A 50482-nucleotide genomic window follows, 5' to 3' on the forward strand; every position below is an offset into this window, starting at 1 on the left:
GCTCGCCGACCGGGCGGACGACCCGGTCGCGACCCTGTCCGGCGGGCAGCAGCAGCGCACCCTGATCGCCCGGGCCCTCGCCGGCCAGCCGGAACTGCTGGTGCTGGACGAGCCGACCGCCGGGGTGGACGCGGCCAGCCAGGAGGCGTTCGCCACCGCGCTGCGCGGGTTCCTCGACGGCGGCGGGACGGTGCTGCTGGTCGCCCACGAACTGGGGCCGCTGCGCCCCCTGATCAGCCGGGCGGTCGTGGTCCACCAGGGCGGCATCTGCCACGACGGCCCGGTGCCGGAGCCGGCCGGCCACCACGCCGATCCCGATCACGAGCACGTGCACCCGCACTGCGACGAGGAGCCCGCCGGGCTGTGGAGGAGCATCTGACATGGACCTCTTCCAGTACGACTTCATGCTGCGTGCCCTGGTCGGCGCGCTGGTCATCGGGCTGGCCGCCCCGGCGCTCGGCATCTACCTGGTGCAGCGTCGGCTGGCCCTGATCGGCGACGGCATCGGGCACGTGGCACTCACCGGCGTCGGCGCCGGGCTGCTGCTCAACCGCTCTCCCGTGCTGGTGGCGGTGCTCGCGGCCACGCTCGGCGCGATCGTCATCGAGGTGGTCCGCTCGCGCGGGCGTACCTCCGGCGACCTGGCCCTGGCGCTGCTGTTCTACGGCGGCATCGCCGGCGGCGTGCTGCTGGTCGGGCTCTCCGACGCCAGCAGCGCGTCGCTCAACTCGTACCTCTTCGGGTCGTTGACCACCACGTCAACGGGCGACCTGACCACCATCCTGGTGCTCGGCGTGGCGATCCTGGTGACCATGCTGGCGCTGCGCCCGGCGCTCTTCGCGGTCTGCCAGGACGAGGAGTACGCGCGGGTCTCCGGCCTGCCGGTCCGGGCGCTCAACCTGCTGCTGGCGGTGACCACCGCGGTGACCGTGACCATCGCCATGCGGGCCGTCGGGGTGCTGCTGATCAGCGCGTTGATGGTGGTGCCGGTGGCGACCGCCCAGCAGGTGACCCGCGGCTTCCGGGGCACCATGGCGGCCGCGATGGCGCTGGGGCTCTTCGCCGCCGGCGCGGGCGTCGTGGTGGCGGCCGCCGCCGACACCGCGCCCGGCGCCTCGGTGGTGCTGCTGGCCATCGCCTCGTTCCTGGTGGTCGCGCTGGCCACCGCCGCCCGGCGGGCGCTGCGCCGGCCGTCCCGGCCGGCCGCCGCGCCGGTCACCGAGGCGGTCGCCGAGCCGCCGGAACACGAGGTCGCGCTCCGATGAGCCACCCCGGGCCGGCCCAGTCGGCATTGGTTACCGTTACGGGATGACCGCCACAAACGGGTACGACGCCTTCGAGGGCGCGGGTGACCTGCTGCGTGCCCTGTCGGCGCCCATCCGGCTGGCGATCGTGAGCGAGCTGGCCGAGGGCGAGCGCTGCGTGCACGAGCTGGTGGAGCGGCTCGGCGCGCCGCAGCCGCTGGTCTCCCAGCACCTGCGGGTGCTGCGCGGCGCGGGCGTGGTGCGCGGCTCCCGCCGGGGGCGCGAGATCGCGTACGCCCTGGTCGACGAGCACGTCGCGCACATCGACGCGGACGCGGTCAGCCATGCCGGGGAGGGACCGCCGTGACCGAAAGCGGCCTGCGGAACACCCGGCAGCGGACCGCGGTGAGCGCGCTGCTGGCCGAGATGGAGGGCTTCCACAGCGCGCAGGACCTCTACGCGATGCTGCGCCAGCGTGGCGAGCGGGTCGGCCTGACCACCGTCTACCGCACCCTGCAGGGGCTCGCCGACGCCGGCGAGATCGACGTGATGCGCCCGCCCGGCGGCGAGCACCTCTACCGCCGGTGCAGCGAGGGCCATCACCACCACCTGGTCTGCCGCGCCTGCGGCCGGACCGTGGAGGTGGCCGGGCCGACGGTGGAGAGCTGGGCGGAACGGGTCGCCGCCGAGCACGGGTACGCCGAGGTCAGTCACACCCTGGAGATCTTCGGCACCTGCCCGGCCTGCGCCGGCTGAGCTCGCGCTGAGATCGCGCCGTGCCGGCGCGGCCGGACCGTGGCACGCTGTCCGGCGTGAAGATCTACGCTGATCGTTTCCCGACCGCCCTCCGTCAGCTCCTCACCGACCTGCTCGTGGTCGCCTGGGTGTACGCGTCGATCCGCTTCGCGCTCTGGCTGTACGACCTGGTCGAGAAGCTCGCCGTACCCGGGCAGAAGCTGGAGGAGGCCGGCGGCGGCCTGGCCGGCAACCTGGCCGAGGCGGGCGGCAAGGTCGGCCGGGTGCCGCTGGTCGGCGACGAGCTGACCGCCCCCTTCAGCAAGGCCGCCGACGCCGCCCGGGCGGTCGCCGAGGCGGGCCGCGACCAGCAGGAACTGGTCGGCCAGCTGGCCCTGGCGCTGAGCATCGGGGTGCTGGTCTTCCCGCTCGGCCTGGTGCTCTTCGGCTGGCTGCCGCTGCGGCTGCGCTGGATGCGCCGGGCCGGCTCGGCGCAGGCGCTCGCCACCGCCCCGGCCGGGCGGGACCTGCTGGCGCTGCGTGCCCTCGCCGGCCAGCCACTGGCCAGGCTGACCCGGATCGCGCCCGACGTGGCCGAGGCGTGGCGGCGCGGCGACGACGCGACGGTGGACGCGCTCGCCGCGCTGGAGCTGCGCAGACTCGGTCTGAAGGGCGGCCGCTAAGGTACAGCGGTGCTGTACTTCCTGATCGCCGTCGCCGTGCTGCTGCTGATCTACGCGGGCGTCCTGGTGAGCTACGTCCGCAAGGGCCGGCGCATCCCGCCGGCCGCCTACCTGGTGCTGGCCGCCCTGAACGGCCTCATCCTGGCCGGCGTCATCGCCTGGGCGGTCGCCCGCGGCTGACCACGCGGTGGGGAGGGGCCCCGCCGGTGACCGGGGCCCCTCCGGTCACGCCGGCGGGATCCGGCGCCGGACGTCCTCGGCCGTGGACGGGCCCGGCTGCCAGGGGGCCACCCAGGGCCGGTCGGCCGGCGGGGTGGCCACGCCCTCCTCCAGGGCGGCGTACCGGCCGGCGAGGATCCGCTTCGCCGCGGCCACGTCGATCGCGTCGGTGTTGGACCACAGCCCGGTGAACAGCTCGTCGATCCGGAGCCGCGCCTGCCGGCAGAACAGGTCGGCCAGCTCGACGTTCTCGGGGTGCTCGGCCCGTTCGGCGACCGCCCGGACGCAGACCGCGGAGATCGCGAACAGCTCCGCGCCGATGTCCACCACCCGGCCCAGGAACGCCTGTTTGCGCTCCATCTTCCCCTGCCAGCGGGACATCGCGTAGAAGGTGGACCGGGCCAGCTTGCGGGAGGTCCGCTCGGCGTGCCGCAGGTGACCGGCGAGCGGGCCGAACTCGTGGTACGCCCCGGGCGCCTGGCCCCGGCCGACCGCGAGGGTGGGCAGCCACTTCGCGTAGAAGACGCCGGCCCGGGCGCCCGCCTTCGCCTTGCGGCCCAGCCCGACGTCCGGGTCGATGATGTCCCCGGCCACCGAGAGGTGCGCGTCGACCGCCTCCCGGGCGATCAGCAGGTGCATGATCTCGGTGGAGCCCTCGAAGATCCGGTTGATCCGCAGGTCCCGCAGCATCTGCTCGGCCGCGGCCGGCCGCTCACCCCGGGCAGCCAGGGACTCGGCCGTCTCGTAGCCCCGGCCACCCCGGATCTGGATCAACTCGTCGGCGATCTTCCAGGCCATCTCGCTGGCGTAGAGCTTCACCAGCGCCGCCTCGATCCGGATGTCGTTGCGGTCGTCGTCGGCGAGCAGGCAGCAAAGGTCGAGCATGCTCTCCATGCCGTACGTGGTGGCGGCGATGAAGGCCAGCTTCTTGGCCACCGCCTCGTGCTCGCCCACCGGCCGGCCCCACTGGACCCGGTCGGCGGCCCACTCCCGGGCCACGTTCAGCGACCACTTGCCGGCGCCGACACACGTGGCCGGCAGCGAGAGCCGCCCGGTGTTCAGCGTGGTCAGCGCGATCTTCAGGCCCTTGCCCTCGCCGCCGATCACGTTCTCCTTCGGCACGACGACGTCGTGGAACCGGGTGAGGCTGTTCTCCAGGCCGCGCAGGCCGACGAAGGCGTTGCGCCGCTCGACGGTGATGCCCTCGCTGTCGCCCTCGACCACGAAGGCGGTGATCCCGCCGCGTCGCCACTCGGCGGCCGGCACCCGGGCCATCACCACGAGCAGGGTGGCGACCGTGCCGTTGGTGGCCCAGAGCTTCACCCCGTTGAGCCGGTAGCCGGTGCCGTCCTCGGTGGGCTCGGCGGTGGTGGCGAGCCGGGCCGGGTCGGAGCCGACGTCGGGCTCGGTGAGCAGGAACGCGGAGACCTCCCCGGCGGCCAGGCGGGGCAGGAAGCGCTCCTTCTGCTCGGCGGTGCCGAAAATCTTCAGCGGCTGCGGCACGCCGATCGACTGGTGCGCGGAGAGCAGCGCGCCGATCGCCGGGTTGACCGAACTGGCCCGCATCAGGGCTCGGCAGTAATGCAGGTTGCTCAGCCCGAGGCCACCGTACTTGCGGTCGATCTTCATGCCGAACGCGCCCAGCCGGGCCAGCCCGAGGAAGACCTCGTCGGGGATGCGCGCGTCCCGCTCGATGGCCGCCCCGTCCACCTCGGAGTCCAGGTACGACCCGAACGCGCCGAGGAACTCCTCGGCCCGGGCGACGTCCGCCGGGTCGGGGCGCGGCCACGGGTTGACGAGGTCCAACCGGAACCGGCCGAGAAACAGCTCCTTGCCGAAGCTCGGCCGGTCCCAGGCCGTCTCGCGGGCCGCCTCGGCGACCTGGCGGGCCTCCTTCTCGGAGACCTGGCCAGCCTCGGTGGGCAGCGGGCCCGCCCCGCCCGCCTCGCCGACGGTGGCGGCGGCGCCGGCGCCGGCCGGCGGATCGTCATCGATCGGGGCCATCCGACCGGTGGGCCCACCGGCGTTCGCCGGGTCGGGCCGGCTGTTCTGTGTCGTGGTCACGGCTGCCTCCTGGGGACCTCGGTCCGGCTGCGTCGACGTGCTCGACGAAAACGACGTTACTCCCGGGTGTTACCCAGGGGTAGCGTCGCGTGCACGTCCGATTTGGCGCGGACCGCCGCAGCTCAGTCGCCGGGCAGCACCTGCGCGTCGTCGTCCTCGTCGTCGATGTCGTCGTCGCCCCAGTTACGCCGGGCGAACGGCAGGACCAGCCAGAACACCAGGAACCAGACCGCGGTGATCGCGCTGAGCAGGAAGGCGACCGGCCGGCCCAGCACGAAGTCGGTGATCAGCAGGACCGCGCTCACCATCGAGACCAGCATGAAGGCGAGGCCGCCGGTGGCCATCCGATGGGCGAACCGGACCAGCTCCGGCTTGCGTCCCTGCCGGAACAGCGCCCGGTGGAAGGCGACCGGCGAGATGATCAACGCGGCAGCGCCGGCAGCGGCCAGCAGCGCGACAATGTAGACGTTCTTCTGGAAGGTCGTGGTCCGGGTGAACCCGTTGCTGAACGGCAGGGTGAGCAGGAACGCGAACAGGATCTGCACGCCGGTCTGCGCGACCCGCAGCTCCTGGAGCAGGTCGGCGAAGTTGCGCTGCCAGCGCTGCTTCTCGGATTCCTGGGCCACGCACTACCTCCGCCGAAGACGGTACTGCCGGTGAGGGCCTCACACCGGCAGTACCGCCTGTGCCCGGTCCGGGCGGCCGCGAAACCGGGTCAGGCCCCCCGGCGGATCCGGCCGGCGTACCGGGCCTCCAGCTCGGCGTTGTGCTCGTCCCCGCCGGTGATGTTGGCGGACAGGTAGACCGGGGGCCGCTCCCCCGCCGCCAGCAGCCGGGCCACCACCTCCGCCACGATCTGCTGGGCCAGCAGCGCGGCGGTGATCGAGGAGACCGCCCCGACCGCGCCGCCGCCGGGCAGCGGCAGGGTGGCGTCGCCGTACGGGGCGCCGTTGTCGAGCACCACGTCGGCGAAGTCGGCCAGCTTGCGGCCGGACGGGTGGCGGGAGGTCATTCGGGCCGAGTGCTGCGCCGAGGTGATCGCGACCAGCGCGTGCCCGCGTTCCTTGACGATCGACGCGAACTCCACCATCGCGCCGTTCACCCCGGAGTTGGAGGCGAGCACGAAGACGTCCTGCGGGCGGACCGGGGCCAGCTCGTAGAGGCGGTGCGCCACCGCCGGGTCGCGTTCCAGCTTCGGGCCGAGCACGTCGGCCGGCTCACCGCCGTACAGGACCAGGTCGCGCAGGGCGATCCGGTTGGTGGGGACCAGCCCGCCGGCCCGGCCGGCGATCTCCATGGCCAGGGCCTCCGAGTGGCCGGTGCCGAACGCGTGCACCACGCCGTCGGCGCGCAACGACTCGACGATCAGGTCCGCCGCCCGACCCACGTGATCCCGCTGCCCGGCGGCCACCCGCCCGATCGTCTCGGACACCACCGCCAGGTACGCCTCGGCGCTCACCGTCATGATTCCTCCGTCCGTCGGTTCCGGGCCAGCCAGTCCACCGCGAAGTCGACCGCCACCCGCTGCCTCATCAACCGGCCCGTCCCGTCCCCGACCGGCCCGAGGCGTACCGCGCCGGTGGCCTCCAGGTCGGCGCCGAGCCGGGCGAAGTCCCCCTCGTCGAGGACGACGTCCTCCCACCACACCCACTCCCGGCCGCCGTCGCCGGCCAGCACGGCCGCGCCGCAGCGCCGCCGGGGCGGCGCGGGCTGCCGGTACTCGGCCAGGTGCAGCGAGGTGTTGCAGTCGTGGTCGACGCCGAGCAGCAGCACGTCGGCGTCGAGGTCGTAGAGCCGGGCCAGCGGCGAGCCCTCGCCGAGCATGTCCGCGAGCGGGTGGCCGGCGACGATCCGCTCCGCAACCGGCCCGAGCGCGGCGAAGGAGACCTGCGGGTGGTCGCTGCGCCGGGCGCCCGGCCAGGTGCGGACCAGCTCCGCGAGGGCGCCCATGAACCGGCTCGGGGTGACCGCCGGGTCGAAGCCGGGCAGCTCGGCCCGGATGACCGGCCACCAGTCCGCCGGCACCGGCGGGTTGCTCCAGCCCGCCGGGTCGCTGTTGTCCGGGGTGTGGGTGGGCACCACCACGGTGCCGTCCGGGCCGAGCACGTCTCGCAGGGCGAGCAGCACCGCCTCCGGGCCGCCGCAGAGGAAGCCGAGGCCGCCCAGGCCCGCGTGCACCAGCACGATCCCGCCGGGGCGTACGCCGAGGGCGCGGAGCTGGGCGGCGAGCGACGCGCGGGTGTGCGGCCGGGCCGCGGGCGTGGTCATCGGCCGACGCGGGCGAGGATCGCCTCGGCCAGCGGCCCGGGCGCCTCGTCGGGGATCCAGTGGGTGACGCCGGTGACGGTGCGGAAGAGGTAGTCACCCGTCACGTGGGTGGCGCACGCCTCGGCGGCGGTCCGGCCGATCGCGATGTCCCGGTCGCTCCAGACGAACGTGGTCGGCACGGCCACCGGCCCGACCGCCTTCATGTCCGCCCCGGTCATGGCGCGGTACCAGTTCAGCGCGGCGGTCAGCGCGCCGGGCTCGCGCATCGGGTCGGCGTAGCGGGCCACCCGGGCGGCGTCCCCGACCCCGCCGAGCATCCGCCGCAGCGCGGTGGCGCGCAGCGCGAGCAGCACCTTCTCGGCCTTGCCCGGCTTGCAGAACAGGGCGATGTAGGAGGAGCGGGCCTTCTGTCGCGGGTCGGTGGCGAGCGCGTGCCCCATCGCCGCCGGGTGCGGCACCGACACCGCGGTCAGCGTGCGCACCCGCGCCGGGTGCGCCGCCGCGAGGCCCCACGCCACGATCGCGCCCCAGTCGTGGCCGACCAGGTGGGCGGAGGTCAGCCCGAGCGCGTCGAGCAGCGCGGCCGCGTCGGCCACCAACTCCGGGATCCGGTACGCCTCGACCGCCGCCGGCCGGGCGTCCGGCGAGTAGCCGCGCTGGTCCGGCGCGTACGTGCGCAGTCCGGCGGCGTGCAGTGCGGGCACCACGTCGTCCCACTCGCCACTGTGCTGCGGAAAGCCGTGCAGCAGCAGAACGGGTTCGCCGTCCTCGGGGCCGCCGGTGCGTACCTCGAACGTCAGACCTCGCGCGTCGACCCGCATGATCGGCAGCCTACCGAGCCGGGCCGGGCACCGATCGCCCTGCTAGGCCGAGGGCCGGGGTGGGTGCTAGCGTCTGCGTCGAGACAACTTCACATCCGACAGGGGAGCGCACAGCGCTGAGAGTGCGGGCCGGTGCCCGCAGACCCTCGAACCTGATCTGGGTAATGCCAGCGCAGGGAGTTCGGTCGACCTCCAGCCGCGCCGCCGTCCGGTGACACCGGGCGCGGCGTGCGTCTTCTCCTGGTTCGTTCTCTGGACTAGGAGCACTCAATGGACAACAGCAACCGCTGGCGCACTATCGACATCGTGGTCGCCTCGGTGATCGCGGTCGCCTTCGGCGTCATCTTCTGGGCCTGGGGCCTGGTCTGGGGCGCCACCGACGCCGCGTTCGCCTTCTTCCCACCGGCGCAGACCCTCATCTACGGCGTCTGGCTGGTGCCGGCCGTGCTGGGTGGCCTGGTCGTGCGCAAGCCCGGCGCCTCGCTCTACTGCGAACTGGTGGCGGCGATCATCTCGGCGCTGCTGGGCAGCCAGTGGGGCGGCATCGTCATCGTCCAAGGGCTGATGCAGGGCGTCGGCGCCGAACTGGCGTTCGCCGCCTTCCGGTACCGCTCGTACCGGCTGCCGACCGCCCTGCTGGCCGGCGCGCTGACCGGCCTGAGCGCGGCCATCTTCGACTTCGTCTACTGGAACAAGACCTACGACCTGGTCAGCTACCGCATCCCGTACGCGCTGCTGACCATCGTCAGCGCCACCGTCATCGCGGGCCTCGGCGGCTTCTACCTCACCCGCGCCCTGGCCGAGACCGGCGTCCTGGACCGCTTCCCCGCCGGCCGCGAGCGCGCCGCCATCTGACGCGCACCCGCCGACCGCGTTGACCAAGGAGTTTGCGTCGGCTGAGGCGGTGTTCCTGACGCAAACTCCTTGGTCACCGGAGCCGGGCCGGACCGGGAAGTGGGAAGGGGGTGTGGGGTGAGCGCGGTGGTGTTGCGGGGGTTCGGGTGGCGGCACGCGGGGCGCCGCCAGTGGGCGGTGCGGGGAGTGGACCTGCGGATCGAGGCCGGGGAGCGGGTGCTGCTGCTCGGGCCGTCCGGGGCGGGGAAGAGCACGCTGCTGGCGGCCCTCGCCGGATTGCTGCCCGAGGACTCGGGTGAGCAGGAGGGCACCGTCGAGATCGACGGGCTCGACCCGCGCAAGGCCCGGGAACGCGTCGGCATCGTCTTCCAGGACCCGGAGACCCAGCTGGTGATGGCCCGCTCCGGCGACGACGTCGCGTTCGGGCTGGAGAACCGGGGCGTACCGGCCGAGGAGATCTGGCCCCGGGTGGACGAGGCGCTGCGCCGGGTCGGCTTCCCGTACCACCGGGACCGGCCCACCGCCGCGCTCTCCGGCGGCGAGCAGCAGCGCCTCGCCCTGGCCGGCGCGCTCGCCCTGCGTCCGGGGCTGCTGCTGCTCGACGAGCCAACCGCCAACCTCGACCCGGCCGGCGCCGCCCTGATCCGGCGGGCGGTCGCCGACGCCCTCGACGCCGACACCACCCTGATCCTGGTCGAGCACCGGGTCACCGAAGCGTTGCCGCTGGTCGACCGGGTGGTGGTGCTGGAACCCGGCGGCGGGGTGCGGGTCGACGGACCGCCCGAGGCGGTCTTCGCCGCGCACGGCGACGCGCTCGCCGCGGCCGGGGTCTGGGTGCCCGGGCGCGGTCTGCCGCCCCGGCACGCCACGGCGCCGCCCGGCGAGGCGTTGCTCACCGCCGACCGGCTCGGCCTGCCGCCCCGGCTGGCCCACACCGACCTTCAGGTACGCGCCGGCGAGGCGGTCGCCGTCCTCGGCCCGAACGGCGCCGGCAAGTCCACCCTGGCGCTGCTCCTCGGCGGCCTGCTCCGCCCCGGCACCGGTGCGGTCATCGCAGCCGACGCGCTGGCCGGCCGGGACGCGCGCACTCCCCCGCACCGCTGGCGCGCGCCCGCCCTGGCCCGGCGGATCGGCTCGGTCTTCCAGGATCCGGAGCACCAGTTCGTCACCGGCACGGTCCGCGAGGAGTTGGCGCTCGGGCCGCGCCGCACCGGCCAGGACGAGACGGCGGTACGGGCCACGGTGGACAGGCTGCTGGACCGGCTCGGCCTGGCGAGACTGGCCGGGGCCAACCCGTACACCCTCTCCGGGGGCGAGGCGCGGCGGCTGAGCGTGGCGACCGCCCTGGCCACCGCGCCCCGCCTGCTGATCTGCGACGAGCCCACCTTCGGGCAGGACCGGCGGACCTGGCGGGAGCTGGTGGACCTCTTCGCCGAGCTGCGCGACGCCGGCCACGGCCTCGTGGCGGTCACCCACGACCCGGACTTCGTCGCGGCGCTGGCCGACCGGACCCTCACCCTGGAGCGCGCCGACCGGGTCCGCACTCCGGACTCCGAGGAGCGGCCGTGATCAGCGTGCAGCCCGTGGCCCGGCCGGGCGCGCCGCTGGCCCGGCGTAACCCGGTGGCGAAGCTGGCCGCCGCGCTGGTCTTCTCGTTCGTGCTGATCGCCACCCTGGACCCGGTGGCCCCGGCGATCGCCATCGCGGTCGAGCTGGCGGTGCTGCCGCTGTTCGGCGTCCGCTACGGCGTGCTGGCGCGGCGGGCCTGGCCGCTGCTGGCCAGCGCCGGCGGCATCCTGGTCAGCCTGGTGCTGTTCGCCGCCGACCGGTCCGGCCCGGTGCTGGTCGAGGCCGGTCCGGTGGTGGTCACCCAGGGGGTGCTGGTCACCGCGCTGGGGCTGGTGCTGCGCATGCTCGCGGTGGCGCTGCCCGGGATCGTCGTCTTCGCCACCACCGACGCCACCGACCTGGCGGACGCGCTGATCCAGAACGCGAAGGCGCCGGCCCGGTTCGCCATCGGCGCGCTGGCCGCGTTCCGGCTGGTGCCGCTCCTGGAACAGGAGTGGCGGATGATAAGCATGGCCCGCCGGGCCCGCGGCGTGGACGCCGGCCGCAACCCGGTGGTCCGGCTGCGACTCTTCGTGTCCACGGCGTTCGCCCTGCTGGTCGGCGCGATCCGCCGGGGCACCCGGCTGGCGGTGGCGATGGACGCCCGGGGCTTCGACGCCGGCACCCCGCGTACGGTCGCCCGGCGGCAGCGTTTCACCCGGGCGGACGGGCTGCTGGTCGCGGGCGCGGCGGCGCTGGCCGGCGCGGCGTTGACGGTCAGCGTGGTGCTCGGCACCTTCCGCCCGCTGATCGGCTGACGGCCGCTACCGCCGGAGCTGAGCTACCCCGCTCTGGTACGCCAGCACGACCGCCTGCACCCGGTCCCGCACCCCGAGCTTGGCGAAGATGCGGTTCACGTGCGTCTTCACCGTCGCCTCGCCGACGAAGAGCTGGCTGGCGATCTCCCGGTTGGACAGGCCGAGGGCCATCATCCGCAACACCTCGGTCTCCCGGGCGGTCAGTTCCGCCAGGCCCGGGTTGCTGATCACCGACGCCGTCGCGGTGTAGTGGTCGATCAGCCGGCGGGTGATCGACGGCGAGAGCAGGGCGTCGCCCCGGGCCGCCGTCCGTACCGCCTCGGCCAGCTCCCTGGGCGGGGTGGTCTTGAGCATGAAGCCGGAGGCGCCGGCGCGCAACGCCCGGTAGACGTACTCGTCGAGGTCGAAGGTGGTCAGCATGATGACGCGGGTCTCGCTCCGCGCGGCCAGGATCCGCTCGGTCGCGGCGATCCCGTCCACCGGTGCCATGTGGATGTCCATCAGCACCACGTCGGGCACGAACCGGGTCGCGAGCCGCACGGCCTCCACGCCGTCGGCCGCGTCGGCGACGACCTCGATGTCGGGCTGTGCCGTGAGGATCATGCGGAGGCCGCCGCGCACCAGCGCCTCGTCGTCGGCGATGAGAACCCTGGTCACCCGGTGACCCCTGTCGCGGAGAGCGGGGCGGCCGACGCCTCGGCGTCGAAGGGCAACTCGACGCGTAACTCGAAGCCGCCCTGCCCGCGGGGACCCGCGCTGACCGTACCGCCGAACAGCTCCACCCGCTCCCGGATACCGGTCAGCCCGTGCCCGGTGCCGGCGCTACGCCGGGCCGGGCGCGCTCCGTCGTCGACGACGTGCAGCCGGAGGGCGGCACCGGCCACCTCAACCGCGACGTGGACGGTCGCGCCCGGTGCGTGCCGGGCGGCGTTGGTCAGCGCTTCCTGGAGGATGCGGTACCCGCTGACGTCGGCGGCGGCGGGAATCGTGCCGAGGTCGCCCGTGACGGTCACCTCGACCCGTCCGCCGGCGAGACGCACCCCGGCGGTCAACGGGTCGATCCGCCGCAGCGACGGCAACGCTTCCGGGGGTGCCTCCGCGCCGCGCAGGATGACGAGCAGTCGCCGCAGCTCGGTGACCACCTCGCGGCCGACCTCCTGCACCGCGTCGAGTGACTCGCCGGCCCGGACCGGGTCGGAGTCGAGCACCGCCTGCGCCGCTGCCGCCTGCAGCACCATCACCGAGACACCGTGCGAGACGATGTCGTGCAGTTCCCGGGCCACCCGCAGCCGCTCGTCCGTCCGGGCGGCGGCCTCCCGCTCGGCGGCCAGCGCGACCAGCCGCGCCGCCTGCGCCCGGCGCATCCGCACCGCGTACCCGGGGCCCAGCACCGCGAGCCCGACGAACAGGATGAACACCCAGTCGGAGTCGCCGGCCATCGCGTTCTCGATCCCGAGCGACACGAAGTAGCTGACCGCAGCCACCGCCGGCGCGGCGCGGCCGCCCACGGCGACACAGCCGAAGCACGCGGCGAGCAGGGCCAGCAGCGGCACGACCGGCCACTCCGGCAGCACGGGCGTGAAGCTCTGCGCGGTGAAGCAGGCGCCGGCGAGAACGGCGGCCGCCCTGGGGTACGCCCGGCAACCGGCCACCGCGAGGCCGTAGCCCACCAGCAGCACGGTGAGCACGGCGAGCCAGCCGTCGGGAAGCGCGGCGAGGTCCGGGCCCGCGCCCTCGACGTAGCCCGCCAGCGGGACGTAGAGCTCGGCCAGGCCGAACGCGAACAGCGCGACACCGGCGAGGGCGGTCGCCACGTCCCGCCACCGGGCGTTGAGGGCGGCTGACATGCCGGAAGGGTATCGACGGCACGCGGAGTTCCGCGTCCACCCACGGGTGTAACGGCGGCGGCCGGGACTCCACCCGCGGATCAACTTCGCGGCCGACGATCCGGCCAGGCCCGGCTCCTAGCGTCCCTCTCACGGCTGAAGGAAGGGAGATTCTGATGAACGACAGGACCGGCCGGCTCACGGCGGGCGCTCTGCTCGCCGGCGGCGTCCTCTATGGCGTCGCGAACGCCTTCTACTGGGTGATGTTCCCCGATGACGTGTCGGAGAGCGCCGGCAACGTGACGGTGGCCGCCGGGAACCTGGGCGCGTGGCGGGTGGAGAGCGTCCTGTTCGCGCTGGCCCATCTGCTGCTGCTGCCGGCGGCGCTCGGGCTCGCCGCCGTGCTGCGCCGGCGCAAGCCGGTGGCGGCCACCATCGGCGGCGCGACCGCCCTGCTCGGGCTCTACTTCTCCACCGTCCACCTCTGGCAGTACAACGCCCTCTTCGGCGCCCTCGCCGGGGCCGGGGTCGACGCCGACGCCGCCCGGCCGGTGACCGACGCCATCGACGGGGACCCCTTCGTGGCGGCCTCGTTCGCGGTGTGGCTGCTCGGCTGGCTGATCGGCCTCCTGGTGCTCGCCTTCGGCGCCTGGCGGGCCCGGCTGGTGGCGCTCTGGGTGCCGCTGGTCCTCACCGCCGGGCAGGTGCTGGACCTGGTCACCGAGGGCGTCCCGCTCAAGGTCGCGGTGAGCGTGCTGATGGTGGCCGGCTTCGCCGGCCTGGCCCTCGGCGTCGAGCGGTCGCGGCGGGTCGACGCGCCGGAAGGGTCGGCGACCCCGGCGACCGCCGCGGCCTGACCCCCGGGGGCGGGCGGGGACTGCTGCCCCGCCCGTTCCCCTCGGATCGGCCAGCACCGGCCATGGCGCCGCCGCATCGGCGAGTTGGCGGTATCCGACCGACCGGTACCTCGCCAGCTCGGCGAGGTGGAGTCGACAGCGTCAGCTCCGCCGGAACGCGTAGAACCGGGCCTGGCCGGCGCGCTGGCTGCGCCCGGCGAGGCGAGCGTCGCGGCCGGTCGGCGGGCCGGCCTTGGGCGGCGGTGGGGTGTCGGTCCGGGCGGGCAGGGCGACCGGGGACGGCACGGCCAGCGCGTCGAGGTCCGGCGGGGTCACGTCCGCCAGGGACGGTGCGGATGAGGGCTTACGGGACTTCTTCGGACTGCGCTTGGCGGGCATGCGCTGCCTCCTGACTGTCTCAGGCGCCGGGTGGCGCGGCGAGCGGGCAGACCCCGGGCGTCCGATCAGGAGAGACACCGCGATGACGCGGCGAAGGATGCGGAACGCCCGGAGCGGACAGGTCCGCGGCGCGAACGGGCGGCGGACCGGGGCTCGGAAGAAGGGCGTCAGTTACGCATGCCAGCAGCCTATCCGGCCACCCACGCCACCCGCACCCGAATTACTGGCACGATCGGCGACATGCTGATCGCGTTCTCGATCACCCCGCTCGGCGTGGGTGAGTCCGTGGGCGACCTGGTCGCCGACGCCGTCCGGGTGGTCCGCGAGTCCGGCCTGCCCAACCGGACCGATGCCATGTTCACCACCGTCGAGGGCGAGTGGGACGAGGTGATGGCCGTGGTGAAGCGGGCCGTGGACACCATGGCCGCGCAGGCGCCCCGGGTCAGCCTGGTGCTCAAGGCCGACCTCCGCCCCGGGGTGACCGACGCGATGACCGCCAAGGTCGCCCACGTCGACACCCGGCTGGCCGACCTTCCGGGGCCGACCGCCACCATGCCACCCAACCAGGAGTAATCCCGCGCTCACCAGCCGCCGACGTCGCCACCCGCACCCGGACCGGCCGCGATACGGTCGCAGCACGGGCACCGGAGACGAGAGGTGGCGGTACGCATGGCACAGCAGGCGACGGCGCAGATCGGGGTCACCGGTCTGGCGGTGATGGGCCGCAACCTGGCCCGGAACCTGGCCCGCAACGGCTTCACCGTGGCGGTGCACAACCGCTCGCCCGAGCGCACCCGCCGTCTCGTCGCGGAGCACGGCGGCGAGGGCACCTTCGTGCCGTCGGAGTCCCTCGCCGACTTCGTGGCCTCGCTGGAGCGCCCCCGCGCGGTGATCGTCATGGTGAAGGCGGGCGCCCCCACCGACGCGGTGATCGACGAACTGGTCCCCCTGCTCGAGCAGGGGGACATCGTGGTCGACTGCGGCAACGCGCACTTCGCCGACACCCGCCGCCGCGAGGAGGCGCTGCGCGGGCACGGGCTGCACTTCGTCGGCACCGGCGTGTCCGGCGGTGAGGAGGGCGCGCTGCACGGCCCGAGCATCATGCCGGGCGGCTCGGCGGAGTCGTACCGGAAGCTCGGCCCGATCTTCGAGAAGATCGCCGCGCAGGTGGAAGGTACCCCGTGCTGCCGGCACATCGGCCCGGACGGCGCGGGCCACTTCGTGAAGATGGTCCACAACGGCATCGAGTACGCCGACATGCAGCTCATCGCCGAGGCGTACGACCTGCTGCGGGCCGGACTGTCGGCGGGCCCGGCGGAGATCGCGGAGATCTTCCGGGAGTGGAACCGCGGCGAACTGGAGTCCTTCCTCATCGAGATCACCGCCGACGTGCTCGGGCACACCGACGCGGCGACCGGCCGGCCCTTCGTCGACGTGGTGCTCGACCAGGCCGAGCAGAAGGGCACCGGCCGGTGGACCGTGCAGAGCGCACTCGACCTGGGCATCCCGATCACCGGCATCGCCGAGGCCACCTTCGCCCGGTCACTGTCCGGGCACGCCGACCAGCGCGCCGCCGCCCGCCGCGCCTTCCCCGACGCGGGCGAGAAGTGGCAGGTGGACGACCGGGACACCTTCGTCGAGGACGTCCGGCGCGCGCTGCTGGCCAGCAAGATCGTCGCGTACGCGCAGGGGTTCGACCACATCCGCGCCGGCAGCCGGGAGTACGACTGGAACATCGACCTGGGCGGCACCGCCACCATCTGGCGGGGCGGCTGCATCATCCGGGCCCGCTTCCTGGACCGGATCCGGGAGGCGTACGACGCCGAACCGGAGCTGGCCACGTTGCTGGTCGCCCCGTGGTTCGCCGACCGGGTCAGCGCCGGGGTGCCGGCCTGGCGGCGGGTGGTGGCCGACGCGGCCCGGGCGGGCGTGCCGACCCCGGCCTTCTCGTCGTCGCTGGCCTACTTCGACGGCCTGCGCGCCGAGCGGCTGCCGGCCGCGCTGATCCAGGGCCTGCGGGACAACTTCGGTGCGCACACCTACCACCGGGTGGACCGGGAGGGCTCGTTCCACACCCTGTGGGCGGGGGACCGCTCCGAAGTGGAGGCCTGAGACTCACCAGGCGCGCTGGGTCTCTTCGGGCGCAGTGGGCGCCCAGCCGGCGGCCGGTTCGCCCTGCGCCAACTCGCCGATCTCGCCGGAGCGGACGGCCGGGGTGTGCCCGAGGTCGGCGCAGTACCGCTCGGCCACCCCGGCGCACAGGTCGGCGATCTGCTCACGCTGCGCCGGATCACCCAGGTCGGCCCCGGCCAGGGCGGCCGTCATCTCGTACCGGAGCTCGCGCATCCTCCACCCCCGTGGCGGGCGCGTCCCGGCGGCGCGCCCTGCGCCGATCGTACGCGCGGGCGCCCCGCTCCCGGCCGGAAAGCCGGATGCGGGGGGCGCCCACGGAGCCGGCCCACCGCGACGCCGCGGCGGGCCGCCGAGGTCAGCAGAACCGACGCCGCTTGGCCGACGTCAGGATCCGGGGGCCACCGGGTTGGGCAGCGCGCCGCCGAAGCGCCGGTCCCGCTGGGCGTAGAGCTCGCAGGCGTACCAGAGGTGGCGACGGTCGAAGTCCGGCCAGAGGGTGTCGAGGAAGACCAGTTCGGCGTACGCGCTCTGCCAGAGCAGGAAGTTGGAGGTGCGCTGCTCGCCGGAGGGGCGCAGGAAGAGGTCCACCTCGGGGACCTCCGGGTGGTAGAGGTACCTCGCCAGGGTCTTCTCGGTGACCTTGCCCGGGTCGAGCTTCCCGGCGGCCGCGTCGCGGGCGATCGCGGCGGCCGCGTCCGCGATCTCGGCCTGGCCGCCGTAGTTGACGCAGAACTGCAGGGTCAGCGTCGAGTTGCCCCGGGACATCTCCTCGGCGGTCTGCAGCTCGGAGATCACGCTCTTCCACAGCCGGCCGGACCGGCCGGACCAGACCACCCGGACGCCGAGGTCGACGAGCTGGTCCCGGCGGCGGCGGATGACGTCCCGGTTGAAGCCCATCAGGAAGCGGACCTCCTCCGGCGAGCGCCGCCAGTTCTCGGTGGAGAAGGCGTACGCCGACAGGTAGGGGATGCCCAGCTCGATGGCGCCCTCGATGGTGTCGAAGAGGCTGTGCTCGCCCTGCTCGTGGCCCTTGGTGCGGGGCAGCCCGCGCTCCTTCGCCCAGCGCCCGTTGCCGTCCATGACCACGGCGATGTGCCTCGGCAGCGCCTCGGCCGGCAGGGCCGGCGGCCGGGCACCCGACGGGTGCGGAGTCGGTGGCATCGGCTCACGCCGGCCGGCCCTCATCGATCGGATCACTTACGTCTTCTCCCTGTTCACACCTGCCGGGGCGCCCCGGTCGACCAGCGGCAGCGAGCGTAGCGCGCGCTCCAGGTGCCACTGGAGGTGCGCCGCGACCAGACCGCTGCACTCCCGGCGTACGCCGGGCTCGGTGGCGTCGGCGTACGCCCAGTCGCCGGTGGTCAGCGCGGACATCAGCTCGACGGTGGCCGGGGCCGGGTGGGCGGCGCCGGGTGGGCGGCAGTCCGGGCAGACCGCACCCCCGGCGGGCACGGAGAACGCCCGGTGCTTTCCCGGGGTGCCACAGACCGCGCAGGCGGTCAGCGCCGGCGCCCAGCCGGCGAAGGCCATCCCGCGCAGCAGGTACGCGTCGAGCACCAGGGTGGTGGCGTGCTCGCCGCGGGCCAGCGACTTGATCGCCCCGAGGGTGAGCTGGAACAGGCGCATGGACGGCTCCCGCTCGACCGGGGTGAGCCGCTCCGCCGTCTCGGCGATCGCGCTGGCCGCCGTGTAGCGGGGGTAGTCGCCGAGGAACCGCTTGCCGTACAGGTCGATCCCCTCGACCTGGCTGATGGTGTGCAGCGAGCTGCCCTGGTTGCCCTTGGGATCGCCGGCGAGTTGGAGGTCGACGTGCCCGAACGGCTCCAGCCGGGCGCCGAACCGGCTGGTGGTGCGGCGTACCCCCCGGGCGACCGCGCGCAGCCGGCCGTGCCGGCGGGTGAGCAGGGTGATGATCCGGTCGGACTCGCCCAGCTTCTGCACGCGCAGCACCACCGCGTCGTCGCGGTAGAGCTGTCGGCGGTACCCGGCCATCCCGTCATTCTCCCTCGGGGTGCGATCTCAGGGTCGGTTCGGGGTGGATCGGCGGTCGAACCCGGATGTGCGCCGCCGAGGTCGGGCCGTAGCGTCTCGGCATGGCTCTGCACCGGACCGCCGTCGCCACCACCGCGGCCGCCACCCTGATCCTGCTCGCCGGGTGTGACACCCTGTCGTTCCGCCGACTCGACTTCGACAACACCGAGGCGGTGAAGATCAGCCGGATCACCGTGCAGCCCGGGGGCGCCGGGGACATCACCGTCCACGCCGCCGGCTCCGCCGCCCAGGTACGGATCAAGCGGGTGCTCCGCTACCAGGGCAGCCAGCCCACCACCCGGTACGAGATCAACGGCGACGAGTTGGTGCTGCCGACCGACTGCGGCCCGCGGTGCACGGTCTCCTACGAGGTGACCGCCCCCGAGGGCGTGGCGGTACGCGGCGAGACCGGCTCCGGGAACGTCACGCTGAGCCAGGTCGGCGCGGTGGACTTCACGCTGCACTCCGGGGACATCAGCGTGACCGGGGCACGCGCCGACGTCCACGCCGAGACCACCTCGGGCAACATCGAGGTGGTCGACGCGACCGGCGCGGTCCGGCTGCGCGCCTCCTCGGGCAACATCGACGGGCGCCGGCTCGCCGCGGGGGTGGACGCGGAGGCCACCTCGGGCAACGTCACCGTCGAACTGGACCGGCCGGCCTCGGCCCGGGTGCACGCCACCAGCGGCGACGTCGAGCTGACCGTGCCGGCCGACCGGTACCGGGTGCGGGCGCACGCGAACTCCGGCGACACCAAACTGGGTGTGCCCGACGACCCCACCGCGTCCCTGGTCCTGGACGTGACCGCCACCAGCGGCAACGTGACGGTCCGGCACCGCTGACCCCGCGCCGCCCGCTTCGGATCCGCGGATCAGGCCCCCCGGGTGGCGCGGTCGGGCTCGGCGCGGCGTGGTGCGGGGACCCGAGGGGCGCCGGCCGGGACAAGTTCGGTTGCCGCGCCGGCGGGGGCGGGGCTGGCCGGGGCGGCCGCCGCGCGATCCGCCACGGTCCGCCCGCCGGGAAGCAGTTCCGGGGTACGCCGGGCCGCGCCGTCCTCCACCCAGCCGACCATCAGGGTGACCACCCCGACCAGCGCGAACACCAGCACCACCCGGATGGCGAGGCCGAGCGGGTCGCGCGGCGTCCAGCCGACCAGGCCGACCAGCGGGGTGAGCGCCACCACGAACGGCATGTGCCACAGGTAGATGGTCAGCGCACGCCGGTTCAGCACGGTGACCGCCCGGCTCACCAGCGGGTAGCGGTCCACCCAGGGGGCCTCGGCCGGGGCCCGGCCGATCGCGACCAGGATGAAGGCGGCCGACCAGAGCGCGTTGCCGAGGTGGATGTCGTTCAGGTCGTAGCCGCGCGGTCCGGGGTGGGTGGCGATCCAGGTCAGGCCGGCGGCGCCGAGGGCGAGCGCGGTGGGGACGAGGACCCGGTCGCGCAGCCGGCGGAGCATCCCGTCGTGGTGGGCGAACCCGAGCAGCCAGGCGCCGAAGTACAGGCCGAACTCGCGCAGCACGGTCGGGGCGTCCGGGAAGATGCCGAACTCGATCGTGGCGAGCAGCGCGTACGGGGCGAGCAGGGTGGGCAGCGGCGCGCGGCGGAACAGCCACAGGACCAGCGGCGAGGCAAGCACGAACCACAGGTAGTCCCGCAGGTACCAGATCGGGCTCAGGGCCAGCGCGCCCCAGTGGTTGGCCGGTGGGTCGCTGACCGGGAAGAGCCAGAGCAGCACCTTCGGGGTGAGCGGGAGCCCGGTGAGCAGCATGGCCGGTACGAAGACCGCGGCGAGCACCCAGAGCGACGGCAGCAGGCGCCGCAGCCGGCGCGCCACCGCCGGCACCCCGGTCCGGTCCAGCGACGCGGCCATCAGCGAGCCGGCGAGCGCGAACATCACCGACATCGCGGGAAACACCAGCGTGAGGGCGGCGTACCCGGTGACGTGATAGACGACGACTCGAACGATGGCCAGGAAGCGGAGCAGGTCCAGGTATCGGTTTCGCATCAGCCTGCATCTATGTCCGGGGACGGGATCAACGTTCCCCTACCCTCCGACCCGACCGCGCGATACGGCCAACGACCCGGGGTCAAAAGTGAGACTTCCCATAAAGCCGACCGATCCGGACCACCCGGGAAGGGCACCCGAAAAACGGCGATCGCCGGTCCGGATGGGCCGGGCCGGCGATCGGACGTAGCGGGCTCAGAAACCGAGCTTGCGCAGCTGCTTCGGGTCGCGCTGCCAGTCCTTCGCGACCCGGACGTGCAGGTCCAGATAGATCCGGGTGCCGAGCAGCTCCTCGATCTGCCGGCGGGCGGTGGTGCCGACCTCCTTGAGCCGGCTGCCCCGGTGACCGATCATGATCGCCTTCTGGCTGGGCCGCTCCACGTACACGTCGGCGTAGATCTTGGTGAGGTTGCCCTCCGGGATCATCTCCTCCACCACCACCGCGATGGAGTGCGGCAGCTCGTCCCGGACCCCCTCCAGGGCCGCCTCGCGGATCAGCTCGGCGACCAGCACCTGCTCGGGGTCGTCGGTGAGCATGTCGTCCGGGTAGAGCTGCGGCGACTCGGGGAGGTATTTGGTCATCACGTCGACCAGGGTGTCGACCTGGTGGCCGGACACCGCGCTCACCGGCACCACGTCGGCGAAGTCCGCCAGCTCGCTCACCGCGAGCAGCTGCTCGGCCAGCCGCTTCCGGTCCACCAGGTCGGTCTTGGTGACCACGGCCAGCACGGTCGCCTTGAGGCTGGCCAGCTCGCCGGTGATGAACCGGTCGCCCCGGCCGATCGGCTCGTTCGCCGGAATGCAGAGGCCGATCACGTCGACCTCGCTCCAGGTCTCCCGGACCAGGTCGTTCAGGCGCTCGCCGAGCAGCGTCCGGGGCCGGTGCAGCCCCGGGGTGTCGACCAGGACGAGCTGCGAGTCCGGCCGGTGCAGCACGGCGCGGATGACGTGCCGGGTGGTCTGCGGCTTGTTCGAGGTGATCGCGATCTTGGTGCCGACGATCGCGTTGGTCAGCGTCGACTTGCCCGCGTTCGGCCGCCCGACGAAACAGGCGAAACCGGCGCGGTAGGGACGAGGCTGCTCCGGGTCCGGCACCCCGCTCACTCGACCACCGTGCCGAGGACGGTGCCGTCCGGCGCGGCCACGTGGATCGGCGCGTCGACCGCGAGGTCGCGGACCGCGGCGTGCCCCGCGCCGTCCAGCGTCGAGGCCTCGGTCACGACCACCGCCGCCTCCAGCCGGCTCGCCCCGGCGGCCACCGCCGAGGCGACCGCCAGCTGCAGCGCGGTCAGGGTCAGCGACGGCAGCGCCACGCTGGCCGCCGCGTACGTCCGGCCGTCCTGGTCGCGGACCGCCGCGCCCTCCACTGCGCCGACCCGGCCACGCGCGCCCCGGGCCAGGACGACCAGCTTGACGTCCTCGGCGCTCAGCTCGGCCGGGTCGGACGGGGTGGGCCGGGCGGCGGGCACGGCGAAAGACTCACGCATCGGCGGGCTGCCTCTCCTCGGAACGGTTGGGGTTGCCGCGGGACTCGGCGTGCTCGCCGCGCCCCGCGCTGTCGGACGCGTCGCTCGGCGCGGCCCGGCTCACCAGCACGGTGTCGATCCGGTTGCGCCGACCGGTGGTGCCCTCGGCGATCAGCCGGAGCCCGGCCACCTCGGCCTCGGCGCCGGGGATCGGCACCCGGCCGAGCGACTGCGCGAGCAGGCCGCCGACCGTCTCCACCTCGTCGGTGGGAAGCTCGGTGTCGAACAGCTCGCCCAGGTTCTCCACCGGCAGTCGGGCGGCCACCCGGACCGACCCGTCCGCCAGGCGCTCGACCGGCGGGCGTTCGACATCGTACTCGTCGGTGATCTCACCGACGATCTCCTCCAGGATGTCCTCGATGGTGACCAGGCCACCGGTGCCGCCGTACTCGTCGACGACGATGACCAGGTGGTTGCGGGCCGCCTGCATCTCGGAGAGCAGGTCGTCGACCGGCTTCGACTCCGGCACGAAGGTCGCCGGGCGCATCAGCTCGGAAACCGGCAGCTCCGCGGTCCGCGGGTCGCCGCCCTGGGTACGCCGGATCAGGTCCTTGAGGTAGAGCACCCCGAGCACGTCGTCCACGCTCTCGCCGATCACCGGGATGCGGGAGAACCCGGAGCGCAGGAAGAGCGCCAACGCCTGGCTGAGTGTCTTGCGCTCCTCGATCCACACCATCTCGGTACGCGGCACCATCACCTCGCGGGCGATGGTGTCACCGAGGGCGAAGACCGAGTGGATCATCTGCCGTTCGCCGTGCTCCACGACGCCGCGCTGCTCGGCCAGGTCGACCAGCTCGCGCAGCTCCACCTGGCTGGCGAACGGGCCCTCCCGGAAGCCCTTGCCCGGGGTGACCGCGTTGCCGATCAGGATCAGCAGCGAGGCGAGCGGGTTCAGCGCCCGGCCCAGCCAGCGCACCAACGGAGCGACTGCCCGGCCGACCGCGTACGCGTGCTGCCGGCCGATCGTGCGCGGCGCGACGCCGACCACCACGAAGCTGACCACGGTCATCGCGCCGGCGGTGACCAGGGCGGCCCGCCAGCCGGCGCCGAAGCTGTCCACCGCCACCAGCGCGACCAGCGTGGTGGCGGTCAACTCGGCGAGCAGCCGGAGCAGCAGCAGCAGGTTGAGGTGGCGGACCACGTCGCCGGCGACGGCCTGGAGGGTACGCGCGCCGCGCGCCCCGTCCCGGGCCAGCTCGGCGGCGCGGGCCGGGGACACGGCGGCCAGCGCCGCCTCGGTCATCGCGATCAGGCCGGCCAGCACCACCAGCCCCGCCGCGAAGACGATGAGCTGGAGATCGGGCAGTCCGGCGGGGACGCCGCCGGCCGCCAGGGTGACCATCACTTCGACCAGGTCGCCCGCCAGCTGGCCAGCAGTCGGGCCTGGAGACCGAACATCTCCCGCTCCTCCTCGGGCTCGGCGTGGTCGTATCCGAGCAGGTGCAGTACCCCGTGCACGGTGAGCAGGTGCAGCTCGTCCGCGGACGAATGGCCGGCGGCGGCCGCCTGCTTGGCCGCCACCTCCGGGCAGAGCACGATGTCGCCGAGCAGGGCCGGCTCACCGCCGGCCGGGCTGCTCTCCCCCGGGCCGTGGTCGACGCTGCCCTCGTCCATGGGGAAGGCGAGCACGTCGGTCGGGCCGTCGCCACCCATCCAGCGGTGGTTCAGCTCGGACATGTAGTCGATGTCGACCAGCAGGACGGAGAGCTCGGCGAGGGGGTTGACCCCCATCTCGTCGAGGGCGTGCCGGGCGACGGCGAGCACGGCGTCGGTGTCGACCTCGACACCCGACTCGTTGGCGATCTCGATGGACAACTGTCTTCCTCTGGTGGTTAGCGGCGCCGGCCGGCCCGGCCGCCCTGGGCGGTACGCCCGGGCACGGCGTGCACGCTCTGCGCCTGCTGGTTCTCCCGCTCGGCGTCCCAGCGGGCGTACGCGTCGACGATGTCGCCCACCAGCTTGTGGCGGACCACGTCGGAGCTGGAGAGCTGGGCGAAGTGCACGTCCTCGACGTTGCTCAGGATCTCCCGGACCACCCGCAGGCCGCTGGTCGTCCCGCCGGGAAGGTCCACCTGGGTGACGTCACCGGTGACCACGATCTTGGAGCCGAAGCCGAGCCGGGTGAGGAACATCTTCATCTGTTCGGGCGTGGTGTTCTGCGCCTCGTCCAGGATGATGAACGCGTCGTTGAGGGTGTTGTGCGTGACCAGGAAGTCGTCGGTCACATACAGCGAGTCCTCCGCCGCGACCTGGATGCACATCGTCTCCTGCACACCGGCCGGGAGAATCGAGTCGATGAAACGCATGGGCTGCCCGCCCCCATGCTCGTCGTACAGCCGACGCTTACGGAGCAGACGGAACGGCGGGATGCCGGCAGGAAGCCGGATCTCCAGGACGTAGGCGTCCGAGCGGTACGGAACCGGACGCCCCTTGGCCAGGCCGGGCTTGCGTCCCGCAGCCTCCCGTACCCGCCACGTGGCCACCCCGCCGAGCGACTGGACCAGGTAGACGACATCGTCTCGCAGCTGCGGGGAGGTCGTCGAGTACTGCACGCGGCAGGTGCGCCCCGCCTGGACCGCTGGCCCACCATCGGTGTCGAGCAGCCCTTGCAGGACGGCCAGGCGGACGTCGAGGCTGTTCTGCTTGTAGACGTCGGGCACGAACTTGGTTCCCGACTTCATCCCGGCCAGACCCAGCTCACGCACCGGGTTGGCGACGATCACGCCGCCCCGGTGCCCCTTCACGTGCCGGAGGACGTAGTTGTAGTCGCCCTTGCGGACCAGCTCAATGTCGCTGAGCGCCTGCTCGATCGCGATGGCGAGCTCCGGATCCGCCGTGGTGAATCCCGGCGTCGTTCGGGACGAGATCGAGCCGTCCCCGAGCAGCAGACCGAGCACGTACGGATCGAGCGGAACCTCCTTCGGCTCCATCTGGACGGGCGCCACGACCGGGAGCTCGTACCGGCGGATGTGGCCCCGCCGCTCCTTGCCGATCATCTCCCGCGTTTCGAGAGTGCGCCGGTGTCCGCGCCGCTTATCCTCCGGCGTCGCGACCGTCCAGAGGTGCTCACCGCAGCAGACGGTGGACGCCCCGTCCTGGGTGGTGACCCGGTAGACCTGCTTGGGCCCTTGGGGGTAGATGCCGATTACCGGCGTGGGCGTCCCGTTCGAGCCGATGACCAGGTCTCCGACCCGGAGTGACCCGAACGGCTTGAATCCCTCCGGCGTCAGGACCCGCGCGTCGTACGGCTGCGCCCGGCCCCGCATGTACGCCAGCGGCGCCACCTCGATGGTGCCGGCGGCCATCAGCTTCGGGATGGACTCCGGGTCGAGCATGTCGTGCAGCGCGTCGTACAGCGGCCGCAGGTAGGGGTCGATCTTCTCGTTCAGGGTTCCGGGCAGGAAGCCCAGCCGCTCGCCCGCCTCGACCGCCGGCCGGGTGAGGATGATCCGGTTGACCTGCTTGGCCTGGAGCGCCTGGACGGCCTTGGCCATGGCCAGGTAGGTCTTGCCGGTGCCGGCGGGCCCGATGCCGAAGACGATGGTGTGCGCGTCGATCGCGTCGACGTAGCGCTTCTGCCCCAGCGTCTTGGGACGGATGGTGCGGCCGCGCCGGGAGAGGATGTTGAGCGTGAGGACCTCGGCGGGCCGCTCGGTGCTGCCCTGCTCGAGCATGCCGACGGTACGCCGTACGGCGTCAGTGGTCAGGGTCTCGCCTTTCTCGATGAGTTCGAGCAGCTCACTGAAGAGACGCTCGGCGAGGGCGTTGTCCGCGGGCGCGCCGGTGATGGTGATCTCGTTGCCCCGCACGTGGACGTCACTGTTGACCGAGCGTTCGACGAGCCGAAGGATCTCGTCGCCCGCGCCGAGCAGGTTGACCATGATCTTCTGGTCGGGGACCGTGATCCTGGTCTGCACCCGGGGCGGGCCGGGAGGTGGGGTGCCGGTCATAGATCGGGCCGTCGGGCCCTACGCCACCTGCTCTCGATCTCGGCGCCGGGCCCTGCTGGCGCGGCGGTCGTGACATCCATCGTATCGGTTCAACACGCGCCGCACCGCGCCCATTTCCCGTGGTCGAAGGTCAACTGCCGGTCCGGAAGTCGTACCCCTCGAAGGTCTCCTGACGGCGGCTGAAGCGGTAGGTGGCCCAGTGCATCCGGACCACCTCGCCGCGCTCGTCGCGGGTCAGCCGGAGCAGCTCGCCCACCTCCCGGCCGGACACGGTACGGAACACGTCCGGCCGGTCCGGCAGCGGCGTGAACACCGCCGGCGGCTTACCGGCCGGGTCGTCGGCGCCCCGGGCCCGCAGCGTCCCGTCGTGCCAGGAGAAGACGTACTCGAAGCCTTCGCCCCACCAGCGGCCCAGCACGCCGCGCAGGTGCTCCGGAGCCGGCGGGCCGGGACGCCACGGCTCGATCTCGGCCGGGTCGTGCTCGGCCGCGGCGTCGAGCAGCCGGTGCGTCAGCTCGAACACCTCCGTGCCGGTGCCCGAGGAGCCGAGCACCGCGCACCCCATCGCACCCGCCGTGCCGTCACCGCCACGCCGGCCATAGACGGCGGCCAGGAAACCGGGCATGGCCCCGTCGTGCCCCACGTGCACCACCCGTCCCGGCTGTGGCATCAGGATCAGCCCGAGCCCGAAGCCGGCGGCCCAGAGCGTCTCGTCGGTGGTGGTGAGCGGCCAGCGCATCTCGTCCAGGGTGGCCGGGGCGAGCACCGCGCCGGCCGGGTCGAGCGCGGCCGGGTCGGCCAGGAAGGCCGCCCAGCGGGCCATGTCCGTCGCGGTGCTCCAGAGCTGCGCGGCCGGGGCCACCGCGCCGAAGTCGGTCGGCGGCTCCGGGTGCGCCTCGTCGGAGTACGCGTCGACCAGGAACCCGGTCGCCGCCCGCTGCCCGGGCGTCGGGCCGGTGGCGGTCAGCCCGAGCGGGGCGAGCACCCGGTCGGCCAGCACCTCCGCCCACGTGCCGCCGCGCAGCCGGGCGACCAGCTCGCCGAGCAGTGCCATGCCGAGGTTGGAGTAGTGGAAGCGCCGGCCGGTCGGCAGCACCCGCTCCACCCGGGTCAGGTCGGCGAGCAACTGCGCGACGTCGGGCGCGCGCAGGCTGTCCCAGACGTCGCCGTGCGGCTCGCGTTGCAGGCCCGCGGTGTGCGACAGCAGCCGGCGTACGGTCAGCTCGCCGTGCGCCGGCAGGTCCAGGTGCCGGCCGATCGGGTCGTCCAGGTCGAGCAGCCCGTCGTCCCGGCACTGCATGACCAGCACCGAGGTGAAGGTCTTGGTGACCGAGCCGATCCGGAACACCGTGTCCGGGTCGAGCGGGGTGTCGTTGCCGGTCCCGCCGGCCACGCAGGTCCAGAGCGGCCGGTCGGCCCGGTGCAGGGCCACCGAGACCGCCGGGATCCGGCCCTGGGACTGCGCCTGCCGCACCAGCCGGCCGAGCCGGTCATGCACCGTGATCATGAGGGCAGTCTAGGACGGGCTCAGCGGCACAGCATCGGGCCGAGCGGAGCGCCGCCGAGCAGGTGCGCGTGCGCGTGGAAGACCTCCTGGCCGCCGTACGGTCCGGTGTTGAACATCAGCCGGAAGCCGTCGCCGGTCAGCCCCTCCTCCTCGGCCACGACGGCGGCGGTGGCGAGCACCTCACCGGCCAGCCCCGGATCGGCCTCGGCGAGGGTGACCACGTCCGCGTAGTGCTCCTTCGGGATCACCAGCACGTGGACGGGCGCCTTGGGGTCGATGTCCCGGAAGGCGAGGGTGGCGGCGGTCTCCCGCACGATGGTGGCCGGGATCTCACCCGCGACGATCCGGCAGAACAGGCAGTCGGTTCCCATTCGGGCAGTGTAAGGAAGGGCCCCCTGTTAACGCGTTTTGCATAGGAAGGGCCCCTTGTTAACCGGCGCGTCCCGGTGCGGCACGATGGCGCGCATGACGGAACGGGCGGTACTGGTGACGGGGGCCTCGCGTGGCATCGGGCGCGCGGTGGCGCGGGCGTTCGCGGCGGGCGGGGACCGGGTGGCGATCCACCACCGGGACTCGGCGGAGCTGGCCGAGGCGCTCCGCGCGGAGCTGCCCGGCGAGGGGCACGTGGTGGTCCGCGCCGACCTGGCCGACCCGGACGCGGTCCGGGCCATGGTCGACGCGGCCGCCGACCGGCTCGGCGGCCTGGACGTGCTGGTCAACAACGCCGGCGTGTACGGGCCCCGGGACCTTCCGCACCCGGTCTTCGGCAACACCTACGAGCAGTGGCGTGAGCAGTGGCGGCTGGTGCTGGAGACCAACCTGACCGGTGCCGCCAACGTCACCTGGTGTGCCGCCCAGCACATGCGCGGGCGGGGTGGGCGGATCGTCAACGTGTCGTCCCGGGGCGCGTTCCGGGGCGAGCCGGAGCAGCCCGCGTACGGGGCGAGCAAGGCGGGGCTGAACGCGCTCGGGCAGTCCCTGGCGCTCGCCCTGGCGCCGTACGGCATCGCGGTGGCGACCGTCGCGCCGGGCTTCGTCGAGACGGACATGACCACCACCCACCTCAGCGGCGAGCGGGGCGCGGCGATCCGCGCCCAGTCCCCGTTCAACCGGGTGGCCCGGCCGGAGGAGATCGCCGCCGCCGTGCACTGGCTGGCCAGCCCCGAGGCCGAGTGGGCCTCCGGCACCATCGTCGACCTCAACGGCGCCTCCTACCTGCGCAGCTGACCCCGCAGCCCGGCCTCGGCGATCTTGCCCTTCCGGTTACCGGAACGAGGGCATCCGGCCCTTGTGCCGGCACCACAACCGCACGATCGGCGGCGGGTTACCAGCGAGCGAGGCGGGTGGCGAGGACAGTGAGGGCGGCGACGCCGGCCGTGGAGGTGCGCAGGACGGACGGGCCGAGGCGGACGGTACCGGCACCGGCCTGCTCGAACGCGGCCAGCTCGGGCGGGGCGATGCCGCCCTCGGGCCCCACCACCAGCACGATCTCGCCGGTCTCCGGCAGCTCGGCGGTGGTGAGCCGCTCCGCTGCCTCCTCGTGCAGCACGAACGCGGCGGCCGCCCCGGCGATCCGGCGCGCCACCGTGGTGGTGGACTCGTCGGGCGTACCGGCCACCACCGGCAGCCAGGCCCGGCGGGCCTGCTTGGCCGCCTCGCGGGCGGTGGCCGCCCACTTCTCCCGGGCCCGTACGCCCCGCTCGCCGCGCCACTGAGCCACCGAGCGGGACGCCGACCAGGGGACGATCTCGTCCACCCCGACCTCGGTCATCGCCTGCACGGCCAGCTCGCCCCGGTCACCCTTGGCGATGCCCTGCACCACCACCAGCCGGGGCACGGACGCGTCGACGTACCCCCGGGAGATGACCCGCAGGTCGAGGGTGCCCTTGCCGACGGCGGTGACCGCGGCGGCGGCCGTGCCGCCCCGACCGTCGGCGAGCAGCAGTTCCTCGCCGACGCGCAGCCGCTGCACGGTGGCCGCGTGGCGCCCCTCCGGGCCGTCCAGCGTCAGCGTGTCGCCGGTGGGCAGCGCGTCGACCAGGAACAGCGGCGCCGACACCTCAGGCGTGCCCGTTGAAGGCGTCGCGCATCCGGGAGAAGAAGCCGCCCTGCTTGGTCAGCTCGGCGACCTCCTCCCCCCGGGTCTTGGCGAACTCGCGCAGCATCCGCTCCTGGTCGGGGTCGAGCTTGGTCGGCGTCCGCACGTCCAGGTGGACGTAGAGGTCGCCCCGGCCGGTGCCGCGCAGGTGCGGTACGCCCCGGGCCCGCAGCCGCAGCGTGCTGCCGGGCTGGGTGCCCGGCTTGACGTCGACCGTCTCCTCGCTGTCCAGCGTCTTGATGGTCAACCGGGTGCCCAGCGCGGCGGCGGTCATCGGCACGGTCACCCGGCAGTGCAGGTCGTCGCCCTTGCGGGAGTAGACGTCGTGCGGCCGCTCGTGGATCTCCACGTAGAGGTCGCCGGCGGTACCGCCACCCGGGCCCACCTCGCCCTGCTGGGCCAGCCGGATCCGCATGCCGTCCTCGACGCCGGCCGGGATCTTGACGGTGAGCGAACGGCGGGTGCGCACCCGGCCGTCGCCGGCGCAGGTCGGGCAGGGGTGCGGGATGGTGGTGCCGTAGCCCTGGCAGACCGTGCACGGCCGGGCGGAGACCACCTGGCCGAGGAAGGTCCGCTGCACCGACTGCACCTCGCCCCGGCCGCCGCACGCCTCGCAGGTGGCCAGGTGGGTGCCGGCCGCGGTGCCCGCGCCGGAACAGGTGGTGCAGAGCACCGCCGTGTCCACGGTGATCGGTGCCTCGACGCCGAACGCGGTCTCGTTGAGGTCCAGTTCCAGCCGCAGGATCGCGTCCGCGCCCGGCCGGGTACGCGGGCGCGGTCCGCGCGAGCCGCCGGCCGCCCCGCCGAAGAACGCGTCCATGATGTCCTGGAAGCCGACGAACGGGCCGGCACCACCCGGGCCGCCCGCACCGGCGCCCCCGCCGCCCGGGGCGAGCGGGTCCCCGCCCAGGTCGACGATCTGCCGCTTCCGGTCGTCCGAGAGGACCTCGTACGCGGCGTTGATGTCCTTGAACTTCTCCTGTGCCTCCGGGTCCGGATTCACGTCCGGGTGGAACTGCCGCGCCAGCTTGCGGTAGGCACGCTTGATCTCGTCGTCGGAGGCGTCCCGGCTCACGCCGAGAATGCCGTAGTAGTCCCTGGCCACTGCGTTCGGTGTCCTCGTGTTTCGTCTCGCGTTGCGCCGCGTCGGCCGCCGGCCGGCCGTCGGCCCTGACTGGTCAGTTCTGGGCCAGCAGTTCGCCCACGTAGCGTGCCACGGCCCGCACCATGGCGATATTGCCGGGGTAGTCCATCCGGGTCGGCCCGAGCACCCCGAGCCCACCCACGATGGTGCTGCCCGGGCCGTACCCGGTGCTCACCACCGAGGCGGCGCGCAGGTTGTCGATCTCGTTCTCGTCGCCGATGAGCACCCGGGTGGTGCTCGGCTCCGCCTCCCCGATCAGCTTGAGCAGCACGACCTGCTCCTCGAGCGCCTCGAGGATCGGGCGCAGCGAGCCCTGGAAGTCGAGCAGGCCGCCCCGGGTCAGGTTGGCTGTGCCGGCCAGCGCGATCCGCTCCTCGTGCCGCTCGACCAGCGTCTCCAGCAGCACGCTGGAGAGCGTGGCCATGGCCGGGCGCAGCTGCGGCGTGGACTCGTCGACCAGCGCCTGGACCAGTGGCGGGGTGTCCGACAGCCGGGTGCCGACCAGTTTCTCGTTGACCAGTTGGCGCAGGTCGGTGACGTCCTCGACGGAGATCGGCCCGGGCATCTCCACCAGTCGCTGCTCGACCCGCCCGGTGTCGGCGATCATGACCAGCATCAGCCGGGTGGTGGAGATCGGCACCAGCTCCAGGTGGCGCACCTTGGAGCGGGCCAGGCTCGGGTACTGCACGACGGCGACCTGGCGGGTGAGCTGGGCCAGCAGCCGGACCGTGCGGTGCACCACGTCGTCCAGGTCGACCGCGCCGACCAGGAAGCGCTCGATCGCCCGGCGCTCGGCGGGGCTGAGCGGCTTGACCCGGGAGAGCCGGTCGACGAAGAGCCGGTAGCCGCGGTCGGTGGGCACCCGGCCGGCGCTGGTGTGCGGCTGGCGGATGTAGCCCTCCTCCTCCAGCACCGCCATGTCGTTGCGCACGGTCGCCGGGGAGACACCCAGCTGGTGGCGCTCGACCAACGCCTTGCTGCCCACCGGCTCCTGCGTGGCGACGTAGTCCTCGACGATCGCGCGCAGCACGGCGAGCTTGCGGTCGTCGAGACCCATCTCCCACCTCCTGACCCGACTGGCACTCGACTGTAGCGAGTGCCAGTCTACGTCGGCGCACCCGCCGACGCGATGATCAGCGACGGACCTCCGGTGCGCCCCGGCACAGTCCGCCAGAGCCGATCAGCCGGACATCGGAGGCGGTGTCGCTCTGGTGCGCCCTTGCTGGCGGGACCTACCGTGACGTTCATGACTGAACCTCCTCGCCCTCCCGGAGCGGGGGACCCCGGCGCCCAGCCGCCGGAGGAGACCCCGCCGTCGGCCCCACCCGGCTCGTCGTCGGCGAACGAGCCCCCCACCGCACCACTGTCCGGGGCTCCGGGCGGGGGCGGCTATCCCCCGCCCGGTGACTATCCGCCGCCCTCCGGCGGCCAGCCGCCGTCAGGTGGATATCCACCCCCTGGTGGCTACCCTCCGCCGGGCGGCCAGCCCCCGCCGGGTGTCGGGTACCCGACCGGCGGGGCGTACGGCCCGCCCGCCGGCTTCGCCAACAACGACGACAAGACCTGGGCCCTGGTCGCCCACTTCGGCGGCGCGGCCGGGATGTTGATCGGTGGCGGCGTGCTGGGCTGGGTCGCCCCGCTCGTCGCCCTGCTCGCCCGCGGCAACCAGTCGCCGACCGTCCGGGCGCACGCAATCGCCGCGCTGAACTTCCAGCTCATCTGGTCGATCATCGCGCTGGTCGGCTGGATCCTCGCCTGCATCCTGATCGGCATCGCGATCGGCTTCGGCGCGATGATCGTCGGCATCGTCTTCGGCGTGCTCGCCGGGGTGAAGGCCAACGAGGGGCAGCTCTACCGCTACCCGATGTCGGCCAGCCTGATCAAGTGACCTCGACCCGGCCGGCTCGCGGGCCGGCCGGGTCACGATCAGGGCAGCAGGTCGCGGACCACCGCGTCGGCCAGCAGCCGGCCGCGCAGGGTGAGCACCGCCCGGCCGGCCGCGTACCCGTCGGCGTCCAGCAGGCCGTCGGCCCGGGCGCGGTCCGCCGCCCCCCGCCCCGCCTCGTCGAGCACGTCCAGGGGCAGGCCGGAGGCGAGCCGCAGCCGCAGCATCACGTCCTCCATGTGCGCCTCGTCGGGGGTGAGCACCTCCCGAGCCAGGCCGGGTGACTCCCCCGCCGCGAGGCGCTGCGCGTAGGCGGCGGGGTGCTTGACGTTCCACCAGCGCACCCCGCCGACGTGGCTGTGCGCCCCGGGACCGAGCCCCCACCAGTCGGCGCCGGTCCAGTAGAGCAGGTTGTGCCGGCACCGGGCCGCCTCGGAGCGCGCCCAGTTGGAGACCTCGTACCAGGAGAAGCCGGCCGCGTCGAGGGCGGCCTCCGCGGCCAGGTAGCGGTCCGCCGCCACGTCGTCAGAGGGGTACGGCAGCTCGCCGCGACGCATCCGGGCGGCCAGCCGGGTGCCGTCCTCCACGATCAGGGCGTACGCGCTGACGTGGTCCACGCCCGCCGCGACGACCTGGTCCAGCGAGGCGGCGAAATCCTCCGCGCTCTCCCCCGGCGTGCCGTAGATCAGGTCCAGGTTCACGTGGTCGAAGCCGGCGTCCCGCGCCTCCAGGGCGGCGGCGGTGGCCCGGCCGGCGCTGTGCTGCCGGTCCAGGATCGCCAGCACACCGGGCGCGGCGGACTGCATACCCAGCGAGATCCGGGTGTAGCCGGCCGCCCGCAGCGTCTTCAGCGACTCCGGGGTGACCGACTCCGGGTTGGCCTCGGTGGTCACCTCGACATCGGCGGCCAGCCCCCAGGTGCGGTCGATGCGGTCCAGGATCCGGGCCAGGTCGTCGGCGGGGAGCAGGGTGGGCGTGCCGCCGCCCACGAAGACCGTGTCCACCCGCGGCGGCGGAGTGTCCCCCAGCACCCGGCCGGCCAGGGCCAGTTCGGCCAGCACGGTGTCGGCGTACGTCTCCCGGCTGGCCCCGCCGCCCAGCTCCGCGGCGGTGTAGGTGTTGAAGTCGCAGTAGCCGCAGCGGCTGGCGCAGAACGGCACGTGCACGTACACGCCGAAGCCGCGGGCACCGACGGCGCGGCGAGCGGCAGCGGGCAGCGATCCGTCGCGCGGGACGGATTCGCCTTCTGGAAGAGCGCCGGGCATGGCCACTAGTGTGCCCCGCATGACCTCTCCGGACGCTCTCGTGCGGGTCGCCACGGCCCGTGGGGTGACCACCCTCACCCTGGACAGCCCGCACAACCGCAACGCGCTCTCCACCCCGCTGATGACCGAGCTGCTGGCCGGGCTCGCCGCGGCGGTCGCCGACGACGCGGTCCGGGCGATCGTGCTGGACCACACCGGGCCGGTCTTCTGCTCCGGGGCGGACCTGAAGGAGACGGCTGCCGCGTACGCCAGCGGGACCGTGCCCGCCGGGATGCTCGGCGACGTGCTGGTCGCGGTCCGGGAGTGCCCGAAGCCGGTGCTGGCGAAGGTGGCCGGGCCGGCGCGGGCCGGTGGGCTGGGCCTGATCGCGGCGGCCGACCTGGCGGTCTGCGCGGAGGAGGCGACGTTCGCCTTCACCGAGGTCCGGATCGGGGTGATCCCGGCGGTGATCTCGGCGACCGTGCTGCCCCGGCTGCAGCCGCGGGCCGCCGCCGAGCTGTACCTGACCGGCGACCCGTTCGACGGCCGGCGGGCCGCCGAGATCGGCCTGGTCACCGCGGCGGTGCCGGCGGACGGGCTGGACGCCGCGGTGGCCTCCTACTGCGCCTCCCTGGTGAAGGGCGCGCCGAAGGCCCTCGCCGGGACCAAGGAGCTGCTGCGCCGGCCGGCCGCCACCGACCTGCGGGCGGAGATCGCCGACCTGGCCACCCGCTCCACCGGGTACTTCCTCTCGGAGGAGGGCCGGGAGGGCGTGCTCGCCTTCCGGGAGAAGCGACCGGCCCGATGGGTGCCGGCGCCTGACGGGGGCCCGGAAGAGGGCGCAAGCTAGGACTGGAAGCGGGCGGGCTTCCGTGGCGTGGCCGGGCGGTGACGGAGCGGGAGGCAACCGGTCGGCCGACCCGATCCGCCCGTCCGGGCACGTAGTCTTGCGCACTGTCGGGACAGGAGGTGCGGGTGCGAACTCGGGTGGCGATCATGGCGGCCGGCGTGGCGGTGTGCCTGCTGGCCCTGCTCGGTGTCTGGTTCGTCGCCAAGCAGTTCGGGCACCAGCTCCGCATCCCGATGGCCAGCCGCACCTGCACGGTGCAGGCCGAGGGACGCGTCGTGCTCGGCGCCGACCAGATGGCCAACGCGGCCACCATCGCGGCCATCGGCGTGCAGCGGCAGATGCCGGAGCGGGCGGTGGTCGTGGCGCTGGCGACCGCGTACCAGGAGTCGCACCTGCGCAACATCGCGCACGGCGACCGCGACTCGCTGGGGCTGTTCCAGCAGCGCCCGAGCCAGGGGTGGGGCACCCCGGAGCAGATCCGCGACCCGCGCTACGCGGCGAACAAGTTCTACGCCGCGCTGAAGAAGGTCCGGGGCTGGGAGAAGATGCGGGTCACCGAGGCGGCCCAGCGGGTCCAGCGCTCGGCCTACCCCGAGGCGTACCAGAAGTGGGCGGACGAGTCGGAGGTGCTCACCCGCGCGCTGGTCGGGGACGCGAGCGGCGCGGTGGCCTGCACGGTCGGGCCGACGCCGACGATGCGCGGCCCGGCCGCCGCGACCGCGCTGGTGCAGAACCTGGCCCTGGACTGGGGCCTGCCCGGCCTCACCGCGCCGGCCGACCTGACCGACTTCACGGTCCCCGCGCCGGACAGCCGCGACGGCTGGCGGTACGCCCACTGGCTGGTCTCGCACGCCGACGACCACGGGGTGAAGCGGGTCCGCTTCGGCGGCCTGGAGTGGACCGCCGAGCACGGCACCTGGGACAAGGTGCGCAATGGCGACACGCCGACCCAGGTGCTGGCCGAGGTCTTCGCCGCGACGTGACCGGGCCGGCCCCGGGCCGAGGTCCGGGGCGGGGGCGGCTCAGGCGGGGGCGAGGCCGAGGCGGCGGCGCACCTTCTGCTGGATCGGCCCGGGCAGCTCCGGCACGTCGAGCAGTGCGGGCAGCAGCTCGGGCTCCAGCGTGGTGGCCCGGAACACCTGACCGATGGTGACCCCGTGCGCCGGCCGGTCCACCACCTCGACCGGGTCGCCCGCGCCGACCTCGCCCTCCCGCAGCACCCGCAGGTACGCCCCGGGCGCGGCCCGGACGGTGAACCGCTTGATCAGGTCGGGCATGCCCCAGAACCCGGCGAAGGTCTTGCACGGGATGCGTGGCTTGGTCACCTCCAGCAGAGCCGTGCCGACCGCCCAGCGCTCGCCGATCACCGCCCCGGTGACGTCCACCGCGTACGTGGTCAGGTTCTCGCCGAAGGCGCCCGGCCCGATCGATCGGCCCAGCTCGGCCGCCCACCAGCCGGCGTCCTCCTCGGCGTACGCGTAGACGGCCTGGTCGGGGCCGCCGTGGTGGGCCCGCTCGCCGATGAAGTCGCCGACCAGGCCGGCGAGCCGGATCGGCACCCGGCCCTCGACCGGCCGCTTGTCGATCCCGCTGCGGCCGCTCGGGTCGCCCGCCCATTCCGCCTCGGTCACCCCGCCGAGGTTCACCGCCACCAGCCTGCCCGTCACGGCGGTCAGCCTAGTCGCCGACGATCACCCGGCCGGTGGCCCGGCTCAGCCCTTGACCGCCCCGGCGACCAGACCGGAGACCATCCGGCGCTGGACCAGCAGGAAGAACACGATCACCGGCAGGGTGAACAGGGTCGAGGCGGCCATCACCGAACCCCAGGCGGTGTCGTCCCGCCCGAAGAAGAAGGTCATCGCCACCGGCAGGGTGTACTTGTGCTGATCGTTGACGAAGGTCAACGCGAAGATCAGCTCGTTCCAGGCGGTGATGAAGGAGAAGATGCTGGTCGCCACCAGACCGGGGGCGACCAGCGGGAAGAGGATCCGGCGGAAGGTCTGGGCCCGGCTGGCGCCGTCGATGGCCGCCGCCTCCTCCAGTTCCTTCGGCACCGCGGCCACGAAGCCGCGCAGCATCCAGACCGCGAACGGCAGCGAGAAGCCCAGGTACGTCAGGATCAGGCTGGGCAGGGTGTTGTAGAGCCCGAGCCGCTGGATCATCAGGAAGAGCGGGATGACCAGCGCCTCCAGCGGGATCATCTGCACCACGAGCAGCAGGATCAGGAAGGTGGTGCGCAGCCGGAACCGGAACCGCGCGACTGCGGTCGCGGCGAGCAGCGCGACCAGCCCGCTGAGCAGCACGGTCGCCACCGCGACCAGCGCGCTGTTGAGGAAGAAGTCGGTGAACGTCACGCCCGGGATGAGGTTCCCGGTGAGGATCTCCCGGTAGTGCTCCAGGGTCGGCTTGGCCGGCACCGGGCGCGGGGTGGCCGAGAAGATCTCCCGGTTCGGCTTCAGCGAGGTGGCGACCATCCAGTAGACCGGGAAGGCCGCGAAGAGCGCGACCAGCAGGCCGGCGGCGTTGAGGGCGATCTTCTTCACGACTCGTCCTCCTGCCGGAGCACCATCCGGACGTACAGGGCGGTCACGGCGAGCAGGATCAGGGTGAGGATGACCGCGATCGCCGACCCGAGGCCGTACTTGGGCGGCGGCGAGAACGCCTCCGCGTACGAGTAGATCGACAGCATGAAGGTCGGCCGGTCCTGGGTGCCACCGGCCAGCACGAACTGCTGGGTGAAGACCTTGAAGTCCCAGATGGTGGAGAGGACCACGAGGATGCCGAAGACCGGGCGCAGCACCGGGAAGGTGACCGACCAGAACACCCGCCACGGGCCGGCCCCGTCCACCCGGGCGGCCTCCTGGAGCTCGCTCGGCACGCTCTTCAGCCCGGCCAGCACGCTCACCGCGATGAACGGGAACGAGTGCCAGACCACCACCAGGGTCAGGATCGCGAAGAACAGCAGCGGGTCGTTGAACCAGCCGTAGCCGGTCCAGTCACTGCGCCCGAACAGCGCCGTGGAGAACCCGTCCGGGAGCGCGTTGAACAGCCAGGTGACCAGACCGCTGGTGTCGTCGAAGATCCACTTCCAGACGATGGTGCCGGTCAGCGCCGGGGTGGCCCAGGCCAGCATCACGCAGCTGGCCACGAAGGTGGCCATCTTCCGCCCCAGCCGGTTGAGCAGCAGCCCGACCAGGGTGCCGAGGATCATGGTGAGCACCACGTTGGCCACGGCGAAGAGCACGGTGTTGCGCAGCACCGTACGGAAGAACGGGTCGCCGAGGATCTGCGCGTAGTTGGCCAGGCCGACCCACGGCCACTCGCGGTCCCCCCGTAGCTGCCGGACGCTGTTCAGCTTGTAGAAGGACATCATCACGACCTGGCCGAGCGGCCAGAGCAGCAGCACCGCGATGACCGCGAGGCAGGGCAGGAGCAGCAGGTACGGGAGGTGGTCCACGCGACGGCGCCGCCGCGCGGGGATCTCCCGCGCGGCGGCCTCGCCGGTGGCCTGGGTCAGCGTGCTCACTTGCTGTTCAAAATGCCTTCCATCTCGGTGGCGGCGTCGGCGGTGGCCTTCTCGACCGTCTTCTGGCCCTTCATGACCGAGCTGTTCATCGCCTGGGTGACCGTCTTGGTCCGGCTGACCTCGACCCACTTCGGGGTGAGCGGGGTCAGCTTGGTGTTCTGCATGGCGGTGGCGAACGCGGCCATCACCTTGTCGTTGGCGTAGTTGCCGCCGCCGACCAGGTCCTGGTAGACCGGGAAGAAGCCGAGGCTGCTGGCGAACTCCTGGTCCTTCTGCTTGCTCAGCAGCACGGTCAGGTAGTCCCAGGCCAGGTCCTGCTTCTTGCTGTCCTTCCAGAGGGCGATGTCGGAACCGCCGGCGAAGGCCGGGGCCGGCTTGCCGTCCGGGCCGGGGATGGGGAACGTGCCCCACACCTTCTCGATGTCCGGGTTGTCCTTCTTCATCGCGCCGCCCTGCCAGCTACCGGCGAACGCCATCGCGGCGTTGCCGGTAGCGAACTGGGTCCGGGCGTCGACCTCGTTCCAGCCGGCGGCGGCCGGCGGGGCGACCTTGTGGACGGTCACCAGGTCGGTCCAGAACTTGACCGCCTTCTGCGCCTCGGGGGTGTTGTAGCCGGACTTCCAGGTGTCGCCCTGCTTGGTGGCGATCTCCGCGCCGGCGGCCCAGAGGAAGGAGTAGAACGGCAGCTCCGAGTTGCCGGGCAGGGCGATGCCGTACTTGCCCGGCTTCTTGGCCTGAACGGCCTTCGCGACGGTGACCAGCTCGTCCCAGGTCGTCGGCGGCTTCACACCGGCCTCGGCGAACCAGTCCGTGCGGTAGTAGACCGCCCGCACGCCGGCGTACCACGGGACGCCGTACTGCTTGCCGTCGAGCTGGGCGTTCTTGACCAGGTCGGGGAGGATGTCCTTGCCCTCGGACCAGCCGCCGAACTTGTCCGTGACGTCGGCGAGGGCCTCCTGCGCCGCCCAGCCCTGGGTCTCGGTGTTGCCCAGCTCGGTGACGTCGGGGCCCTCCCCACCGGCGAGCGCGGCCTGGAACTTCTTCGGCGCCTCGAGCCAGGGGATGTACTGCACCACCACGTCGGTGTCCGGGTGCTTCTTCTTGAACTCCGCCTCGACGCTGTCGAGGAACTTGTTCTGGGCGTCGCCGCCCTCACCCATCATCCAGACCGTCAGCTTGCTGTTGTCCGCGGCCTTGTCGTCGTCGCCGGAGCCACCGCACCCGGCCAGCACCATCGCGGCCGAGGCCACGATGGCGGTGACCGGAGCCAGCCGCTTCCACCTGTTCACGCCATATCTCCCTCGTGCCGGTTGGCAGTAACCTTCTCCGCCGCACCTTAGTAGGAAAATTTCCTTTACAACAGGGGGTACGCGCGGCGTGGGGCGAGGCGACCGTATCGCAGCCCGAGGGCCGGGCGGCAGGGGTGATATCCGGGCAGTTCACGACAGGTGGCGCAGCAGCCGGCGGGCGCCCGACCATGAGGTCGGGCGCCCGCGAGCGTATCGAAATTGTTGCGTCAGTAGCGCGAGACGCTGCGCCGGCGGCCGACGCCGGACACCAGGGCCACGGCGATGGCTGCCAGCACGACCTGCACCAGCAGCTCCATCCAGTCGATACCCGCGGTCTCGGTCGCGATGCCCAGGGCCCGGGCCAGCACGGTGCCGAGCAGCGCGGCACCCACGCCGATCAGCATGTGCAGCCAGATCGGCATGTTCTGGCGGCCCGGAACGACCAGGCGGCCCAGAGCGCCGACGATCAGACCAACGATGATCGCGGTGATGATGCCCGTCACGGTCATGGTCGTCCTCCTCCTCAAAGACGTGTCACACGGGGGTCGTGTGTTCGCTGTCGCGACCGCTAAATTCCCTACCGGCGGAAACGCCAAACCGACTTCGCCCACCAATCCCGGCGAACGGGCCGCCAGCAGCGCTTTCACTCCGAAAGCCCGCACCCGGCCGGCCGCTTCTCGCATCGAAAGCAGTCATCCCGGGACGACGTCACAACAAGCCAGCGGACGCCCGACCGGTGGTCGAGCGCCCGCTGGTAGTTGATCGCCTCGGGTTACGGCATGTCGAGTGGATCGGGTGGGCCTACTTCTTGCCGGGAGCCTTGCCGTCCCCGGATTCGGAGGAGAGCGCCGCGATGAAGGCCTCCTGCGGGACCTCCACCCGGCCCACCATCTTCATCCGCTTCTTGCCCTCCTTCTGCTTCTCCAGCAGCTTGCGCTTCCGGCTGATGTCACCGCCGTAGCACTTGGCGAGCACGTCCTTACGGATGGCGCGGATGGTCTCCCGGGCGATCACCCGGCTGCCGATGGCCGCCTGGATCGGCACCTCGAACTGCTGACGCGGAATCAGGGTGCGCAGCTTCGCGGCGATCGTGGTGCCGTAGTTGTACGCCTTGTCCTTGTGCACGATGGCGCTGAACGCGTCCACCGGCTCACCGTGCAGCAGGATGTCCACCTTGACCAGGTCGGACACCTGCTCGCCGGAGGGCTCGTAGTCCAGTGAGGCGTACCCCTTGGTGCGGCTCTTCAACTGGTCGAAGAAGTCGAAGATGATCTCCGCGAGGGGAAGGCTGTAGCGCAGTTCCACCCGGTCGGCGGAGAGGTAGTCCATGCCGAGCAGGCTGCCCCGGCGGCCCTGGCACAGCTCCATCACCGCACCGACGTAGTCGTTCGGGGTGAGCACGGTGGCCCGCACCGTCGGCTCGTACACCTCGGCGATCTTGCCGGTCGGGTACTCGCTCGGGTTGGTGACCACGATCTCCTGGCCGTCCTCGGTGATCGCCCGGTAGACCACGTTCGGTGCGGTGGAGATCAGGTCGAGGTTGAACTCCCGCTCCAGCCGCTCCCGGATGATCTCCAGGTGCAGCAGGCCGAGGAAGCCGCAGCGGAAGCCGAAGCCGAGCGCCCCCGAGGTCTCCGGCTCGTAGACCAGCGCGGCGTCGTTCAGCTTGAGCTTGTCCAGCGCCTCGCGGAGGTTCGGGTAGTCGGACCCGTCGATCGGATAGAGGCCGGAGTAGACCATCGGCTTCGGGTCCTTGTAGCCGCCGAGCGCCTCGCTGGCCGGCCGGGAGTTGATGGTGACCGTGTCGCCGACCCGGGACTGGCGTACGTCCTTCACGCCGGTGATCAGGTAACCCACCTCACCGACGCCGAGCGCGTCGGCCTTCACCATCTCGGGCGAGATGACACCGATCTCCAGCAGCTCGTGCACGGCGCCGGTGGACATCATCTTGATCCGGTCCCGGGCCTCGATCTTGCCGTCGATCACCCGGACGTAGGTGACCACGCCGCGGTAGACGTCGTACACGGAGTCGAAGATCATCGCGCGGGCCGGGGCGTCGGCCTCGCCGACCGGCGGCACGAACTGCCGGACGATCTCGTCCAGCAGGTGCGGCACACCCTCGCCGGTCTTGCCGGAGACCTTGATGCAGTCCGCCGGGTCGCCGCCGATCAGGTGGGCCAGTTCCTCGGCGTACTTCTCCGGCTGGGCGGCCGGCAGATCGATCTTGTTGAGCACCGGGATGATGCGCAGGTCGTTCTCGAGCGCCAGATAGAGGTTGGCCAGAGTCTGCGCCTCGATGCCCTGCGCGGCGTCGACCAGCAGGATCGCACCCTCACAGGCGGCGAGCGACCGGGACACCTCGTAGGTGAAGTCGACGTGCCCCGGGGTGTCGATCATGTTCAGCACGGCGGACTCGCCGGCCCGGCCGCCCTCCCGGATGGTCCACGGCATGCGGACGGCCTGGCTCTTGATGGTGATGCCGCGCTCGCGCTCGATGTCCATCCGGTCGAGGTACTGGGCGCGCATCTGCCGGGGGTCGACCACGCCGGTGAGCTGCAACATCCGGTCGGCCAGGGTCGACTTCCCGTGGTCGATGTGGGCGATGATGCAGAAGTTCCTGATGCGCGCCGGGTCGGTGGCACCAGGAGCGTTCGCGCCGGGATCGAGCGTCGGTGGCACAGCGGTCCGTTCTGGTCGGCTGACGTGAGCGGGCCGGCGTGCCGCCGGCCCCCTCTATGCTCCCACGCCGCGCGGGAAGCCGGTCCTCCCCCGTCACTCCTGCGGCGGCTCGGCGAAGAGGGCGGCGAGCCGGGGCAGCCGCCGCCGTGCCTCCTCCTCGTCGTCGAAGTCCCAGAAGTCGTTCAGGTCGGGCACCGGGACCGGGTCCCGCTCCGCCGGCAGGTCGGTCGCGGTGGCCTTCCGGTACGCCTCCCAGGGCACCGCCAGCATGTCCTCGCACTCGAACTCCTCGCCGCTGAGCGCGGCGGCCCGGACCTGGGGCAGCTCGGCGAGCGAGTCGGGGTCGCCCACCGCGCGCGCGAACACCGCCCGGCCCTGGGTCATCAACCAGCCGCGGAAGTACTCGAAGCCGTCGTCCGAGGCACCACCGTTGATCAGGTACGCCGCCCCCCAGAGGTCGACCCGGTAGGAGGCCGAGAGCACCCGCCGCTGGTGCTGGGCGTACCCGACGATCTCCGCCGGGTCCCGCTCGGCGAGCAGGGCGACCGCGCGGGCGGCGACCGCCTCAGGCTCTCCCCCGGCGCCGGCGCGGGCCCGGTCGATCAGCTGCCAGAACTCGTCGGTCCTCATGGCTCGCCAGTCTGGCAGAGCGGACCGACGGGGACCGGCTACCGGCCCGCGCGGCGGTGGCGTGGCTGCCGGACGTCCCGACCACCCCGGGCAGGCTTCCCGAACCCGCCGGCCAGGCCGCCAACCGGTTGACAGAGTGGATGACGTGATCAGGAGCGGTGGGCGACCGGATCCGGGGCGGCATCCCGCACCGTTCTCCGGGCAGGTCGAGCTCGCCGCTGAGGGCGTCGGGGTGACCCGGTTGGAGCTCTTCCTCGACCTGGTCTTCGTGTACGCGTTCTTCGCCACGACGAACCTCATGGAGGATCGGTTCGGACCCGAGGGGCTCCTCGAAGGTGTGCTCGTGGTCCTGCTGCTCGTCCGGTGCTGGGTCGGATACCTGCTACTCGGCAACATGGTGCGGCTGGACCGGGGGATCATGCCGCCGGTCGTCTTCGGGGTCGCCGTGGTCGTGCTGCTGCTCGGGATCGCCGCGCCGGTGACGTTCATCGACCGGCCTGGAGGGCTGTTCGGGCCGCTCATCTTCGTGGTCGCCTTCGTGCTGGCCCGGCTCGGCGCGATACTGATCCTGATCTACGCCACCCGGGACACCCCGCGGGCGCCTGGACCAGCCGCACGCGCACTGCTGCCGTTGTGCGGCAGCGGTTTCCTTCTGCTCTGCGGCGCGGTGCTGCCCCATCACCTGCCCGCGAGCGTGAACGGGGGCATCGTCCGGATAGCGCTGTTCCTCTGCGCCGCGGTCGTCGACTTCTCCGCCCGGCGTGGGCTCACCACCGCCAACTGGCAGATCGTGTCCGTGGCGCACTGGACCGAGCGGCACCGGCTGCTCGTGCTCATCGCCCTCGGCGAGACGATCATCTCCATCGGCACCAGTCGCGGCCTGGCGGGCGGGCCGCCGATCACCTGGGCGGTGGTCGTCGGCTCGGTGCTGGGCCTCCTCATCGTGGCAGTGCTGTGGTGGCGCTACTTCGACATCGCCGGGCTCGCCGCCGCGCAGGCGTTGGAGCGGCACCCGGCAGCGACCCGGACCCGATTCGGCCGCGACGCGTACGGGCGCTGGCATCTGCCGCTGATCCTCGGGCTCGTCCTGCTCGCGCTCGGACTCAAGCGCGCGTTGAGTTCGGTCGAGCCCGCCACCGCCCATCGGTGGGACACCCTGAGCGTCCTCGTTCTCTACGGCGGCGTCCTGCTCTATCTGCTCGGCCTCGTGGCCCTCGAGCGCCACACCATCCGCCTGCTGGGCCGCAGCCCGCTGCTGACGATCGTCCTGGTCATCGCCCTGGTGCCGGTCGCCGTCCAACTGCCGGTGGTGTCTGCAGTGGGACTGCTCGCCGCCGTCCTCACCAGCATGGTGCTGGCCGATCTGACCGTGTTCCGTCGGCGTCACCGCGCCTTGCACGAGCTGGTCGCGCCGGCGGCGGCCCGGGCTGCCGCCACCGGGGTCGCGCCGAAGGAGCTCTTCCTCGACCTGGTCTTCGTCTACGCGTTCATTCAGGTCAGCGTCCTGATCGCTCGGCAACCGTCCGCGGCCGGGATCGCCCAGGGCCTGGCGGTGCTCATCCTGTTGTGGGTCGCCTGGCGCGAACACGCACTGCTCGGCAACTGGCTGCGCAGCGAGTCCGTCACCGCCCGGTTGAGCGTCCTGCTGATCGTGGCACTGGCCCTGCTGATCGGTATCGCCACGCCGCAGGCGTTCGAGTATGTGCCGGGTGGCCTGCCCGGTCCCTTGATCGTTGTCACCTGTTACGTCCCGCTGCGCGTGCTGCAGGTGGTCGCGTACCGGCGGATCGTCCGCAGGCAAGCCGCACCACGCGCACAGGCGCTACGGGCCAGCATCCCGGCCGCAACGGCCCTGGTGCTGCTGCTCGGTGCCGCGCTGATCACCCCGCGACCACACGGCCACGCCGAACTCGCCCCGCTCGTGGCGATCCTCTGGCTCGCCGCCATCGCCCTCGAACTCGCCGGCGGCTACCTTGCCGACTGCCGGCTCTGGCAAGTGAGCTCGGCGAAACACTGGACCGAACGCTACCTGCTGATCATCCTCATCGCACTGGGCGAAGTGATCATCTCGGCCGGCGTCGGCGTGTACCACCGCCCGATTTCCTGGCCGGTCATCGGCGCCCTGGCGGTCAGCATGATCCTGCTGGCCAGCCTGTGGTGGGCGTACTTCCACATCGACGCCGTCGCCGGATACCGGGCCGTGCAAGCCGCGACCGGCGACCAGCGCGCGGCGCTGGCCCGCGACGCCTACGCCTACCTGCACCTGCCCATGATCGCCGGCCTGATGTTGCTCGCCTTCGGCCTGCACAAGCACCTCGAACTGGTCGCCCACCCGTCAGGACCAGCGGACACACCGGTCGGGCACGCAACCCTCTTCGCCGGGGTCATCGTCTACCTCGTGGCCAACCAGGCCTTCTGGTGGCGCATCCGGCGCGAGATCCGCTGGGTTCGGATCGTCGGGATCCTGCTCACAGCGGCGCTCGTGCCGATCACCAGCCCACTGCCTCCGCCCTGGGAGTTGGCCATGCTGGCCGTGACCAGCGCCACCGTCACCCTGATCGACTCCCGCCGCAACGCGGACCTGCGGCGACAACTGCACGAACCGGCGCCGTCGACCATCCTGGCCAACCGGGGGCCCGTCGGGCCTCTCCCGTGACCCCCGCAATCCCGTAGGTCAATGGCCGCTGACCGGTTCGGGGAGAACCGACAGGGCACCATGGGACGGGTGCGCCCGATCTCGCTGCCCCCGGTGCCGTACGACGCGACGGCCGTACGACCCGACTGGGCCGCGCTGCCCGGCGGGCTGCGCGACGCGATCGCCGGTCGGCTCGGCGGTCCCCCGGCGGCGGTCCGGGTGGCGGGCGCCGGCTTCACCCGGGGCTTCGCCGCGGTGCTGACCGGTCCCGACGGCGATCAAATCTTCATGAAGGCGGCGGCGCTGGACGGGCAGCGGCACCTGGCCGACTGGTATTTCCACGAGGCGCTGATCCTGGCCCGGCTCCCCGCCGCCCTGCCGGTTCCCCGCCCGCGCTGGGCGCTCACCGAGGCCGGCTGGTACGCGCTGGCCCTGACCGCCATCGACGGGCGGACCCCCCGGCTGCCCTGGGATCAGGCCGAGCTGGACGCCGCCCTCGCCGGCTACGCCGAGGTGGCGGCCGCGCTCGCCGACCCGCCCGTGGAGCTGGTCGCGCTCGGGCTGCCCCGCCTCGCCGACCTGGCCCGCGACGACATCCTTCGCTGGGGCGAGGTGGCCGCCGGCCGCGAGCCGACGCCCGAGCTGCCGGCCTGGGCCCCGCTGCCCGAACTGGCCGCACTGGAGTCCCGCCTGCCCGGGTACGCGGCCACCGGCGGGCTGGCCCACGGCGACCTGCGGGTGGACAACCTGCTGCTGGACGCCGACGGCCGGGCCTGGTTCTGCGACTGGACCTGGCTCTGCCACGGGCCGGCCTGGTTCGACCTGGTCACCCTGCTGCTCACCGGGTACGCCAGCGGCCTGGACGTGGACGCGGCCTTCGCCGATCACCCGGCGGCGGCCGACGCCCCGGACGACGCTCTGGACGTGACGCTCGCCGCACTCGCCGGCTACTTCCTGACCAGCGCGGCGGCCGGACCGTCGACGGCGTCCCCGCACCTGCGGGTGCACCAGCGGTGGAGCGGCGAGCAGGCGCTCGGCTGGCTGGCCGCCCGGCAGGGCTGGGCACCGTCCGCTTGATCCACCCGAGGTTCCGCACGTCGCGGTATCGGCCGGCCAGGAATACCGCGACATTCCGCACGTGGAGTGGAGCCCCAACGGAGCCGTTTTGGCTCGTCCCGGCCGACCTGGTAACCTGGCTTTTCGCGCGGCGATGACGCATGCTCGTCGTGCACGTAAGCAGACCAACCCGAGCTATCAAGACGAGGCTGTCGCGTGGCGAACATCAAGTCCCAGATCAAGCGCAACCGGCAGAACGAGAAGCGCCGGCTGCGTAACAAGTCGGTCAAGTCGTCGCTGAAGACCGCCGTCCGGAAGTTCCACGAGGCTGCCGAGGCCGGCGACACCGAGAAGGCCACCGCCCTCATGCGGGACGCCGCCCGCAAGCTGGACAAGGCTGCCAGCAAGGGCGTCATCCACGCCAACCAGGCGGCCAACCGGAAGTCGGCGATCGCCAAGCGCGTCGCCTCGTTCTCGGCCTGACGAGCGCCCTCAGACCTACCGGAAGCCCCGGGGCGATGCCCCCGGGGCTTCCGCCTGTCTGCGTTCCGGGCCCGCCCTGCCCGCCGCCCCGGCACCCGCGCAGCTTTCGAAAAAGTGCTGCCTCAACGGGGCGGGAGGCAACAGTTTCGGGAAGTTGTGCGGGCCCTGAGCGTGGGCACCCAGCAGCGATGGAGCGGGGTCGGTCAGCGGAAGGGGCCGGGGCGGGGTCGGGTCGGGCGACGCTCCCCGTGGTCGGGGTGGCGCGGCGGGTCGCCGGGGCGGGCCGCGTCCGGCACCGGGCCCTGGGCGAGCACTCCGCCGGGCAGGGCCTGGGCCGTCGAGGGCACCCGGGCCCGCCCGACAGCCGGCTCCATCTGCCGACGGAAGCGGTCCCGTTCCTGTTCGGGCACCTGCGCCGCAGTGCGGATCACCATCTCGGCGACCACGTCGTTGAGCTTGACCATCGCCGCCACGACTGCCGGCAGGACCAGTACCGCCCACCAGCTGACCAGCTCGGCGAGGGCGAGCAGCACGGCGAGCGCCACCGACCCCTCGAAGAAGAGGAAGCAGAGCACCCCGCCCGGGTTGACGAAGCGCAAGCCCAGCACCCGGGCGTAGAGCGGCCGGTACCGCTCGTCATCCGTCGGCACGGTCGCCCAGGACTGGGATCGGGTCACCGGGTGCCGCCCTGCCGGGCCGCCGCGACGGAGAACACCGCCCGCTCCAGCGCGTACGCCCGGTCGTCGGCTCCGCCCTTGACCGCCGCGTTGCACTCGGCGGCCGCCCGCATCGCCTCGACCAGGCCCTCCGGCGTCCAGCCGCGCCCCTGCCGCTGCGCCCGCTCGATCTTCCACGCCGGCATGCCCAGACTGCTGGCGAGCTGGTACGGGCTGCCCCGCCCGGCGGAGGCGACCCGAGCCACCGTACGGACCCCGTCGGCGAGCGCGTCGGCGATCGGCACCGGGTCGACGCCGACGTGCAGCGCCCAGCGCAGCGCCTCCAGGGCGCCGGGAACGTCACCGACCATCGTCGCGTCGGCGACCGTGAAGCCGGTCACCTCGACCCGCCCCTTGTAGTAGCGGGCCACCGTGTCCGCCCCGATCCTCCCGTCGGTGTCCGCGACGAGCTGCGAGCAGGCGGCGGCCAGCTCCCGCAGGTCGGTGCCGACGGCGGCGATGAGCGCCTCGGCCGCGTCCTCGGTACACCTGCCCCCGTTTCGGCGGATCTCGTCCCGGACGAAGGCCACCCGCTCCCGATGCCCCTTGAGCTTGGCCGCCGGCACGACGGTCGCGCCCGCCGCACGCAGCCCGTCGGCGAACGCCTTCCCCTTCGCCGCGCCCAGGTGCAGCACCACGAGCTGCACCTCCGGGTCCGGGTTCTTCGCGTAGTCCAGCAGCGCGGCGGCCAGGTCCTTGCGGGCGTCCTGGCCGGACCGGAGCACGAGCACCCGCCGGCCGCCGAAGAGCGACGGGCTGAGCATCTCGGCGATCTCGCCCACCGTCAGGGAGCCGGCCTGGTACTCCCGGACGTCCACGTCGGGGTCGACGTCGCGGGCCCGGGCGACGGCTTCGGTGACCGCTCGCGTGGCGAGCAGCTCCTCGTCGCCGAGAACGAGCAGAATAGGGGGCAGGCTGGCGGGGGTCACGTCGCCCATACTCGCACGCGCTCCGACCGGATCGTGCCTGGTCATCGAGGACTGTGACGGCGCAGCCCGCAGTCAGCGCGAATCCAGACATTCGATTCGATCCACCTGTTATCCCCGCGAATCTGTCGGCCTTCGGTGCGGCCGCCCGGCGTCCCGGTCCGAGGCCCCGGGCCACCACCGCCAGCCCCTGCCCGGCGCGTACTGCGGCCACGTCGCCCGACGTGTCGGTCCGCAGCACCCGGGCGCCGCCCCGGCGCAGCCGGTCCAGCAGACCCTCGTTCGGATGCCCGTAGTCGTTGCCCACCCCCACCGACACCAGCGCGACGGCGGGCCGGACCGTGGCGAGGAACTCGGGATCCTGATACGCCGACCCGTGGTGGGCGACCTTGAGCACGTCGGCCCGGAGACGGTCGGGCGGCCCCGCCTCCAGCAGCGCCCGCTGCTCCTCGGTCTCGGCATCGCCGGCCAGCAGGATCCGTACCCCGGCCACGGTCGCCGTCAGCACCAGGGAGTTGTTGTTCGGGTCCGACCGGCTGCCCCGCAGCGGGTACGGCGGCCCGAGGGCGGCCAGGTCCGCTCCCCCGGCCCGCCAGCGCCAGCCCACCGGCACGGTACGCAGCGCGGCGCCGCCACCGCGCGCGGCCTGCCGTACCTGGGCGACGCCGAAGGGTGGCTCGGCCCACTCCGGGGTCACCACCTCCACCACCCGCCGGCCCCGGAACACCCCGGCGATCCCGCCCACATGGTCGGCGTGGAAGTGGCTGACCACCAGCAACGGCACCTCCCGTACGCCGAGCCGGCGCAGGCACCCGTCCACGCCGGACGGTTCCGGGCCGGCATCGACCACCACCGCCCTACCGGCGGCCACCGGCAGCACGACGGCGTCCCCCTGCCCCACCGCGCAGGCCACCACCACCCAGCCCGGCGGGGGCCAGCCGGGGGCCAGCAGCCGCACGGGCAGTGTGCCGAGCACCACCGCGACCACGCCGACCGCGACCAGCCGGCGCAGCAGCGGCCGCCGGATGGCCAACAGCAACGCCACGGACAGTGCCGCGAGCAGCAGGGCTCCGCTCACCCCACCCGGCCAGGGCAGCGCCCCGGCGGGCAGTCGCGCGCCCTGCCCGGCCACCAGCACCAGCCACCGGGCCGGCCAGCTCGCCAGCCAGGCGGCGAACTCGGCACCCGCCGGCCAGACTGGCGACACCACGGCCGCGGCCACCCCGAGCACGGTGGCGGGTGCGACGGCCGGCACGGCCAGCAGGTTCGCCGGCACCGCGACCAGGCTCACCGTCCCCGAGAGACCGGCGATCACCGGACCGCAGGCGAGTTGCGCGGCGGCCGGCACGGCCAGGGCCTCGGCCAGCCCCGGCGGTACGCCCCGACGGCGCAGCGCGTCCCGCCACCCGGGGGCGAGCAGCAACAGCCCGCCGGTGGCGCACACCGACAGCGTGAACCCGGCGTCGCCGGCCAGTTCGGGGTCGACCAGCACCAGCACGGTGACGGCGGCGGCGAGGGCGGGCAGCGCGGCCCGGGACCGGCCGGCGGCGAGCGCGGCCAGCCCGATCGCGCCCATCGCCGCGGCACGGACCACGCTCGGAGACGGGCGGACCAGGATGACGAACCCGACCAGGGCCAGCACGCAGAGCCCGGCGGCCGTCCGGGGACCGGCCCGGGCCCAGCGGGCCAGCAGCAGCACCGCCCCGACGACGATGGCGACGTTCGAGCCGGACACCGCGTTCAGGTGTGTCATGCCGGTGGTCCGAAAGTCCTCCTCGACGGTCGGTGGCAGCCGGCTGGTGTCCCCGACGACCAGCCCGGGCAGCAGGCCGCCAGGCTCGTCGGGGAGC

General features: G+C 73.1%; 51 protein-coding genes, 4 pseudogenes and 1 riboswitch. Of the genes and pseudogenes, 20 read left to right on the forward strand and 35 right to left on the reverse strand.

Annotated elements, in window-relative coordinates; all coding sequences use genetic code 11:
- The 6 genes from ONA70_RS08125 to ONA70_RS08150 form a co-directional block, all read left to right on the forward strand.
- A partial coding sequence (locus ONA70_RS08125) for an ATP-binding cassette domain-containing protein (protein ID WP_265005724.1) occupies nt 1-379 on the forward strand: 379 nt, incomplete at its 5' end.
- 1 nt (nt 380) lies between these two features.
- The gene (locus ONA70_RS08130; RefSeq protein WP_265005725.1) at nt 381-1265 is read left to right on the forward strand and encodes a metal ABC transporter permease; all 885 of its coding nucleotides are present in this window, start codon (nt 381-383) and stop codon (nt 1263-1265) included.
- A gap of 43 nt (nt 1266-1308) precedes the next feature.
- Nucleotides 1309-1611 (forward strand): ArsR/SmtB family transcription factor, encoded by a 303-nt coding sequence (locus tag ONA70_RS08135; protein WP_265005726.1) that lies wholly within the window; start codon nt 1309-1311, stop codon nt 1609-1611.
- Complete coding sequence (locus ONA70_RS08140; protein WP_265005727.1) at nt 1608-2000, forward strand: Fur family transcriptional regulator; 393 nt, start codon at nt 1608-1610, stop codon at nt 1998-2000. Before ONA70_RS08135 ends, ONA70_RS08140 begins: the two co-directional genes overlap by 4 nt.
- Nucleotides 2001-2056: 56 nt before the next feature.
- Entirely contained in the window at nt 2057-2662 is a 606-nt protein-coding gene (locus tag ONA70_RS08145) for a hypothetical protein (protein WP_265005728.1), read from the forward strand.
- Nucleotides 2663-2671: 9 nt separating this feature from the next.
- Nucleotides 2672-2842 carry a hypothetical protein gene (locus ONA70_RS08150; RefSeq protein ID WP_265005729.1) on the forward strand — a complete coding sequence of 57 codons (171 nt, stop codon included), beginning with the start codon at nt 2672-2674 and terminating at the stop codon, nt 2840-2842.
- 45 nt (nt 2843-2887) lie between these two features.
- On the opposite strand, the gene ONA70_RS08155 is transcribed toward ONA70_RS08150, so the two are convergent.
- The 5 genes from ONA70_RS08155 to ONA70_RS08175 form a co-directional block, all read right to left on the reverse strand.
- Nucleotides 2888-4885, reverse strand: a complete 1998-nt coding sequence (locus tag ONA70_RS08155) for an acyl-CoA dehydrogenase family protein (RefSeq protein WP_265005768.1) — start codon at nt 4883-4885, stop codon at nt 2888-2890.
- Between the two features lie 182 nt (nt 4886-5067).
- Complete coding sequence (locus ONA70_RS08160) at nt 5068-5571, reverse strand: DUF6328 family protein (RefSeq protein WP_265005730.1); 504 nt, start codon at nt 5569-5571, stop codon at nt 5068-5070.
- A gap of 89 nt (nt 5572-5660) precedes the next feature.
- Nucleotides 5661-6410, reverse strand: a complete 750-nt coding sequence (locus ONA70_RS08165; protein ID WP_265005731.1) for an SIS domain-containing protein — start codon at nt 6408-6410, stop codon at nt 5661-5663.
- Nucleotides 6407-7213, reverse strand: coding sequence for an aminoglycoside N(3)-acetyltransferase (locus ONA70_RS08170; RefSeq protein ID WP_265005732.1), 807 nt, complete (start codon nt 7211-7213; stop codon nt 6407-6409). Before ONA70_RS08170 ends, ONA70_RS08165 begins: the two co-directional genes overlap by 4 nt.
- Nucleotides 7210-8034, reverse strand: a complete 825-nt coding sequence (locus tag ONA70_RS08175; protein ID WP_265005733.1) for an alpha/beta fold hydrolase — start codon at nt 8032-8034, stop codon at nt 7210-7212. Before ONA70_RS08175 ends, ONA70_RS08170 begins: the two co-directional genes overlap by 4 nt.
- A gap of 90 nt (nt 8035-8124) precedes the next feature.
- A riboswitch (TPP riboswitch) is annotated at nt 8125-8231 on the forward strand.
- Between the two features lie 73 nt (nt 8232-8304).
- On the opposite strand from ONA70_RS08175, the gene ONA70_RS08180 reads away from it, so the two are divergent.
- From ONA70_RS08180 to ONA70_RS08190, 3 genes are all read left to right on the forward strand, one after another.
- Nucleotides 8305-8889 carry an ECF transporter S component gene (locus ONA70_RS08180; protein ID WP_265005734.1) on the forward strand — a complete coding sequence of 195 codons (585 nt, stop codon included), beginning with the start codon at nt 8305-8307 and terminating at the stop codon, nt 8887-8889.
- A 117-nt stretch (nt 8890-9006) separates the two neighbouring features.
- Complete coding sequence (locus ONA70_RS08185) at nt 9007-10458, forward strand: ABC transporter ATP-binding protein (RefSeq protein WP_265005735.1); 1452 nt, start codon at nt 9007-9009, stop codon at nt 10456-10458.
- Nucleotides 10455-11255 (forward strand): energy-coupling factor transporter transmembrane component T family protein, encoded by an 801-nt coding sequence (locus tag ONA70_RS08190; RefSeq protein ID WP_265005736.1) that lies wholly within the window; start codon nt 10455-10457, stop codon nt 11253-11255. The genes ONA70_RS08185 and ONA70_RS08190 overlap by 4 nt, the downstream gene beginning before the upstream one ends.
- 6 nt (nt 11256-11261) lie before the next feature.
- Here ONA70_RS08190 and ONA70_RS08195 read toward each other — a convergent pair whose 3' ends face one another.
- Together ONA70_RS08195 and ONA70_RS08200 are read right to left on the reverse strand one after the other, a co-directional pair.
- Nucleotides 11262-11912 (reverse strand): response regulator, encoded by a 651-nt coding sequence (locus ONA70_RS08195; RefSeq protein ID WP_265005737.1) that lies wholly within the window; start codon nt 11910-11912, stop codon nt 11262-11264.
- Nucleotides 11909-13102, reverse strand: a complete 1194-nt coding sequence (locus ONA70_RS08200; RefSeq protein WP_265005738.1) for a sensor histidine kinase — start codon at nt 13100-13102, stop codon at nt 11909-11911. Before ONA70_RS08200 ends, ONA70_RS08195 begins: the two co-directional genes overlap by 4 nt.
- A 155-nt stretch (nt 13103-13257) precedes the next feature.
- Here ONA70_RS08200 and ONA70_RS08205 point away from each other — a divergent pair, with 155 nt between their 5' ends.
- Nucleotides 13258-13938: a hypothetical protein gene (locus tag ONA70_RS08205; RefSeq protein WP_265005739.1), complete on the forward strand. Its 681-nt coding sequence runs from the start codon at nt 13258-13260 to the stop codon at nt 13936-13938.
- 141 nt (nt 13939-14079) lie between these two features.
- Here ONA70_RS08205 and ONA70_RS08210 read toward each other — a convergent pair whose 3' ends face one another.
- Complete coding sequence (locus ONA70_RS08210; RefSeq protein WP_265005740.1) at nt 14080-14316, reverse strand: hypothetical protein; 237 nt, start codon at nt 14314-14316, stop codon at nt 14080-14082.
- Between the two features lie 240 nt (nt 14317-14556).
- Between ONA70_RS08210 and ONA70_RS08215 the strand changes: the two genes are divergently transcribed.
- Together ONA70_RS08215 and gndA are read left to right on the forward strand one after the other, a co-directional pair.
- Nucleotides 14557-14889: an MTH1187 family thiamine-binding protein gene (locus ONA70_RS08215; RefSeq protein WP_265005769.1), complete on the forward strand. Its 333-nt coding sequence runs from the start codon at nt 14557-14559 to the stop codon at nt 14887-14889.
- 96 nt (nt 14890-14985) lie between these two features.
- Nucleotides 14986-16428, forward strand: a complete 1443-nt coding sequence (gndA, locus tag ONA70_RS08220; RefSeq protein WP_265005741.1) for an NADP-dependent phosphogluconate dehydrogenase — start codon at nt 14986-14988, stop codon at nt 16426-16428.
- 3 nt (nt 16429-16431) lie between these two features.
- Here gndA and ONA70_RS08225 read toward each other — a convergent pair whose 3' ends face one another.
- The 3 genes from ONA70_RS08225 to recO form a co-directional block, all read right to left on the reverse strand.
- Nucleotides 16432-16662, reverse strand: a complete 231-nt coding sequence (locus ONA70_RS08225; protein WP_265005742.1) for a thioredoxin reductase — start codon at nt 16660-16662, stop codon at nt 16432-16434.
- Between the two features lie 171 nt (nt 16663-16833).
- Nucleotides 16834-17610, reverse strand: a complete 777-nt coding sequence (locus ONA70_RS08230) for an isoprenyl transferase (RefSeq protein ID WP_265005743.1) — start codon at nt 17608-17610, stop codon at nt 16834-16836.
- Between the two features lie 36 nt (nt 17611-17646).
- Nucleotides 17647-18441 (reverse strand): DNA repair protein RecO, encoded by a 795-nt coding sequence (gene recO, locus ONA70_RS08235; protein ID WP_265005744.1) that lies wholly within the window; start codon nt 18439-18441, stop codon nt 17647-17649.
- A 101-nt stretch (nt 18442-18542) separates the two neighbouring features.
- Between recO and ONA70_RS08240 the strand changes: the two genes are divergently transcribed.
- Entirely contained in the window at nt 18543-19322 is a 780-nt protein-coding gene (locus ONA70_RS08240) for a DUF4097 family beta strand repeat-containing protein (protein WP_265005745.1), read from the forward strand.
- Between the two features lie 29 nt (nt 19323-19351).
- On the opposite strand, the gene ONA70_RS08245 is transcribed toward ONA70_RS08240, so the two are convergent.
- From ONA70_RS08245 to ONA70_RS08290, 10 genes and pseudogenes are all read right to left on the reverse strand, one after another.
- Nucleotides 19352-20488: an acyltransferase family protein gene (locus ONA70_RS08245; RefSeq protein WP_265005746.1), complete on the reverse strand. Its 1137-nt coding sequence runs from the start codon at nt 20486-20488 to the stop codon at nt 19352-19354.
- Nucleotides 20489-20683: 195 nt separating this feature from the next.
- Nucleotides 20684-21583, reverse strand: a complete 900-nt coding sequence (gene era / locus ONA70_RS08250) for a GTPase Era (protein ID WP_265005770.1) — start codon at nt 21581-21583, stop codon at nt 20684-20686.
- Nucleotides 21584-21588: 5 nt separating this feature from the next.
- Nucleotides 21589-21975, reverse strand: a complete 387-nt coding sequence (locus ONA70_RS08255; RefSeq protein ID WP_265005747.1) for a cytidine deaminase — start codon at nt 21973-21975, stop codon at nt 21589-21591.
- On the reverse strand, nt 21968-23380 hold the full coding sequence (locus ONA70_RS08260) for a hemolysin family protein (protein ID WP_265005771.1): 1413 nt from the start codon (nt 23378-23380) through the stop codon (nt 21968-21970). Before ONA70_RS08260 ends, ONA70_RS08255 begins: the two co-directional genes overlap by 8 nt.
- Complete coding sequence (gene ybeY, locus ONA70_RS08265) at nt 23356-23829, reverse strand: rRNA maturation RNase YbeY (RefSeq protein WP_265005748.1); 474 nt, start codon at nt 23827-23829, stop codon at nt 23356-23358. The genes ONA70_RS08260 and ybeY overlap by 25 nt, the downstream gene beginning before the upstream one ends.
- A gap of 17 nt (nt 23830-23846) precedes the next feature.
- Nucleotides 23847-24209 (reverse strand): annotated as a pseudogene (locus ONA70_RS08270) (PhoH family protein); the annotation flags it as partial.
- 261 nt (nt 24210-24470) lie between these two features.
- Nucleotides 24471-25010 (reverse strand): annotated as a pseudogene (locus ONA70_RS36670) (LAGLIDADG family homing endonuclease); the annotation flags it as partial.
- 207 nt (nt 25011-25217) lie between these two features.
- Nucleotides 25218-25964 (reverse strand): annotated as a pseudogene (locus tag ONA70_RS08280) (PhoH family protein); the annotation flags it as partial.
- Between the two features lie 130 nt (nt 25965-26094).
- Complete coding sequence (locus tag ONA70_RS08285; RefSeq protein WP_265005749.1) at nt 26095-27471, reverse strand: serine hydrolase domain-containing protein; 1377 nt, start codon at nt 27469-27471, stop codon at nt 26095-26097.
- Between the two features lie 20 nt (nt 27472-27491).
- Complete coding sequence (locus ONA70_RS08290; RefSeq protein ID WP_265005750.1) at nt 27492-27842, reverse strand: histidine triad nucleotide-binding protein; 351 nt, start codon at nt 27840-27842, stop codon at nt 27492-27494.
- Nucleotides 27843-27936: 94 nt separating this feature from the next.
- Here ONA70_RS08290 and ONA70_RS08295 point away from each other — a divergent pair, with 94 nt between their 5' ends.
- Nucleotides 27937-28698 carry an SDR family NAD(P)-dependent oxidoreductase gene (locus ONA70_RS08295; RefSeq protein ID WP_265005751.1) on the forward strand — a complete coding sequence of 254 codons (762 nt, stop codon included), beginning with the start codon at nt 27937-27939 and terminating at the stop codon, nt 28696-28698.
- Between the two features lie 97 nt (nt 28699-28795).
- Here the strand turns inward: ONA70_RS08295 and ONA70_RS08300 are convergent, their stop codons facing one another.
- The 3 genes from ONA70_RS08300 to hrcA form a co-directional block, all read right to left on the reverse strand.
- Entirely contained in the window at nt 28796-29530 is a 735-nt protein-coding gene (locus ONA70_RS08300) for a 16S rRNA (uracil(1498)-N(3))-methyltransferase (RefSeq protein ID WP_265005752.1), read from the reverse strand.
- Nucleotide 29531: 1 nt separating this feature from the next.
- Nucleotides 29532-30674 (reverse strand): molecular chaperone DnaJ, encoded by a 1143-nt coding sequence (gene dnaJ, locus ONA70_RS08305; RefSeq protein ID WP_265005753.1) that lies wholly within the window; start codon nt 30672-30674, stop codon nt 29532-29534.
- 73 nt (nt 30675-30747) lie between these two features.
- Entirely contained in the window at nt 30748-31770 is a 1023-nt protein-coding gene (hrcA, locus tag ONA70_RS08310) for a heat-inducible transcriptional repressor HrcA (RefSeq protein WP_265005754.1), read from the reverse strand.
- Between the two features lie 189 nt (nt 31771-31959).
- Between hrcA and ONA70_RS08315 the strand changes: the two genes are divergently transcribed.
- Entirely contained in the window at nt 31960-32601 is a 642-nt protein-coding gene (locus ONA70_RS08315; protein WP_265005755.1) for a DUF4870 domain-containing protein, read from the forward strand.
- A 38-nt stretch (nt 32602-32639) separates the two neighbouring features.
- Here ONA70_RS08315 and hemW read toward each other — a convergent pair whose 3' ends face one another.
- Nucleotides 32640-33863 (reverse strand): radical SAM family heme chaperone HemW, encoded by a 1224-nt coding sequence (gene hemW, locus ONA70_RS08320; protein WP_265005772.1) that lies wholly within the window; start codon nt 33861-33863, stop codon nt 32640-32642.
- A gap of 19 nt (nt 33864-33882) precedes the next feature.
- On the opposite strand from hemW, the gene ONA70_RS08325 reads away from it, so the two are divergent.
- Entirely contained in the window at nt 33883-34692 is an 810-nt protein-coding gene (locus tag ONA70_RS08325; RefSeq protein ID WP_265005756.1) for an enoyl-CoA hydratase-related protein, read from the forward strand.
- A gap of 125 nt (nt 34693-34817) precedes the next feature.
- Nucleotides 34818-35675, forward strand: a complete 858-nt coding sequence (locus tag ONA70_RS08330) for a hypothetical protein (RefSeq protein WP_454557353.1) — start codon at nt 34818-34820, stop codon at nt 35673-35675.
- 39 nt (nt 35676-35714) lie between these two features.
- Here the strand turns inward: ONA70_RS08330 and ONA70_RS08335 are convergent, their stop codons facing one another.
- The 7 genes from ONA70_RS08335 to ONA70_RS08365 form a co-directional block, all read right to left on the reverse strand.
- Complete coding sequence (locus ONA70_RS08335) at nt 35715-36359, reverse strand: MOSC domain-containing protein (protein WP_406601168.1); 645 nt, start codon at nt 36357-36359, stop codon at nt 35715-35717.
- Between the two features lie 45 nt (nt 36360-36404).
- On the reverse strand, nt 36405-37235 hold the full coding sequence (locus ONA70_RS08340) for a carbohydrate ABC transporter permease (RefSeq protein ID WP_265005758.1): 831 nt from the start codon (nt 37233-37235) through the stop codon (nt 36405-36407).
- Entirely contained in the window at nt 37232-38218 is a 987-nt protein-coding gene (locus ONA70_RS08345; protein ID WP_265005759.1) for a carbohydrate ABC transporter permease, read from the reverse strand. The genes ONA70_RS08340 and ONA70_RS08345 overlap by 4 nt, the downstream gene beginning before the upstream one ends.
- Complete coding sequence (locus ONA70_RS08350; RefSeq protein ID WP_265005760.1) at nt 38215-39507, reverse strand: sugar ABC transporter substrate-binding protein; 1293 nt, start codon at nt 39505-39507, stop codon at nt 38215-38217. Before ONA70_RS08350 ends, ONA70_RS08345 begins: the two co-directional genes overlap by 4 nt.
- Nucleotides 39508-39734: 227 nt before the next feature.
- Complete coding sequence (locus ONA70_RS08355; RefSeq protein WP_265005761.1) at nt 39735-40016, reverse strand: GlsB/YeaQ/YmgE family stress response membrane protein; 282 nt, start codon at nt 40014-40016, stop codon at nt 39735-39737.
- Nucleotides 40017-40308: 292 nt separating this feature from the next.
- A complete protein-coding gene (gene lepA / locus ONA70_RS08360; protein WP_265005762.1) occupies nt 40309-42186 on the reverse strand; it encodes a translation elongation factor 4 in 1878 nt (625 codons plus the stop codon).
- A gap of 93 nt (nt 42187-42279) precedes the next feature.
- Nucleotides 42280-42816, reverse strand: a complete 537-nt coding sequence (locus tag ONA70_RS08365) for a DUF4240 domain-containing protein (protein ID WP_265005763.1) — start codon at nt 42814-42816, stop codon at nt 42280-42282.
- Between the two features lie 145 nt (nt 42817-42961).
- Between ONA70_RS08365 and ONA70_RS08370 the strand changes: the two genes are divergently transcribed.
- The 3 genes from ONA70_RS08370 (at nt 42962) to rpsT (ending at nt 46990) form a co-directional block, all read left to right on the forward strand.
- A complete protein-coding gene (locus tag ONA70_RS08370) occupies nt 42962-45472 on the forward strand; it encodes a low temperature requirement protein A (RefSeq protein ID WP_265005764.1) in 2511 nt (836 codons plus the stop codon).
- Between the two features lie 21 nt (nt 45473-45493).
- A complete protein-coding gene (locus ONA70_RS08375; protein WP_406601169.1) occupies nt 45494-46528 on the forward strand; it encodes a phosphotransferase family protein in 1035 nt (344 codons plus the stop codon).
- 195 nt (nt 46529-46723) lie between these two features.
- Nucleotides 46724-46990 carry a 30S ribosomal protein S20 gene (gene rpsT, locus ONA70_RS08380; protein ID WP_265005765.1) on the forward strand — a complete coding sequence of 89 codons (267 nt, stop codon included), beginning with the start codon at nt 46724-46726 and terminating at the stop codon, nt 46988-46990.
- Between the two features lie 203 nt (nt 46991-47193).
- Here rpsT and ONA70_RS08385 read toward each other — a convergent pair whose 3' ends face one another.
- The 3 genes and pseudogenes from ONA70_RS08385 to ONA70_RS08395 all read right to left on the reverse strand — a co-directional run.
- Nucleotides 47194-47667 carry a hypothetical protein gene (locus ONA70_RS08385; RefSeq protein WP_265005766.1) on the reverse strand — a complete coding sequence of 158 codons (474 nt, stop codon included), beginning with the start codon at nt 47665-47667 and terminating at the stop codon, nt 47194-47196.
- Nucleotides 47664-48644, reverse strand: coding sequence for a DNA polymerase III subunit delta (gene holA / locus ONA70_RS08390; RefSeq protein WP_265005767.1), 981 nt, complete (start codon nt 48642-48644; stop codon nt 47664-47666). The genes ONA70_RS08385 and holA overlap by 4 nt, the downstream gene beginning before the upstream one ends.
- A 142-nt stretch (nt 48645-48786) precedes the next feature.
- Nucleotides 48787-50482, reverse strand: a pseudogene (locus ONA70_RS08395) (ComEC/Rec2 family competence protein); the annotation flags it as partial.

The sequence above is a fragment of the Micromonospora yasonensis genome (assembly GCF_026013475.1).
GTDB classification, from domain to species: Bacteria; Actinomycetota; Actinomycetes; order Mycobacteriales; family Micromonosporaceae; genus Micromonospora; species Micromonospora yasonensis.

Bases quoted from the DNA above. Each gene is read 5' to 3' on its own strand.
- ONA70_RS08130 (WP_265005725.1), top strand. From the start codon at position 381: ATGGACCTCTTCCAGTACGACTTCATGCTGCGTGCCCTGGTCGGCGCG.
- ONA70_RS08135 (WP_265005726.1), top strand. From the start codon at position 1,309: ATGACCGCCACAAACGGGTACGACGCCTTCGAGGGCGCGGGTGACCTG.
- ONA70_RS08155 (WP_265005768.1), bottom strand. From the start codon at position 4,885: ATGGCCCCGATCGATGACGATCCGCCGGCCGGCGCCGGCGCCGCCGCC.
- ONA70_RS08165 (WP_265005731.1), bottom strand. From the start codon at position 6,410: ATGACGGTGAGCGCCGAGGCGTACCTGGCGGTGGTGTCCGAGACGATC.
- ONA70_RS08170 (WP_265005732.1), bottom strand. From the start codon at position 7,213: ATGACCACGCCCGCGGCCCGGCCGCACACCCGCGCGTCGCTCGCCGCC.
- ONA70_RS08175 (WP_265005733.1), bottom strand. From the start codon at position 8,034: ATGCGGGTCGACGCGCGAGGTCTGACGTTCGAGGTACGCACCGGCGGC.
- ONA70_RS08180 (WP_265005734.1), top strand. From the start codon at position 8,305: ATGGACAACAGCAACCGCTGGCGCACTATCGACATCGTGGTCGCCTCG.
- ONA70_RS08200 (WP_265005738.1), bottom strand. From the start codon at position 13,102: ATGTCAGCCGCCCTCAACGCCCGGTGGCGGGACGTGGCGACCGCCCTC.
- ONA70_RS08205 (WP_265005739.1), top strand. From the start codon at position 13,258: ATGAACGACAGGACCGGCCGGCTCACGGCGGGCGCTCTGCTCGCCGGC.
- ONA70_RS08210 (WP_265005740.1), bottom strand. From the start codon at position 14,316: ATGCCCGCCAAGCGCAGTCCGAAGAAGTCCCGTAAGCCCTCATCCGCA.
- ONA70_RS08215 (WP_265005769.1), top strand. From the start codon at position 14,557: ATGCTGATCGCGTTCTCGATCACCCCGCTCGGCGTGGGTGAGTCCGTG.
- gndA (WP_265005741.1), top strand. From the start codon at position 14,986: ATGGCACAGCAGGCGACGGCGCAGATCGGGGTCACCGGTCTGGCGGTG.
- ONA70_RS08225 (WP_265005742.1), bottom strand. From the start codon at position 16,662: ATGCGCGAGCTCCGGTACGAGATGACGGCCGCCCTGGCCGGGGCCGAC.
- ONA70_RS08230 (WP_265005743.1), bottom strand. From the start codon at position 17,610: ATGCCACCGACTCCGCACCCGTCGGGTGCCCGGCCGCCGGCCCTGCCG.
- recO (WP_265005744.1), bottom strand. From the start codon at position 18,441: ATGGCCGGGTACCGCCGACAGCTCTACCGCGACGACGCGGTGGTGCTG.
- ONA70_RS08240 (WP_265005745.1), top strand. From the start codon at position 18,543: ATGGCTCTGCACCGGACCGCCGTCGCCACCACCGCGGCCGCCACCCTG.
- ONA70_RS08245 (WP_265005746.1), bottom strand. From the start codon at position 20,488: ATGCGAAACCGATACCTGGACCTGCTCCGCTTCCTGGCCATCGTTCGA.
- ONA70_RS08255 (WP_265005747.1), bottom strand. From the start codon at position 21,975: ATGCGTGAGTCTTTCGCCGTGCCCGCCGCCCGGCCCACCCCGTCCGAC.
- ONA70_RS08285 (WP_265005749.1), bottom strand. From the start codon at position 27,471: ATGATCACGGTGCATGACCGGCTCGGCCGGCTGGTGCGGCAGGCGCAG.
- ONA70_RS08290 (WP_265005750.1), bottom strand. From the start codon at position 27,842: ATGGGAACCGACTGCCTGTTCTGCCGGATCGTCGCGGGTGAGATCCCG.
- ONA70_RS08295 (WP_265005751.1), top strand. From the start codon at position 27,937: ATGACGGAACGGGCGGTACTGGTGACGGGGGCCTCGCGTGGCATCGGG.
- hrcA (WP_265005754.1), bottom strand. From the start codon at position 31,770: ATGGGTCTCGACGACCGCAAGCTCGCCGTGCTGCGCGCGATCGTCGAG.
- ONA70_RS08315 (WP_265005755.1), top strand. From the start codon at position 31,960: ATGACTGAACCTCCTCGCCCTCCCGGAGCGGGGGACCCCGGCGCCCAG.
- hemW (WP_265005772.1), bottom strand. From the start codon at position 33,863: ATGCCCGGCGCTCTTCCAGAAGGCGAATCCGTCCCGCGCGACGGATCG.
- ONA70_RS08325 (WP_265005756.1), top strand. From the start codon at position 33,883: ATGACCTCTCCGGACGCTCTCGTGCGGGTCGCCACGGCCCGTGGGGTG.
- ONA70_RS08355 (WP_265005761.1), bottom strand. From the start codon at position 40,016: ATGACCGTGACGGGCATCATCACCGCGATCATCGTTGGTCTGATCGTC.
- ONA70_RS08365 (WP_265005763.1), bottom strand. From the start codon at position 42,816: ATGAGGACCGACGAGTTCTGGCAGCTGATCGACCGGGCCCGCGCCGGC.
- ONA70_RS08375 (WP_406601169.1), top strand. From the start codon at position 45,494: ATGGCCGCTGACCGGTTCGGGGAGAACCGACAGGGCACCATGGGACGG.
- holA (WP_265005767.1), bottom strand. From the start codon at position 48,644: ATGGGCGACGTGACCCCCGCCAGCCTGCCCCCTATTCTGCTCGTTCTC.